The organism is Photobacterium carnosum, assembly GCF_021236965.1.
GTDB lineage: Bacteria > Pseudomonadota > Gammaproteobacteria > Enterobacterales > Vibrionaceae > Photobacterium > Photobacterium carnosum.
Genome location: NZ_WMDN01000025.1, coordinates 1 through 52,612, shown reverse-complemented (window position 1 = coordinate 52,612; position 52,612 = coordinate 1). Strand labels below are relative to the sequence as shown.

The following is a 52,612-nucleotide window of genomic DNA, read 5'->3' as shown; positions in this document are numbered from 1 at the left end:
TCAAAACGTTAATGTTGAAGTCAAAATCATCCAAGAACTTCCCCTTGATCATAAAGATTCAGGTAATAGTACTTATGTTTCTGTCGATGGTGATGACATTACGATTAAAGTGCCCGTGCAAGCCAAAGACACTGACGGCGATCCATTAGATAACCCAGCCACGATTGATATTACGATTAAAGATGGTGCTAACCCTGTATTCGGTATCGATAGCGGTACTACTATTACGGAAACAGAAACTGGTGTAACTGCAACTGGAAAGATTCCACTCGATGTGGGCTCAGATGACATCGCAAATATTAATTTCACATTGTCTCAGCCGACTCTTGAGCATCTTGTTTCTAATAATCAAGCGACTCGCTATGTTGTTAATGGTAATGAAATTCAGGTTGTTATCGACGGCGGTACGAATGATGGCGAAGCAGTCTTAACCATCACTATTGCTAATGATGGTCATTATATTGTTGAACAACATCAACCTATTGAGCAAAATAATGCCGCGGGCGATAGTGTTAATATTGAGCTTGGTGTTGTTGCGACTGATGACGATGGTGATACGAGTAATACGGGTCAATTAGAGATCCATATTAAGGATGGTCTAAACCCTACAGGTGAAGGCGTTCAAGCCAATATTACTATTACAGAAGGGGATTTAGAAAATCCTCGCCCAGGAAAAGGTTACCCTGTTGTTGGCTCCGGACAATTTACTGTTGATGCAACTGATGATGACTTAGTCGCTAATTCGTTAACAATTACTGATAGTGTTAAGTCGACATTGTTAACTGAATTAAATGGCCTTACATCTGATGGTGAAACGTTAAGTTTTAATGTTGAGATTGGAGCGAATGGCGTCATTACCATTACTGGTGTAACCGCAACAGGCGGACACGAGGCAGTGACTATTACGATGACACCATCATCATTAGCAAATGGTGATGTCAGTGTCGATATGACTATTCAACAATCACTACCATTAGATCATTTGAAATCTAACGGTACATTTGTTGATGTTAGAGGCGGTAAAATTACTATTAGTGTGCCTGTTCAAATGCAGGATACTGATGGTGATGCGCTAGAAAAACCTGTTGATGTCAACATTACGATTAAAGATGGTCAAAAACCGTCATTTGGGAAAGATACGTCAGCAACCTTAGAAGAAGATATATCAGGTCAGGCAACTGGTTCAGGCACAATCAATGTTGATACTGGAAGTGACCAAATAGAAAAAGTCTATTTTGGTAGCGAGCAGGCATCATTAAATGGTTTAACTAGTAATGGCCATGCCACAAGTTATCATTTGAGCGCTGATGGATCGAGTGTGATTGTTGTACTGCAAAGTGATCCGTCTCAGGTTGTGATGGAAGTAAGTATTGATATTGATGGTCATTATACCGTTACCCAACAACAACCGATTGATCAAGTTGATGATAAAGCGGCTGATAATGAAAATATCGACTTAAACGTTTATGCACAAGATCATGATGGTGATGTCAGTAAGCCAGGCCAGATTACGATCAATATTCATGATGGTAATAATGCGGTAGGTGGTGAAACAGGTTCAATTATTATTACTGAAGGTGATTTAACCCCTGCTACTGGTCAACAAGGTTATCCTGTTTCAGGTGATGTTAATATTGACGTTAAAGCTGGGGTGGATCGCCTTAATCCAACCACTGCGACCATTGATAGTACTAAACTCACGGCATTGATTGATGAATTACAATCAGAATTAACCGCAAATGGCGCAAAGATCAGCTTTAATTATGATCATAGTACTGGTGTGTTAACGGGTACCGCTAGCGGACATGTTGTTATTACAGTCACGGTGTCGGCAACCCAAGCAACGAATGGTCATGATGCTGATATTAAGGTATCTATTACTCAGTATTCCCCTCTTGATCATAGTGGTAATACTGACGGTGGATTGGTTACTGTTGATGGCGATAGAATCGTCATTGATGTACCAGTACAGATACAAGATACCGATGGTGATTATCTTGGTGGTGATAGCGATAACTATATTAATGCTCAAATCACCATTAATGATGGTACTGGCCCAGTGATCACTGCGGCTCCTGCTTTAACCGTTGAGGAGAGTGATTTAGCTTCAGGCTCAACACCATCAGGGGATGGTGAATCTGCTCTTGGCGATATTATTGTTGATTCAGGGAGTGACTATATTTCAACTTATAAAGTTGATGTTGACTCTTTTAATCAACAAAATGACATAACCTCGAATGGAAATAAGATAACGTTATCGCAATCAAGTGAAGGTACTTATCAAGGTATTGCTGATGGTAACGTTGTGTTTACCTATTATTTGTTACCAACAGGGCGCTATATTTTCCAATTGCATGGGACTATAGATCATCCAACCCAAGGTGAAGATCAATTAACCATTGAAATTCCGGTGTACGCCATTGATAAAGATGGCGACGTAAGTGGTAGTGTTAATATTGATGTCACCGTGAAAGATGATATTCCATCGGTTCACAATGTGACATTAGCGACGGTAGAAGATAGTTCGACAACGCAAGAAAATGTGATTACAGCAGCGGGCGCTGATGGTGCTGAAGTGACAGCATTGATTGTTGATGGTCAGCATATTGCGTTGTCTAGCTTAGAGCAATCTGGTGAATATCGAATCTATGAAGTGAAAGATGGTACGCAAGTATTAGGCGATCTGATGATCAAGCCTAACGGTGATACTTACTTTATAGCCAAAGATAACATCTCTCAAACCCAAGAAGATCTGATTAAAGAGATTGGTTTTGAGGTCACAGATGGCGATGGTGATACCGCAACGGGCACAATTACATTAGATATTTCCGATAAAGACGCCACATTACAAGTTGAAAATAGTATCGGTGAAGAAGAGGATGGTCGTCATTCTACCGATGCTACAGACAACGTTGATCCTAATCGTGGTGGTATTGAAATCAATATGACCATTGACGGTGGGGATAACGACCGTGGTGAACATATTGGTACGGTAACTATTCAGCTACAGACACAAGCACATGGTATGTTTATGTATAACGGCCAACCACTTACGGTTAATAGTGATGGCAGTGTGACGTTACCACCGGCCGCATTTATTGTTGATAATACCAATCCACCGGATGTGAAGTTTACTTTACAAGGGGTTACTTTTGTTCCTGATGAAGATTATTCAACCTCATCTTCGGGCATAAAATTTGATGTAGTTGCACAAATTAATACCACCGATGGCGGTAATCATCCAGTAATGAATGGTGAATTTTTCGTTAATGTTCAAGGGATTGCAGATACACCTGTTTGGAATGCAAGTTCGGTTGATCATTATGTCACTACAGAAGATCAGAATAATGTCTTGCTCAATGTTGTCGCTGATTTACAAGATACTGATGGTTCAGAAGTGCTATTTTATTTCATTACTGTTCCGATTGAATACCAAGATAAGTGTACTTTAGAAATTGGTGGTCAGTTATTAACTGAAACTTCACCAGGTTCTGGTGTATATAAAGTGACAGTGAGTCAGATGGCATCAGTTGAAGTTAATCCAGTTGATAACTTCAGTGGTGATATTAAGTTAACCATTCAAGCACAAAGTAAAGAAAATAATAACTTTGTAAATGGACATCAATTTGCTGATTCTGCAGAGAAAACAGTCATTATTAATGTAAATCCTGATGCTGATAATGGTGAACTTAAAGTAACGCGTGTTGAAGCAGATGAAGATCAGCGTATTGATTTATCAAGCCATATTACGTTGATATCATTGGATGATAATACTGATGGATCTGAGACTTTATATCTGCAAATTTCAGCCCTGCCTGAAGGGGCGGTGTTGTATGTTAATGATCAGTTACTGACTCCAAATGCTGATGGTGTATATGAGATTTTATACCAAGAACTCAGCGGCTTATCAATGCAACCACCATTGGACAGCAATGTTGATTTCAGTATTACCGTTAATGGTGTTGTGCGTGATGACGCACAAGTGACAGATGCTAACGGCCAAGTGACGACTGAGACCAGTGAAAAAATCATCGGTCCTCAAACGATTGATATTGCTTTAACTGGGGTTGTTGATCGCCCTGAAATCGTCTCTGATAATCCTGATTGGACACCATTGGATAATGGTCAACACGGGTTACAAACCACCATTAAAGAAGACAGTGAAGCGACATTCGACTTTAAAGTCATCTCTGGTGAGCACACCAATGCTGATGGTCATACCGATGGTTCGGAAACATTAAGTGTGGTTATTTCAGGAATCCCAGAAGGTACGGAACTTTATGATTCTAAAGGTAATTTGCAAACATTGGTTTATGCAGGTGAAGACAGTGATGGTCAGCCAATTTATCAGGTCGATCTTGCCTCATTAACGGATATAGTGATTAAGCCGCCTCATAATAGTACTGAAGATCTTCATCTTGATGTACGAACTGTCGTTACTGAAAATGATGGTGCGAGTACGAGCTTTAATGGAAAATTAGTGATTCATATTACCCCTGAAATTGATGCGGATAATTACACTACCGTTTCTAAAGGGTTAGAAGATGAGTCGACAGTAGTTAACTGGCAGCCTTCTCTTTCTGACAGTCAAGAACATATTACAGGGTTAGTTTTAAATGGTTTACCAGTAGGTTATCAATTATTTATTAATGGAACATTATTGGCAAATGGTGGAACAGGTAGTGTTGAATTTACAGATCAACAACTACAGACATTACTTGATGGCGGTAAGCTTACAGTAACGGCACCTCATAATTCAGATCAAGATATTCAGTTAACATCGACGGTTACCGTGTCTCAAACGGATGTTGATGGTGATAAAGAAACCGTTACCAAAGATATTACAGGTACATTAGACGTAGATATTAAAGCTGTCGTTGAGCCTGATGGTAATCTCATTATTGATGATAACGGTACGGTGGTTACAACAATTGCATCTAGTAGTAATGGTGTTATTGACCTGTCAAATGATGCCAATTCTGATGGTAAAATTGTATGGGAAAATGATGATACTTCAAGCTCTGAAGTGATCACTCAAATTGTATTAGACCCTATTCCTGAAGGCTTTGTGATTATTGGTGGTATCAATAATGGTGATGGCAGTTGGACAGTACCGCAATCCGCTTTAAATAATCTTAAAATTATTGCACCAGAAGGCTATAACGATAAGTTAACACTGAATATCAATGCGCTTGTTCAAGATATGAGTGATGACGGTGACGTTAGTAATAAAGTTGAAGAGAAAGGCACTATTACACTTGATTTTAGCGCTAATACTGAAACTAATGATAAGCAAGCGGCTGATATTATTGTTGATGATAACTATATTGTAACGGGTGACGAAGATCATTCTATCGATCTCGGTCAGCAGATGATGGATCATATCGTTAAGGTAAGTACCGCTGGCGGCGAGCAGGTACATGATGATTTTACCTTGGTAATTAACGCCAATGATTTACCCGCTGGAGCGTCTATTTCTGGCGCTGAATTTAATCATGTTACTGGTGAATATGTATTAAAAGTATCTGTTGGTCTTAATGGCTCGATTGATCTTTCAGATGTTAAATTAAACCTTCCAGTTGACTATGCTGGAGACTTTAAATTTGATGTTAAATATGTCACCACTGATACTGAAAGCGGTGACTATAAAACGCAAAACGACACTATTGCGGTTCAAGTAGCCCCTCAAGTAGATGGCCCTAGTTCGGTCACAGTTACAGTTGTTGAAACCGAAGGATTGAATGCAGATAAGCAACCAATCTCAACCTCAGATGATAAACAAGAGCAAGTTTACGATAATATTGCGTATGAAGATGGTGATATCAAACTTGATCTTTCTGTTAGCTTAAAAGATCTTGATACCTCTGAAACCAGTGGTAAAGAAACAGTGCAATCAGTAACACTGACATTAGCTAACACTAGCGATGGGGTATTTATTGATGCGGATGGTAACGTATTAGGAACATCAATTACGGTTGATCAAAGTCAACTTGATAATATCCATTTCCGCCCGACATTAGATTTTAGCGGCAAGGTGGATATTAATGTTAGTACAACCGTGGTTGATACTGCTATTTATGACCAAACGACAGGAGCAACAGTTACAGACAGTAAAGTGTTTGATAATACTGTTAGTTTTGATGTTATTGCCGTAAATGATCAAGTTAAATGGCAAGGTATTGATACTCCGATTGTTGGAGATGAAGATACTGCTATTCCGCTTACTGGAATCAGTGGATCGTTAGAAGATATTGATGGTTCTGAACGTATCGTTTCTATTAAGTTAGAGAATGTACCTGAAGGCTTTATTATTGAAGGGGCAGTCAATAATGGTAATGGCGTATGGACGATTACAGCATCAGGTGAGAGTTTTGATTTAAGTGATATTAAAGTTCGTCCACCCCATGATTTCAGTGGTAACGTTGATTTTGATATAGTGGTTTATTCAAAAGAAGACTCACTTGATAAGCCCGCAGAAAATCGTGAAACGATCACCATTGATGTTAATCCGATTGCCGATAAAGTGGATACCGATGTTGATCCAAATGTAAGTGGTGACGAGAATAGTCCTATTACGCTGGATTTGGGTATTCAAGCTTTTGATGATCAAAAAACCATTAATAATCCAGGAACAAATGTGCATGAGAATGGTGCAGAATCATTACAGATCACCATTACTAATGTGCCAGATTCAAGTTCATTTACTCTTCCTGATGGCGTTGTTGGTAGTGCAGAAAAACAACCTGATGGCTCATGGATTATTAAAGTAACAGGATCCGATCTGGATAGGTTGATTTTTCATCCAGGTGACGCCAATAATCAAACCGTTATTGATGGCAGTATTTGGAATGGCGACTTAAATCTAGATATTCGAGCCGTGGATAATGGGGTTGTTGGTACAGACAGTGTTGCTGTTGATAAGACGATTCACGTTGATATAACACCGGATAATGATGCTCCAGTAAATCATTTACCAGCAGATCCACTAACGGTAGATGAAGATGCGACGTTAGTGATTAGAGATCTACAAATCACAGATGTAGATAGCAATGATCATGATGCCGTAATGGACATGACCGTTACGTTAAGTGTTGAACATGGGCAACTTGCTATTGCTGCGGGTGCTGATGTCTCTGGCTTAACGATTACCGATAATGACGATGGTAAATTAGTTATTCGTGGTGATTTGAACCTAATTAATACGCTGTTAGATCAAGGTATTAATTACACTGGCGATAAAGATTTTAATGGAACAGATAGTCTTACTATGACTACCGACGATAACGGTAATTCAGGCGCAGGTGGTGCATTAACTGACACCGATAGCATTGATATTACGGTTACTCCTGTTAACGATGCGCCAATTAATACCGTACCCGCACCATTTGATGTTAATGAAGATGGTAGCCATGTTATTGCCGGATTGAGCATTGCTGATGTTGACGCCAAAGAAAGCGGTACTTCTGGTCAAATGACGGTTGAGCTTAATGTTGAACATGGACAACTATCGATTATTGCGGCTGATACGCAAGGGCTAACGGTTACCGATAATGGTGATGGTAAGCTCGTAATCAGTGGCGATATTGACAAGATTAATACCTTGTTAAATGGCGGGATTAAATATACAGGTGATACGAATTTCAACGGTAATGATCAGCTAACAATGACCACATCGGATAATGGTAATGTTGGTAGTGGCGGCGTATTAACAGATGTAAGTACGGTTGATATTACGGTTACTCCTGTTAACGATGCGCCAATTAATACCGTACCCGCACCATTTGATGTTAATGAAGATGGTAGCCATGTTATTGCCGGATTGAGCATTGCTGATATTGATGCTAAAGAGAGTGGTACTTCTGGTCAAATGACGGTTGAGCTTAATGTTGAACATGGACAACTATCGATTATTGCGGCTGATACGCAAGGGTTAACGGTTACCGATAATGGTGATGGTAAGCTCGTAATCAGTGGCGATATTGACAAGATTAATACTCTGTTAGATGGCGGGATTAAATATACGGGTGATACGAACTTCAACGGTAATGACCAGCTAACAATGACCACATCGGATAATGGCAATGTCGGCAGTGGTGGTACATTAACAGATGTAAGTACGGTTGATATTACAGTTGTTGCTGAAAATGATGCACCAGTAAACGAAGTACCAACAACAATAACTACGAGTGAAGATACGGCTACGGTTGTTGATGGGCTTACAGTAACAGATGTCGATTTTAATGAGCTTGCTAATAACGAAGGAATGTCAGTTACTTTATCCGTTAACCACGGCTCATTATCAATTACTTTACCTATCAACAGTGGCGTTGAAGTTACTGATGATGGTAGCGGTAATGTGGTATTGAAAGGCTCAATGGCAGATATTAATACTGTGCTTGATAGTGGTGTAAGTTATACCGCAACTGAAAACTTTAGTGGCAGTGATGAACTGACTATTACGACAACGGATGGTGGCAACACTGGAACCGGTAGTAGTTTATCTACTACCAATAAAGTTAATATTACAGTAACGCCAAAAGCAGATGCGCCATCATTGAGTTTAAGTACCGATCATCTTCAAACTGCTGCGATTCAAAGTTCATTAGGAACAATGTTACCGTTGATTGGCTTAATTGTTGCGGCATCGGCTGATGCTTCTGAGACACTTACTATAAAAATTAGTGATTTAGGCTCAGCATCGATTGTTGATAAAGCGGGTAATGTTATTGGTACTGATTTAGGCAATGGCGAGTGGCAGATTACAGCTCAGGATTTAAGTGACGTTTATATTAAAGATCTTGATCAAGGTAGCCATACTATACGCATGGAAGCAGTATCAACAGAATCTGATGGTTCCCAAGCTATATCACCACCAGTAAACATCAATGTGGTTGTTGATGACCTTAGTGCTACTAATAATGTGATTGGTCAGAATAGTGCTTCCGACCAAGCTAATTTAGTGATTGATAGTACAGCACAAGCAACGTTATTGGGCGGTGATGGAAATGATATTTTGGTCGGTGGGTTAGCATCTGATATTTTAGTTGGCGGTCGAGGCGATGATATCTTATGGGGTGGTGATCTCGATGGCAATGGTGATGGTGTTAAAGATACCTTCCTATGGTCTGACAGTGATTTTGGTACTGCTAATGCGCCAGCAACTGATACTATCATGGATTTTGAAGTGGGTATTGATACCATTAGTTTGGGTGATGCACTTGATAGCCAAAATATTCAATCTTTAGATGACCTTAACAATCGTCTAAATATTATTGAGCAACAAGGTAATACCGAAATTCAGATTTTTGATGACCAACATCGAGTGGTGCAAAATATCATTTTGAATGGTGTTAGTCACAATGATCTCTTTGGTGACAATACTACCAGTATGACTAACGAAGATAAGCTGGATTCGTTACTTAATAGCGGTAATCTTGAATTGGGTGATAACTTTGGTAATCAACAGGACAATACATTAATTGCTGATAACCAAGGCGAATCATTATTTGGTTTTGATGGTAATGATATTCTTGTTGCTGGCCAAGGTAATGATATTTTAACTGGCGGTAGTGGTGATGATGTATTTACATGGCATGAAACGTCGCTTTCTACCATATCAAATACTGATACCATTACCGATTTTGAATTAGATAAAGATCAAATCAATATTCATGATTTACTGACTGATGATGAAAATGCTAATTTAAATATGGATGATTTATTAAGCCATGTAAGTGCGGATGTAGATGGCAAAGGTAATGTTAATCTTGAGGTGAGTAGCCTTGAAGGTAAGTCGCAGCATATTGTGTTAGAAAATATCAATCCACAACAAGACTTAGGTCTAGCCGATGGGGCATCATCTGCTGATATTGTGTCATCTTTGTTTAGCCATAATGCATTTCAAGTTGATAATACTAATTAGTTATAACTATAAGTTCAATTAATTCGTTTGTATTATTAGTTTTAAAATACTTGATTACCACTATTTAATTATGGTTGTTAAATAGTGGTAGTCAGGAAATATGATAAACATAGGGTAGCTATGAATTAATTATAGTAATTGAAATATGTGAGTGCTCAGATTGATATTATATCGAATAAGCAGCGTAAACGAGCAGAAGTATACATTGAGAATAATTGAGTGAAATTGATGTCAATGTGGAACAAAATGGTTGCATATCCTAAAGCCGATTGTGTTGTACAGTCGATACATATTCCAGCATAAAGCATATAAACAAAAAACAGCCCCTAAAATAGCAGGCTGTCTAATATTATTTTATTTTGTTGTTTTGAGACTAAATTATACCGCTACGCTTATAAACCTTGAACATATTGGGCATTAGTTGATATAGGTACTAAATTATCCAGTTCAGCTTTAGCATCATCATTACCAGCAAGTAGTGCTTCAAAGTGTTTGATTAGTTCTACTTTGTCTTGTTCTTGCTTAGAACCTGCACCGATATTGGTTAAATCAATAAAGAACTCGTCAAATAAATGCGAGAAATCATTCACTGCATCAAAGTTTAAGAATTGCTCATGGTTGTAAATGCTTGGGTAGCCACCTTTTTGTTTATCAACCGCAAACGAAATACCTTTCACATTAGTAATGGTTGTCGCTTTTTCACATTTCAGCATACAGCCAGCTTCAATGGCTGGTTTCTTACAGCCAACGGTTTGTTGGAAGAAACATTGGCGACTGGTCATCATCAGAATGGGATGATAAATACTGTAACAGAGCTTAAAGTTTTCTGGACAGGTTATGTTTCTGATTTGACCACGATTAATCTCGTTAGAAATAAAGGCACCAGTACAGTTTAATTCTTCTTTTAACGTAAGAAGGGCGTGTGAGTTGGTCGTATTTAAGAACGGTCCTGCGATCCACTCGATACCCATTTCATAAGCTTTATAAGCAATACCAGTATTATTAGTTACGATACGCTTAGGTTTCACTTGCTCAAGGATTTTGACTGATTCTAAGTAATCTTTACCAATTAATACTGCCGGGAACCAAGGAATCAAACGTGGGTTTTCTTGTAATAACGTAATGTGTTTAAGACAGTTCTTTTTCAAGCTTTCAGGGAGTTTGAAGTAGATATCAGCATCTGTTACATCAGCAAGGTGTAAATCTTTTTCATTGGCAATCAGTAACGATAGTTTAGGTGTTGATGATACTTTCTTGTGTTTAGGCAATGCAGGTAAATCAACATGCTTAATTACGTTACGAGAGCCATTTAATAAGAATGCCGCTTGGTTTTTTAGATCCGTAATTTCTTTAAACGGTACCGTTAAGTTGGCGTCAAAGTTGTCAAAGTTCATTGGCACTAGATCAAACGTTGCATTATTAAAACTACGGAAGCGTTTATCAATCGTTTCTGGTGTAATTGCAATCTCATCAGCAATGCGTAATAACGAATCAGTTTTTACTTCAAATGATGTGTTGTCCGCCATAATATTAAGCGTTAGCGGCGTGTTTTCTTTGGCAGTAAAAGCAAATGTTAGAGTGACTTTATCAATGCTTAAATCTTTAATTTTGTCGGCTAGTTCCGCGCCTAGTGCATTTTTATCATTATAAAGATCCTGTTTTACATCATGGATTTGAACAACGGAGATAGCATCACTTTTTTCAACCGCATAATTGACACTGTTATCACGCGGGTTATCGGTAAACATTTTCTTGTTGAGATCGCCCTGTAAAAATGAGTTGGTGAAACTACGGTTAAAGACTTTATGTAAGTTGCTGTCGTCAGCTAATAACTTACCCGATTCTATGAAGTTATTGATCTGCTTACGCCATGTATCAACCACGGTGTAAACATAGTGAGCACCTTTAATACGGCCTTCGACTTTTAACGAATCAACCCCTGCATCGACCAGTTCAGGTAAATCAAAGTAGGCTGAATTATCTTTTAAGTTAAGCGGGAAGCGATGACCTTCAGCGGTCACTTCGTATTCGTCACGGCAAGCTTGACTACAACGACCACGGTTTCCTGAGTTACCGACACTGACTGAGCTTGAGTAACATTGACCAGAGAAGGCGATACATAGCGCGCCATGGACAAAGACTTCGGTTAATACATCATGATCATGAGCGACGGTTGTTAATGCTTTAATCTCACCAAGGTTGAGCTCACGCGATAAGTTAACTCGTGTAGCGCCGATTTTGTGTAAGAATAAAATCTGACCTTCGTTGTGGGTTGTTAACTGAGTAGAAGCATGGATATGTAATGATGGGAAATGTTTTTTAACAATGTTGAAGATACCCAAATCTTGTACGATGATGCCATCAATGCCACTGTTAACCAGTTTATTTAGCAAGCGTACCAAGCTAACAACCTCGTGTTCTAATATTACGACATTGAGCGTTAAGAAGACTTCACAGTTGTGCTCATGTGCCAGTCGTAATACGCCATTTAGCTCATCATATGAAAGATTGGAGGCGCGGTTACGGGCATTGAACATATCTAAACCACAGTAGACGGCATTTGCACCAGCAACAATCGCCGCTTTAATTGCTTCTACGTCACCACCCGGTGCCAATAATTCTATTTTTCTACTCATGCGAAATAACCCACTCAATGCTTTTCTTGTAATTTTTGAGGGGGCATTCTATCTGTATCTGTGAGGTAATGCCATAAAATAGGCTTTTGTTGATATAAATCAATCAGAGAAATATAAATATGTGCATGCAAAGCTGGATAAGAGGAACGTTATAACGTTGCATTACAATTGTGGGTGACTACAGCAACATCAAGGTTACTTATAACGGGCGAATTACAACATATGGGTGTCCAATCATCTTTGTTCTATGCTTTTTATCATAATTTTATGATTTTCTTATTGATGCATAAAAATAATAATTATTGTGATGAAGTACACGATTATAGCTATCATTAATTCGTAGGCATTTATTTTATAAGAGGAAATGGATAAGGTGCTTGGTAATAAGCATGATAAATATAAAGATGGAGTTTTATGTGAAAAAGGTATTTATTATTATATCATTAATTTTTCTTTATGGGTGCAGTGATGCTCCAAGTACCTCTGTAATTAAAAATGAAATTGAACAAGGGTTACAAGAATCTAAGTTCTCAAATATTCTTGAGTTTCAAAACATTAAAAAAGTAAATGGTTTTGAAGAAAGTAATAAGATATATATTGCTGATATTACTTATGATATTCATTTTCTAAAGGGATTAAATGAAATTAAACAAGAGAGTAAAGGTAATTCTCTAATGTCTTCCTTTGGAACAATGGCTCTTTCTATGCAATATGGTAATTTTAAGGCTGGAGATATACAGCCTCAAGAACTAAAGTTAACAAAGATTAAAACTGAACAGGGATGGAAAATAAAAAGCTAGGGTTTTAAATAAATTGTTGAAATAACCTCAGGCTATTTCAACAATTAATATTAGTGGTGAATTGTTTCACACGTTAATCAATAACGACTAAACAATTCGGTAATTCATTTTTTTCTTCCGTGTACGGTAGGGCGTTAGTTAATAATTTACCAGATTGCTGTAAACACTGAATAAAGCCTTCAAATGTTTTTCCTGCTTTAACATCTTTGGTGAAATCTCGGACTATGCTTTGCCATGCTTCATCACTGATACAATCATTAATGCCATAATCTGTTAAAATTTCAACATAATGCTCAGCTTCGCAAACAAAGATCATTACCCCTAAATGCTGTTTAGTACGATGAACACCATTGGCTAAAAACTGCTCACGAGCAACCAGACTTGCACGGCGATGTTTAACTACTTTTGGTAATAAACTGTACTTAATAGCTGGAATACGAAAGATCAATGTAAGAACAATAAAAGCAGCTAATTGCACTAATAGAATATCCGTTAGCTCTAACCATAATGGAGTAATGATTAACAGTGCAGGAACAAATAGCGCAATAATGGCCGCCCATAAGGTTGGGACAAAGTAATAGTCATCAGCCTTTGTTGCCATTACGGTAATTAACTCGGCATCGGTGGTTTTTTCCATATCACTGATGGTTTGGCTAATTGTTTGTAGTTGTTCATTTGTAAATAATTTCATTACCATCCTCCTGATGCACCGCCGCCGCCAAAGCCACCGCCGCCACCACTAAAACCACCACCGCTGCCGCCACTACTACCTCCTCCGAAACCACCGCCAAAGCCACCACTGGTGAAAACATCACCATCGCGGCCATAATAGGTTGAACGGTTGCGACGACGACGGCTAAAGGCAACAATTTGAATGATCACTACAAGTAAAATAAACAAATAGAAATCGTAGGGTGGTTTATCTTCTGTCGCAACAGGTTTGTATTCACCATGGATAGCAGCAATGATTGCAGTTACACCATTATCGATTCCCGTTGCGAACTTACCGGCCTTAAAAGCAGGTTTAATGTGATTATTAATAATGTTAATTGCAATCGCATCAGGTAATGCACCTTCTAAGCCATAACCGACTTCGATACGCATCTTTTTGTCATTTTTAGCGATAATTAACAATACACCATTGTCATGTTGTTTTTGTCCAATCCCCCAAGCACGACCGAGTTGATAGCCATAATCGGCAATTGGAATGCCATTGGTTGATGGTACGGTTACTACCACCACTTGGTTGGACGATGATTTTTCTTCTGCGGCAAGCGTTTGTTCAAGCTGTTGAGTTTGAGTTTGATTAAGCATATGAGCGTCGTCGACCACTCTCCCTGTTAATACAGGGAAAGTGATTGCAGCCAATACACTCTGGCTGACAAACAACAAAAGCCCACAGATAAGTAGGACTTTTTTCATTTAGAATTCAACCTTAGGCGCAACATCAGCGTTAGGTGTTGTTGCTGTGAAGTTAGGTTTGATTTTTAGATCGCTGTACATTGCCCAGTGCCATAAACGACCAGGGAAAGTGCGAATTTCAATATTAAAGGCTTTCACTGCATTGATGTAATCACGACGTGCAACAGCGATACGATTCTCTGTACCTTCTAGCTGTGCTTGAAGTGCGATAAATTGTTGGTTAGCTTTTAGATCAGGATAGCGTTCTGATACAACCATTAATCGAGATAACGCACTGCTTAGTTGACCTTGAGCGGCTTCGAATTTCTTAAAGGCTTGTGGGTTATTTAATGTTTCCGGCGTGACTTGCATCGATGAAACTTTAGCGCGAGCTTCTGTCACTGCGGTTAAGGTATCTTTTTCGTGAGCAGCATAACCTTTAACGGTTGCAACTAAATTGGGAATTAAATCTGCACGACGCTGATAGTTATTTTGCACTTGTGCCCAATCAGCATTAGCTTGTTCATCAAGGGTCGGGATGGTATTGATACCACAGCCTGTTAGTTGTGTTAGCAGTAACACGATAAACAGATATTTGATTGATTTGAGATATTTCACCATAAGATTCCTTCTATTATGCTTTAAAGGGTTATTATTGCTCAAGTAAAGCATACATTGCACCATTATTGGTAAATGATCTTTGATAATTATGACAAATTAACGGTTAGTGGTATTTATTTATATGATCTTGGTGGAAAGAGAGAGCGGTTAGGTGGGTAAAATACTTAATGGAAATGAGCGTTAGATTAATAATAACCCATGCTAATCATTCATCTAGCATGGGTATTGTGATGGCGTACAACTTAATGGTTAATCGTGAATAAGACGTACAATTAACGCCCCTGCGTCACGTAAAGCATCCGTATTATGGCTTAATACTATGCCATCACGAGGAGCGGTATAACGTTTAATTTCATTACCAAACAGATCATATTGCGTTGCGATAATATCGCCCTTGCTTACAGTCGCTAGCATCTCAACATTTGCGAGTGTTATTCCGCCAACATCAGCCTGAATAGAGGTCACGTTATCCGCTTCTATCGCACAAGGCGTCAAGGTTGCTGTTGTTAAATGGTGTTGGTTTTTAATAATTTGCATAACCCCCATAACAGCACGATTAATTAACGTTGGTTGAGTAATCTTACCACTACCCACTTCAACAGTGATCGCGCTAACGCCATGTTGATTCCAAACAGTTTCTAATACACCGTGATCACCAGGATCATTTAAGATCGCATCTGGTGTCATTAATCGCGCCATCGCCAGTGCTGATTCAATCCGGAAATCAGCAAACACATACAATGGGTAACAGGTTCCCGTGGTTTGAGTGTGGAGATCTATCGCAATATCGGCATTTGGTAATAATAAATGCTGCCATAATTGAGCAAGGTAACGTTCAGCGGCATTACCTTGATTGTTACCGGGGAAATAGCGATTAAGATTCACGGTAGACAAATCTTGATCAGCACCGTGAAAATCACGATGGTGATGAACAATACCCGATAGATTAATCGCTGGAACAATAATTACGCTGCCACAAATGTCAGTATGTTGTAGCTGACGAGCCAGTTGTTGCGCGGTTAAAATACCATTGAGTTCATCCCCATGAATGCCTGCGGTGATCATTACTTTTTTACCCGCTTGCTGGCCTTTAAATATCCATATGGGTAAATGTTGATCTTGATTTAATGCATTAGTTGCAACGTTGAACCAAAACTGATGCTGCCCAATAGCGAGATCGTCAACATTTAATGCTGAAATCACCGCAATATTATTAATAATGTCACCCGAGAGTTGGGTCGTTATTATATTGGTATTGGTATTGGTATTGGTATTGGTCATATGATTAATTAAATCCAGCTAAGTGAGCACAAACAACCGTCACACTTGAAGTAACGAACAATAGCAACATAAAGCGCCAGCTAAAACGGATCCAATCACCCCAATCAATACGACATACCCCTAATGTTCCCATTAATGATGCTGATGTTGGTACCACGATATTGGTAAAACCATCACCTAACTGGAACGCCAGTACGGTTACTTGACGAGAAACACCAGCAATATCACCTAAGGGGGCGAGTAATGGCATTGTAAGTGCGGCTTGACCTGATCCTGATGTCACAAAGAAATTAAACACGGATTGGAATAGATACATGATCCATACTGCTGCTACATCAGGAATACCACTGATTGCGCCACCCGCACTGTTTAAAATGCTATTGAGTACGCTGGGTTCATCGGCTGAGCCATCACCAAGAATGATTAATACGCCTTTAGCACAACCAACAAGTAGAGCAGGGGCAAGCATGACAGCAGCACCTTCTTTAAATGAGGTTGCGATATCATTTAATTTCATATTATTAAGTTTAAAGATAACACCAATAATACCGGCAATAAAACCCATAGTGAAAAATTGAGATGCAATTTCAGGAATATACCATGCGTGTGCCACAACGCCCCATACCACCCAACCGGTTGTGATTGCTACTGTTGCGATGACTAAGGTATAACCAATATTCCATTGTGATGATTGAACTTCTGCTGTTTTTTCACGTAAAAATTGATCAGTTTTAAAACTATAAGATAATTCTGGATTACGTTTGATTTTCGCTGCATAACGCATGGTAAAGATAATACCCATCAAGGTAAAACCTACCCATAGTGGAAGGCGAACTTCCATACCAGAAAGTACGGGCACTCCAGCAATACCTTGTGCGATAGCGACAGAGAAAGGGTTCATCCATGATGATGCAAAACCGACTTGAGTGGCGACATAAGTGACCATTACCGTGGTGATGCCATCGTAACCAAGGCGCAGCATCAAGGGTGCAATAATGATGGCAAAGGCAATCGCTTCTTCACCCATACCAAAAACAGCACCGCCCAATGAAAACAAGACAAATAAAGCAGGAATGAATAAAAAGTCATTGCCTTTTGTTTTATGGATCAGCGCCAGAATACCAGCATCGATGGCACCAGTACGCATGACAACACCAAAAGCGCCACCAATGACGAGCATGAACATAATCACGCCAATGGCTGAGCCCCATTTATCACCAGAAACTAAGCCTTCGAACATAAAGTTCATTAAGCCAATACCGCCTCCAGCACTAAAAAATCCAACGGTGTTATATATTTTTTCACCATTAGCATCAATAGCATATTTAAAAGAAGCCGGATCAATAACGGTACGTGTTTTTTCTACACCATCAGCAATAAAGCTTACTGCATGTTGAGTAAAACTGCCTGCTGGAATGAGATAAGTGAGGATAGTTGCTAATACGCCAACGATAAAAATGATGATTAATGTGTCAGGTATTTGCCATGATTTTTCAGCATCAGGTGCTTTAGGATGATCGATTGAATTGTGCAAAATATAATTCGCTATAAATTGATAATGTATGCATAAAATATCAATTATTATGCGTTATTTATCAATTTCATCTTCTTGTCGTTACCATAAGTAATATTACATTTCATATCGTATAGGTGAATATTTATTGGCTGTAGGAATAATACAAAGTTTTAATGAGTTATTTTTTATAAATATGTATTCGTTATTCTGTTTTTTATTATTTTTATCAATTTTACCTCGTTAATTTTAGCTCGAAATCACAAATTTAATTTCGTATTCTCGGCTAAATATTATGATTATTAATGAAAATAAGGAAAAATTAGCGATAACAGGCTTTTAATATTTTGGTGATGCTGCTTTAATCTGGTATTAGCAAGCAGCTATACCATTAGATGGTATAGCATTAAATAAGGATAAAATTGTTATTTTCAAGTGCTATACGGGTAGTTCTTCTTCAATAACATCAGGATAACGGCTTTGAATCAATGTCACTTTATCGAGAGAATGCAAAATGGCATCAATACAAAGAGGATCAAACAGTGTTCCTGATCCATTGATTAAATACAGTTCAACATCTTCTATTGACCACGGTTGTTTATAAGGCCGATGGCTTAATAGCGCATCAATAACATCTGCAACTGTCACAATACGCGCTTCTAATGGGATCTCGATGCCTTCTAGTTTATCGGGGTAACCATTACCATCGTAACGCTCATGATGATGCCGAATAATATTAAGAATAATATTGAGCTCTTGATGATTATCGTATTTAAAGGTGGTGAGTATATTTGATAGAAGTTGACACCCTAATTCTGGGTGTTGATTCATAACTGCTCTTTCTTCATCAGTATATATTTCTGTTGAATATAATATTTCTTCTGGAATTAAAGATTTCCCCACATCGTGCATGTCAGAAAAATGATAAACCGAATCAACAAAATCACCATTACATTTGCCTTTTTTAACCAAGTAAAGCCCAATTAAACGACTATACTCAGCAACTCTTTTTAAATGATTTTGAGTTTCAGGATCTTTATGATGACTTAATAACAAAACGGTTTTAACAATAGAATGAAATGCTTTTTTATTATTGAAATCATCAGTGATTAGTAAGGTAATTAGAATCGAAAAAGTAGTGAAATAATCAACTTTATCACTAAAGAAATCTTTTATTTTAGCGTTAATAAATAACACCCCAATAAAGGTATCGTTAGTATAAATTGGGCATGCCATACTTGAAATACAGTGGCTTTGTAATAATCGTAAATGAATTTTTTTTACCGACGATTGATGAGATAACATGTTATCAATAATATTCAGTTCTAACGATGAACGCATTTTACTTAAGCGCGGTGATTGAGCGATAGAGGCAATAAAAGTGGGAAAGTTATCGCCATAATCAGGGCTACGATAGACTGAATATAGATTATCGTGATCGTCCATACGTGTAACGGCAATACCAATAATTTCAGGGTGAATTTTTTGGACGGAAGAAGTAAAGAGGTTTAGCCGTTCATTGAGTGAACGTTTAGTATTGAGAAATGAATACATCAATAAGTCCTTTTATGATCATATGCATGTTGATTTATATTTGATCAAAGAACGTAACTTGTATAGTGATTTGTTTGTTTTTGGTGTCAATATTTGTAGGTAATGTTAAAATTTTTGATATGTGTTGTGGATTTTATTTTTGATGTATTTATCAAAAACGGCAGTTCAAATATAATGAAGACGAATTAAGATATTGAGTCGCCTTCATTATCATAATCTTATAAAGGTATTAATAGTTATTATTACTTATCCATATAACTATCAATATTAGGGCAAGAACACACTAAATTCCGATCCCCATAAACATTATCAACCCGATTGACACTTGGCCAGTATTTGGCATTTTTTGTATGTGCTGATGGGAAGCAAGCGATATCTCGGCTATAACAATGTGTCCATTCAGCGGTTCGTAAATCAACTTGGCTGTGGGGTGCATTGACTAATGGGTTATCTTCCAAAGACCATGCTCCGGTTTGTACCTGATTAATCTCTTCACGAATGGCAATCATCGCGTCACAAAAACGATCTAACTCAGTTAAATCTTCTGATTCTGTTGGTTCAATCATTAATGTGCCAGCAACAGGGAACGACATTGTTGGCGCATGAAAGCCGTAGTCCATCAAGCGTTTAGCGATGTCTTCTTCTGAAATACCAGAGGCGGCTTTAATCGGACGAATATCAATAATACATTCGTGGGCGACGCGACCTTGTGTTCCTCGATATAACACTGAGTAATGTGGACGTAAACGTTCCATCACATAGTTGGCATTTAAAATGGCTAACTCGGTCGCTTGTTTTAGCCCTGCTTCACCCATCATTGTAATATAAGCGTATGAAATAGGTAAAATAGAGGCAGAACCTAATGCTGCTGCTGATACTGCATATTGATTGTTCTGTGGCTGGTGGCTATCAATGTGACCGGGTAAGAAGGGACTTAGGTGTGATTTAACTCCGATAGGACCCACACCAGGGCCACCACCGCCATGTGGAATACAGAAAGTTTTATGGAGGTTTAGGTGTGAGACATCTGAGCCGATAAAACCCGGGCTGGTTAATCCTACTTGGGCATTCATGTTTGCGCCATCAAGATACACTTGACCACCAGCGACATGGACACGTTCGCAGACTTGTTGAACACCTTCTTCATAGACACCATGTGTTGAAGGGTAGGTGATCATAATGCAGGATAAATTATCGCGGTACTGATCAATTTTTGTTTGTAAATCATTAAGATCGATATTGCCTTGTTCATCACAACCCACAACGACAACTTGCATCGACACCATTGCCGCAGAAGCCGGGTTGGTACCGTGGGCTGAACTTGGAATTAAGCATATATTACGGTGACTATCGCCATTGGCTTGATGGTAACGCTGAATGGCAATCAGACCTGCATATTCACCCTGTGCGCCTGAGTTAGGTTGCAGTGATACGGCATCGTAACCCGTGATGGTACATAACATGGCTGATAGCTTTTGGGTTAATTCTTGATAACCCAATGTTTGAGAATTAGGCGCAAAAGGGTGTAATTGACCAAATTCAGGCCACGTAACAGGGATCATTTCAGCCGCAGCATTAAGTTTCATGGTGCAGCTACCGAGCGGGATCATGCCGTGGGTCAGTGAATAATCTTTATTTTCAAGTTGCTTCATGTATCGCATCATGTTGGTTTCACTATGATAGCGATGAAAAACAGGGTGCGTTAGGTAATCACTTTGGCGTTGGCAACGCGTTGGAATTGCAGCAAATTCGTCATTGGTAATTAGGCTACTGTAATGATCAATCGATAAGGCTTTGCCAGTTAATAATGTGAGTAATATTTCAATGTCATCAGCTGATGTGGTTTCATCAATACTAATGCCGAGTTTATGATCATATTTACGAAGGTTAATACCAGCATCTAATGCTTGTTGATAGAGGCTATCAGTATTCTCTGCCGTGAGTAAAGTCAGGGTATCAAAAAAGGTAATATTTTCAATGATAAAGCCATTATCACGTAAACCTGCGGCTAATATAGCGGTAAGGTGATGTACCCGCCGTCCTATTTTTTTAAGACCTTCAGGTCCATGATATAACGCATAAAAAGCCGCCATGTTGGCAAGTAAGGCTTGAGCGGTACAAATGTTAGAGGTCGCTTTTTCACGACGAATATGTTGTTCACGGGTTTGCATTGCCATTCGAAGCGCACGGTTGCCCTTTGAATCTTTAGATACTCCAATCACGCGGCCTGGCATGGTGCGTTTGTACTGATCTTTGGTTGCCATAAAGCCAGCATGTGGTCCACCAAACCCCATTGGAACACCAAAACGTTGTGCGCTGCCAATCACCACATCAGCACCCATTTCACTGGGCGGGGTTAATAACGTTAATGCAAGTAAATCACTGGCAACGGTAACTAAGGTTTTGTTGTTATACGCGGTGGTAATAATATCGGTTAAATCATCAATTTGACCATTGGTGGCGGGGTATTGTAATAAACCACCAAACACATTGTGATCATTCAATTGTTGAGGTTCACCAATAATGATTTCCACCCCAATAAAGTGCGCACGTGTTTTAACAACATCAATAGTTTGCGGATGAACATTAGCGGCAATGAAAAACTGCGTGCTTTTACTTTTACCAGCACGAAGACATAACGTCATCGCTTCTGCGGCCGCCGTTGCTTCATCAAGTAGTGAAGCATTTGCCAGATCCATGCCCGTCATATCCATGACTAATTGCTGAAAATTAAGCAATGACTCTAAGCGGCCTTGTGAAATTTCAGGTTGATAAGGAGTATAAGCGGTGTACCAACCTGGATTTTCTAGAATATTGCGTAAAATTACATTTGGCGTATGGGTATTATAATATCCCTGTCCAATATAGCTTTTATTAACAATGTTTTTAGCCGAAATTTGCTTGAGTGATGCAAGCATATTCGCTTCGCTTTGAGCGGGTGGTAATGCCATTGGCTGGGGTAATGCGATGGCCGCTGGCAGCGTTTGCTGAATGAGCTGTTCTATACTGGATGCACCAATTGTCGCCAACATTTGCTGTTGTTGCGATACGCTAGGACCATTATGGCGCTGAGCAAAACTAGTATCATCACTGAGGGCATTGAGCAGTGTGGTCGAAGTCATCTTTCTTTCCTTGGCGGTGGATTATTCTTCAACGATGGAAGCAAGGTAAGTATCACTGTCGATTAACTCGTTGAGTTGCGATATATCATCTAATTTAATGGTCGCAATCCAACCGCCATTATAAGGGTCTTCATTAATTAACTCAGGACTATCATCTAAGGCGCTATTGGTCTCAAGAATTTGTCCGCTTACCGGTGCGTAAATATCAGACGCCGCTTTAACCGATTCTACTAATGAAAAGGTTTTGCCCGCATCAGTTACATCCCCAATATCAGGAAGATCAACAAAAACGACATCGCCTAATAATTTCTGTGCATGATCTGAAATGCCCATTGTAATGGTGCCGTCACCGTTATCACGTACCCACTCATGACTAGCTGTGAATTTTAGTGTCATTTCCATATATATACTCCTTAGTTGCCATATTGTTGAGACGTTATGTTAATTAATATTGCGATTATTTATTTTTAAAGCATGAATGTTATTACATTGGGTTGAATTCTACGTAAGCGTTTGCTTGTTGTCATAGCTATTTAACAATATTGCGGATCTGATCAAGATATCAGTCTTTGGCTTTTCCGTTCCTATAGCGCTTTTGGTAGGGTAAAACAATCATTGGATAACCTTTGTTGCTACTGGGAGTAGATCATCATGTCTCAACATTTATTACAGACCCCGTTGTATTTTATGCATGTCAATATGGGCGCTAAAATGGTGCCATTTGCTGGTTATGAAATGCCGGTTCAATATGCATTAGGCGTTAAAAAAGAGCATCTTCATTGTCGTAATGCAGTGGGATTATTTGATGTTTCTCATATGGGACAACTGCGGCTACATGGCGAAAATGCAGCTAAAATGCTTGAAACATTAGTACCTGTCGATATTGTCGATTTACCTAAAGGAAAACAGCGTTATGCTTTTTTTACCAATGACATGGGGGGTATTAAAGATGATTTAATGGTGACAAATTTCGGGGATCATCTGTTTGTTGTGGTTAATGCCGCTTGTAAAATGGAGGATATTGATCACTTACAGGCTCATTTATTGGCAGATGTTGAACTTGAAGTCATACACGATCGAGCATTGTTAGCACTTCAAGGACCTAAAGCGGTTGATGTATTGGCTCAATTAAATCCTCAGGTACGTAACATGGTATTTATGGATGCGGTTTGTATCGAACTGTTAGGTCAGGAATGTTATGTCAGTCGTTCAGGTTATACGGGTGAAGATGGTTTTGAAATTTCAGTGCCAAATTCACATGCGGTAGCATTAGCAACCATATTACTTGACGATAAAAATGTTGAATGGATAGGGTTAGGGGCGCGTGATTCACTGCGTTTAGAATGTGGACTCTGTTTATATGGTCATGATCTTGATAATACCACCACACCCGTTGAGGCGAGTTTATTATGGGGAATAAGTAAAAGTCGTCGTGCTGATGGTGATCGTACGGGGGGGTTTATTGGTGCTGATATTATTTTAGATCAGATAGAAACTAAAAAGATAAGTCGTAAGCGAGTGGGTTTGGTTGGCCAAACTAAAGCACCTGTACGAGAAGGCTGTCTATTATTTGATGGTAATAATAATCAAGTGGGGGTTGTAACCAGTGGGACTTTTGGACCATCGATAGCGATGCCTGTAGCGATGGGTTATGTTGCTACAATGTATAGCGATCTTAATACGGTTTTATTTGCAGAAGTCCGCGGAAAAAGATTACCAATGGCGGTGACGAAAATGCCTTTTGTTGCTCAACACTATTTTCGCGGTAAATAAGCATTTTTATTGAGGCGTATATATGTAGTGGCTTGATGAGCTTGTACGCCTCATTATTGAATGGACTTTTTCATGATATTTTTATAATTTATTAGTATTATTAACATCTTTATAAACAGATTTAAACAGTAGTTGAAACCCTTCTTTTGTGAGTTCATTTGCTTCTATTTGTGCGGCTGTTAAGCGTTGATAACACCCAGATAATACTTTAATAAATAGATCTTTTTCTTTAGGTGTAAGCTTTTTAATATCCATTGTTAAATCTTCTATTTAGGGTATTGCAATTTATATATAAAATATTTTTTATGGTAACTATAAAATTTATCTATAGTATTTTATTATTCAACAAGTGTAATAATAAAATAGGCTTTCAGAGTATATGCTATTTAAATCTATTCTGATAGAGGGTTATTTATGCAGTATGATAAAGTTAATTGTTAATAATATTAATTTGTTATTTAGCTTAATAAGTATATTTATAAATACAATGTCTCGCTTATTGTTAAAATTAATAAAAACAAGTAAGACATTGTTGTTGTTTTGTTTGATATTGTTATATTTGCAGTAAATATTAGTTATTGCTGCATAAATAAGTGTACATGAACTCAGTGATTTTTGTCATGTCATCAACAGTAATAAATTCTTCTGTTGTATGAACTTTACTCATACCTGTTGATAAATTGACTGTTTTTAAACCTTTACCATTAAACACATTGGCATCACTACCACCACCAGTTGATTTGGTAAACGGTGTTAAGCCATTAACATTAAACGCCGCCATGATACTTTGTACGTGGGGATCATTGTCTTCAATGTGGTAAGCATTGTAAGAACGGTTTGATTCAATATTAATACTCGCACCATGTTTTGCGGCTGCGTGTTCAAATGTCTCAATCATATGTGCGGTTTGGCGTTCAAGCTTGGTGTCATTTAAAGAACGGGCTTCTGCTGCAAGATAAAGTGACGGCATTACGATATTAGTGACTTGCCCGCCTTGAACCACACCGATATTAGCGGTCGTTTCTTCATCAATACGTGATAAACGCATATTAGTAATAGCGTCAGCAGCAACGGTTAACGCATTAATACCGTCTTCTGGTGCTAAACCTGCGTGGGCTGATTTGCCGGTGATTGTAATTCGCAAGCTTTGCTGACCGGGTGCAGTGGTTACGATGGCACCAATGGCACCGCCTGAATCTAATACAATCGCTTTATTTGCGGTGATATAGCTCATATCAAACAGTTTTGAACCTTGTAAACCACCTTCTTCGTGAACGGTAAAAGCAAGCTCAATTGTTTTATGATCACGATTATCTGCTTGAATACAACGTACCGCTTCCATAACGGCAGCAATACCTGATTTATCATCCCCACCTAAAATGGTATCGCCTTTTGAACGAATAATACCATCTTCAATAATAGGTTCGATATCATTCCCCGGATTCACCGTATCCATGTGACAACTAATCGCAATAGTGTCATTAATATTGCCGTCTAAACGTGCATAAATATTAAAACCATTAGAAATAGCTTCTGGTACGGGTAGGCGATGAACGCTAAAACCTAATTCACCTAATTGTTCGGCCAGTGTTTCGGCAATCGCTTTCTCATTGCGTGATTCGCTGTTGATTTTGATCAGTTCAATGAAATGGTTAATAAGGCGTTGTTGATTAATGGTAGACATAATTTTAATTTCAAGTAGTCATTGGATGTTATGACTGTAAACGTAAACAGGCGAGTAGAGCTTGGGGCTAAATCAAATTAAATGAGGATTTATTAATAAAAATATCAAATTATGCAGGGTGAGTCTTATTTTTCGAAGGTTGAGGTATAAGGTTAAGAGATACAAGGTTTTGAGATAAGAGGGACGAAGTGCGAGACTTTGAGAGGAAGATGATAATAAAAAACCACCGTTATTATAGTAACGGTGGTTTTTAGTGCTATCTATAAGCTAGATAACAGTTATCAGTTTAGGATTAACCCCAAACGATAAGGCTGTAGTTTTTCTTACCACGACGGATAAGTGTATAACGACCAAACAGCTTGTCAGTATCTTGGAATGCGTAGTAAGTATCACCTACTTTTTCGCCATTAACCATGATAGCATTTGACTCGATGTGAGTTTTAGCTTGGCTACGAGATGTGGCAAGTTCAGCGTTAACAAGTACTTGCTGAAGATCATCTTCACTAGATGCAGCCGCTGTTGGCATGCCATCTTGTGCTAGTTGTGCAAAATCAGACTCTGATAAATGCTCAAGGTCATTTTCAAATAGGCAGCGTGTAATATTTTGTGCTGCTTCTAATTGTGCCTGACCGTGTACTAGTGCCGTTGCTTTTTCTGCAAGAATACGTTGTGCTTGAGGTGCTTTGCCGCTATTACGATCAGCTTCTTCGATCTGTTGAATTTCTTCTTCAGAAAGGAAAGTAAAGAAACGTAGGAAACGGTATACGTCAGCATCAGCCGTGTTCATCCAGAATTGGTAGAACTTGTATGGGCTCGTTTTGCTTGGGTCTAACCAAACAGCGCCGCCTTCAGTTTTACCAAATTTAGTACCATCAGATTTTGTGATTAGCGGTACAGTCATACCGAACACTTGCTGTTGGTTCATACGACGAGTTAGGTCGATACCTGCTGTGATGTTACCCCATTGGTCAGAACCACCAATTTGAAGTTCCATGCCCATTTCTTTGTTCATGCTTGCAAAGTCATAAGACTGTAATAAGCTGTAAGCGAACTCAGTAAAAGAGATACCTACTTCGTCACGGTTAATACGTTGCTTAACAGACTCTTTGCTGATCATTTGGTTAACAGAGAAGTGTTTACCAATATCACGTAAGAATGTTAATACATCCATACTACCGAACCAGTCATGGTTGTTTACCATACGAGCAGGATTAGTTGCGTTGTCAAAATCTAAGAAAGGAGAAACTTGACGTTGGATTTTAGTTACCCAATCAGCAACAATATCTAAAGTATTAAGTGAACGCTCAGTCGCTTTAAAGCTTGGGTCACCAATCATACCGGTAGCACCACCAACCAAAGCTACTGGATTATGGCCTGCTTCTTGGAAGCGCTTAAGACAAAGTAGAGGTACTAAATGACCTAGGTGTAAACTATCTGCCGTTGGATCAAAGCCGCAATATAATGTAATCGGACCTTTCGCTAAACGTTCGCTTAAAGCTTCTTCATCCGTAATTTGAGCGATCAGACCGCGATCTTTAAGTTCCTGAATTAAATTCAAATGATTCATGTATTCTCCAATAATCATTTTATTTACGTTTAATTAAAAATAGGTACGGCATTATTCAATGTCAGTATCTGGTTTATTATGACCTGTAGACCAATAAATCCTACAACAAACAACGTTATATTATTCGTTGCTACATTATATTCAATTTGATGTTGTTTACCACGAAGTTTTCTAAGGGCAAGTACAGGAAAAAGAATTGCTAGGATTGTTAAGAAAATTGCTGCGGCACCTAAAGCTGGGACAAAGCCATTGGGATACACAATAGTGAAAACCAAGGGTGGCAAGTAGCACAGTACAGCAGTCATTAATCTGTCTATTGTATTATTACCACGTTTGAAGGTACTTGCCAATGAATCAAATAACCCTAATGAAACACATAGATAGGAAGTGAACATCGCGATGGATGAGAATGCACTAATTAGGTAAGTAATGTTGTTATTTTGAATGTATTTCTGCATTTGTTGAAGCATTACACCAACACTTGAACCGTGTTGTGCAACATATTGAAAACTATGATTACCAAATCGAGGCAATGAGCCTAGCATACTGATTTCCCATATAATATAAACAATCAATGGGATTAAACCACCCGCAATAAAAATATTACGTAATGTTTTTGGCTTATCACGACCAATATATTTCACCATGCTGGGTACGCTGCCATGAAAACCAAAGGCAGTAATAAATACAGGAATAGCGGCAAAAGCATATTTAACAGAATCGTGGTGACTGACTAAAAAATGACCATGAATATAAGGAATTATAGTAATGGCAAGAATAAAGAAAATAACAATATTACCGGTGAATAATACACGATTAGCAATGTCTACCGCTTTAGTACTAATAAATACAATAGTTGCAATGATTAAAGTAAATATAATTGCGATAGTATGAGAGGGTAGAGTTATATTAAAATAATCATTGAAATCATTTTTATATATAGAAGAGGCACCCGCAATATAAGCACAAGATAATGCATAAAGTAATAATAATAGCGATATATTAATAACCCATTTCCCTGGTTTCCCAAATAAATCATAGGCAATCGCTTCAAGTCCAGTTCCTTCTGGATAGTTAAGACAGATCTCTAATAACATTAGCCCTGTATAGGTCATGGTAACCCATAAAAAAGCCAATAATAAAATGGTGTTATAAATGCCTAACCCTGCAGAAATTAAGGGTAAAGCAAGCATTCCTGCGCCAAGCATTGTTCCGGAAATAAGCAGTGTCGCGCCAATAGATTTTATATTCATGACGTTTATCCTGTAAATAAGCTGAATCGTTATCTAGGTTTTAGGTAATATTAATGATCAATAATAAATAACCGACGATAATTAATATAAATGTAGATTGATTTCATTATTATAAAAGACGCCAGTCATAAAGACTGGCGTTGGGTTCCTTATTAAGCAGCTGTATGTGCTAATTTCTGTTTGTTTTCTTCATCAATAATTTCACTTAGAAGACTTGTGAATACATCACGAAGGTTATTCCAGTAATTATTAAAACGAATTTCATCACGTAGGAAGTGAGTCATTACCGCTGAGCGAAGAATATAAACAGAACCTACAGTGTTCCACTCATTTTCACTAAAGCCACGGCTTTCTGCATAAATATGTGGGGTTTGACCGTATTCTTCTTCTGATAGAGAAGTCGAAGAGGTTAAGAAATCTTTAGTGTAGGTACGACCTGTTGCGTAAGAGCATAGTTCGTAAATGCGTTGGTTGAGTTTGTTGTGTTCTTCTAAGCTGTCATTACCAATTTCTTTGAAAGTAAAGTCAACCATATGGAAGTCTGGGTGCATAAGAGGGCGAACCTCAAAGCGGCGACCATCGACAACAAAAGGTTCTGCTGTTGCAAGTTTTTTTGCAAACCAGTCAGCAGTTACAATACCACGGCCGATAACATGACCGTAACCACTTACGTTTAGTGGAACAAGACGGTGTGCAGCCCAAACAGCAGCAGCCGTTGCACCTGCTTTTGAGCCTTCCATAATAGAAGAACCTAGCACAACTTGTTTGTTTTCTTCGTTATCATCGTCTGCTTCTTCAAAAACATAAGCCGCGTGATAAGAGATTAAATCAACAATACGTTTATCTTTCATTGCTACAGCACCTGCAGCATATTGAATGAAACCAACTTTATGTGGATCGACAGTGATAGAGTCAGCTTCTGACATTGCAGCAAACGCATCATATACCGCACGTTTAGGCCATACGACGCCTTCAGGAATAATATCGTCGTTGCGATAACGTTCAATTAGTGCATCATATTCCATAAATTGGTTGTTATCATCAAGGAACATTGAACGTACGTAACCGCCGTATGCCGCATCAATATGAACGTAGAAAGATGCACCGTATTTTTCTTCACATTCTTGACGAAGTTTCATCACTTCATTAACGGCATCAATAGAACCTTCTTCTGTTGTACCGACAACAGATACCATACCAAGGATCGGAGTGCCTTCTTCCATGAGCTTAAAGGTCACTTCACGCATTTTTTCAACATCAGTGCGGTAGTTACCATCAACATCTAATGGAACAATATGTTCTTGACCTAGGCCAAGTACGTCCATTGCTTTCATCCAAGAGTAGTGCTTAGAACGAGGAACGAGGAATTTACCTAGCTTGCCTGCATCGACACCGATACCACGAGCTGTTAGTGCACGAACTTCTTCAAAAATACCGCGTTTTTTCAATTCATCCGTTAAATCAAGAATATCTTTAGATTTCATGTTAAGTAACTGATGCTCAGTCATACCTTCAACAAGATCTTTTGATTTATCACAAGCCGCAATAGCAAGAGGCATTGTTTTAAGGTTACGAGCAACCCAAACACCTTCATAGTTAGCGACCGTACCACCTGAAGTTATGTGTGCCCAAGATTTATTTACATCGTAGCCAAACATACGGCATAGGTCATGACCTGCAGCTAACTCAAGTTCTGTTGTCACAGGAGAAGCCTCATGTGCACAATTATTTGGGTTATAAAGCATGGTCATCACGTATGCAAGGTTTGATACCATTAGTGTATCAGCATTCATATGGCCAAGGTAACGAGGAGAGAACCAAGGCACGGATTGTGTTTTAAGGCGTGCAGATAAATCTTGTAAAATGCCTTCTGTACGGTAAAGCGTATCGCGAAAATCAGGTTGGTGTTGAGTAACAGGAGTCATCAATGGTGCATCTTCAGGATGGAAATCAGAACGCCAGTGCATATGTTCACTGATTGCATAATCCATCATTTCTTTGAAGAATACTTGATTTTCTGATTTTGGACCTAAAAATAGGGCATCCACGTTCATCTTTTCGTTCATAATAAAACCTATTTATTTATCAATAAACGCAATTCAAAAGACCGCTTATTAGTCGTAATGAATATTGTGTTTTAGTAGTTAATTTAATGATTTTTGGTCTGAGACCGCTAAATTGATTGTGATAAGAGAGACAACCATTGCCGATAAGTTTTAATGGTTACGGCTGTTCTCTTTAATTATTTCCTGCGATAGCGTCGATAAACGTTAAGGCGGTTTATATTAATTAGTGTGCTTTAACCGCTGCTTTTGCTGATTCTGCTTTGTTTGATCGTTTACCCCATGCATATACAATAATTGGAATAATAATCATGACGATTAAGCCAAATAACTGAAAGTTAAAGTAATCTTTAGAAGTGCCAACATAGCTTGATGGTGGCTGGAAGCCAAAGTAACCAGCTAGTAGACAGGTTGCGATACCTAAGCCTGAACAAATCCACATACCAATGTTGCCACCAGGAACGGTAAAGCTGCGCTTAATATCTGGACGCTTATAACGTAAGTAAATAGCGGCAGAGAACATTAGTAGGTAAGCAACGATATAAACTAAAGACGTTAAACCTAGAAGCATAAAGTAGAAAGAATCCACGTTAGGCATGACACAGATACATACACCAACAATTGAAATTAGGATAGCTTGTAGGTAAATAAGGTTAACAGGCACGCCTTCATTGTTTGTTTTTTGAAGTAATTTAGGTAGTGCACCAGCGTTAGCTGTTGCTTGTAGACCACGAACTGGACCTAGTACCCAAGAGTTAACTTGACCAGCAAGACCAATTGCCATACAGATTGCCATGATAGGTGTTAACCAGCCTATACCAAACATATTGAAATATGTTTGGAATGCTTGGATAAGACCTGCGGTCATTGAGATGTGTTTAGTTGGAATACCAATAAAGATTGCGAATGAACCCACAACCGAAACAATCACAACAAATAATGCTACTAGGAATACTGCGATTGGGTAGTTACGTTCAGCATTTTTAACGTGAGATACGTTAGACGCTGATACTTCCATACCCATTACGACGAATACGAAGCCGATGAACAGTGCCCAAGTGCCTCTATCTGAAAAATCAGGAATAAGGTTTGCTGTAGTGAATGAAAGGTCAGTAACAATAGGGTGGCCACTTGCAAGATAGGCAATTGCACATGCTACAAGAACAAAAAATGGTAAGAACACACCCAAGATTACACAAAGAGTCGATACCCACCCTAGTGTTTTAACACCACGCATATTACCTAGCGTACATGCCCAATAAACCACTAAGATCACGGCAAGAATGTACATCTTATTTTGTGCTAATGCGGGATCAAAAGCATAAGCGAATATTGCACCGACAATCATCAAAATTGATGTCATGCCGAAAACCATTTGAATCCACTGCATCCATACCGCAATGAAACCCATACGTTCGCCAAATGCTTCACGAACCCAGATGAAAATACCACCATCTTCAGGCCAAGCTGTTGCAAGCTCTGCTGAAACAAGTGCCGTTGGAATCATGAAACAAATAGCTGCAGCTAGCGTTAAGAATATCGTCATCATTCCTGGCTGGGCTGTCATTGGGAGTGTACGTACACTCATAACAACCGCAGCGGTAATCATGACGAAACTAAATACGCCAATTTTAGCGGGTGAAGAATTGGAGTTAGCCATTATAGACCTCAAAATCTGTCAGTTAAGTACTAAAGACTTAAAAAACGATACTCTAATAATTAAACTAAAATATCGATATTTAAACTGTGTTTCCATAAAAATCGATTTTATTATAATGATCGATCTTGTCTTTGTGAAGTGAATTTACTGTCAAAATGGTGATAGCTTAATTTGCATTTTTAAGCATTTGTTGTTGTGACTGTCGAGGTGTATTTATACATGCTTTTATGGTATTAGGAGCATAATATTAATGCGTTAATGCGTTAATGCGTTAATGCGTTAATGCGTTAATGCGTTAATGCAGGTAATTAGAAGTAATAAAACACTCGCCACAAATGCACTAATAGTAGCGATGAATAGCGTAATAGCAGGAGATGAAATATACAGTGAAATCCAATGACTATTGGTATTACTAATGACATAAGGCATTGTAATTGAAAGACATAAATAAGTCTCCAGTATCTAAGCAGAGTGTGACCGAATTACTGTAAAGGCTTTGTTATGAAAATATTCATATTGATTAATAATATAATGCAATCTAAATAGCGGAACTAATGCCCACAAAATGATGGCGAGACTAAATATACTGTGTTGATTATGTCAATTGAATATGTTAATGATAAATATGCTAAAAAGAGAATAAATACGGTAAGTTATAAGTAATAGTTAGACAACAATGTTGAATATTATATTTTTTATACGTTATAAATAACGCTATATTGCTCATGATAAAGTACGAAAGCTACTATTTCTAAATATTATGGTTATAAATATAATATTTAGAGTATTTTAATCTACATATAGTATATTGAAATATCACTATGGTATTACAACATGTTGTAATGAATAGTTTAAGTCATTAATTTTAAAGGCTTGCTATGATTTCCACATCAGAAACTATCATTGTTGGTCTAAAAGGCTGAGTGTTGTAGATAATTGACTATCTATATTGAGTGGTACATTAATGTACGACCAAATGGATGATTTGATTTTTAAATGATTAGTTATGCATTTAAAATGTATTAAACTAATGGTGAAGTAGTTAGTAATTACATATCTTTTCTTGATATGTAGAGGTCATTATCATTCGATAATGAGAAGTGATTGGCTTTTATTGAAGCTGTGTTTTGTATTTTATTGTACGTAATGAAGATTAGATAGTTGATATGAACAAAAACGACTTTGCAACCATAAGTGATAGAGTAATGTACCAAATTCGGCATGATATTTTATGCGGTGAATTCGAAGCTGGGCAGAAACTTATTTTAAGTGAGTTAAAAGAACGCTACCAAGTTGGCGGTACGCCTTTACGAGAAGCGATGGTGCAATTATCGTGGCAAAAATACGTTACCATGAAACCACAAAAAGGGTTCTGGGTAGCGAATGTATCTCTCGATGAATTGCGGGGAATTTTAAAAACGCGGTTAGCATTAGGGCATGTGGCGCTGCAAGATGCGATTAAAAAAGGTGATGAAGCTTGGGAATTACAGATTCTAACTGCTTTTCATAAGCTTAATCGTTTAAATCCAGAATCTGCTTTATTTGATTATGATGAATGGGAATTGCGTCATAAAGAATTTCATTTATCGTTAATTTCATGCGAAGGCTCTGAATTTATTCGTAGCATGATTTCACATATTTATGATCAGCAAGAACGCTATCGCCATTTCTTATTGAATGCCCGTTTATCGCCAGAAAAGCAGTATCATGATAACGGAGAGCATGAAGCACTAATGAAAGCAGTGTTAGCACGTAATGCTGAATTAGCGTGTCAGTTATTAGAAGAACACAGTGAACGTTTATATTCTTTACTTGAAGCAGCACCATCGTTAAAAGCGTTACTGCATTTACCGAATGATAAAACGCTTTGGTAATCATGGTTACTCATTGATTAAGTTATAATAATCAAGTTAGCGTATAAACATAAAACCTTTCCTGATTACCACCGAGCTTCAGCTAAGGTTAATAACTTCTCTGGCATCGGTGGTGATTTTGCAACACATTTAATCAGCGTATTGAATATATCTTCAACTCGGAAGCGATAATTAAATCGAAAACAGAATTCACCAAAATAACGAGGAATATGTTTTTTTCTAATCGCGTGATACGTCCCTGTTATTGAATTTTTAATGTTACCAATCATGGTATCGACCCAATGAAATGCAGCTTCATATTGATGAAGTTCCTACCATTTTTTGATAAGGAACCATGAATAATATCTGCTGCTACCAGGCCATTAAAGCAGGGTAAACCATCTGATATAACTAATGTTTTTTCTTTTAAGTGTTTTTTAGCCCAATCTGTAATTTCTTGTTTTTTAAAACAAGAAACAATACTTAGCTGCATATAAATAGGATGACAGTTTTCATTCAAAGAGATCGCTGATACGAAGGGTGTTTTGCCTTCGGCACCACGCCTTCACTTGCTTTTTTTTTACCTTGTGTGGTCAAGTAAAACTGTACACCTTTATAGGTGTTTAAATTAAGCGGCTGCTTCCATCATCACTGGCGATAAATAGTTGTTATAACTATGGCTCCGCTTGGTATTGTAATGCTGCAATTATATTTGAGTGTATCTTGTTCTGCTTCTGCATAATTGATATAGCATTCTTTTGGCAGGGTGAGATCGTGAACGTTTTATAATCAATTTAATGATTGATTTGACGATCACATCTAGTTGTGATCATATACTCCCTTTTTGGGGGAGACCATCATGTACATTGACCATTTTAAAGAACATTTTGAGAGTATCACTGACCAACGCCAAGGTGCAAAAGTAACTTATTGCCTTTTTGAAGTATTGTTTAGTTCATTATATGCGGTGATTGCTGGAGCTAAGGGATGGTTTAATATTCGTGAATATATTCTTGGTCATCATGACTGGTTTTCTCGCAATAATATGTTTTTAAATGATATTCCAGCTGATGACACTATCGCACATATCATCTCTACCATTGAACCTAAGCAGTTTCAATAATGCTTTATTAACTGGATATCATCAGTCCATACATTGACCGAGGGTCAAGTAGTTGCTATTGATGGCAAAACACTTCGTGGCTCCTATAACCGTGAAGATAGAGCTAGCACCATCCAGCGCCTATGCATCATCCAATAAGTTAGTGTTAGGGCAGTTAAAAACGGAACAAAAAAGCAATGAAATTACCGCAATCCCGGAACTTATAAAAATGCTCGACATAAAGGGAGCATTGGTGACTATTGACGCAATGGCTTGTCAAACTAAGATAGCTAAAGCTATTGTTGATAAAGGTGCTGGTTACTTGCTTGCTGTCAAAAGTAATCAGGGAAAACTTCGAATAGCGGTAGAAAAAGCATTTGCAGCTGAGCGAGCAAGTGTAGCCAATAACATTACTTTTGAAAAAGGTCATGGCCTCATCGAGTCACGACAGTGTCATGTCTTTGGAAGCGATAAGCTTTATGCTTAGTAGCATAAAGCTTTGATGATTTCTTTTGAAGTTTTATTATTCTTATAAATTATGTCATCTATTACCGTACTTGACTTAATTATAGGGAGGTTACTTTTTACATATTCAACTTCTCTCGCATCCAATCTTATATCGTTGATTTCATTTATACTTTTAATTAGCTTAGAGTAATCATATTCAATGCAGAACCCTCTAAAACCGTTAGCATAATGCGCCCACATCATCATTAAACTCAGAGGCTCAGGAAAGAGGTTTTCTTTTAATGATAAATTAGCTTTTGACAAGGAAAGAACATGTCTTTCTTTATGATGCGTTTTTAGAAATTCATGAAAATGGCGAGATACATTTTTATGTATATGCTTAGTGAATATAGTTTTCCCCATTTTTTTAAAACGATCTTCAACTTCTCGACGAGATTTCTTTAAGTCATTATTATTGAGATAAAAAATTTACGTTAAAGCTGACTTCATATTGGCAATAGATACTTCCTCTTGCTCGAAATATATCCTTCCTTCATAAGGGTCATTGAGTTGTTCAACATTTGAAAACCAAATGGTATTCTTACGTAATCCATCAACATGATAATTTTCACCACTCATCAGTTTATATACAGGGATAATGTCCATTTATTTTTCTTATTTATATTTACTAGAAAGACAAAATACCTGAATTTTCAGCTATTTTCACCATAATGAACTACCTTAAAATAGACATTTTAATCGGAGAATAATGTCGCCCACTTCAGGATGTTTTGTTTGCTTTACGTACAAAATAAAAAAGAACTCAGCTATAGCTAGGTTCTTTAATTATCAATAGCCTTTATACATAAGGATACAGGCTTACTACTATTGATGGTTTATGTAGTCAATTTTATCGCATATTTTTTTAAATTTATTTGATGATTTAAAAATAACATAGACTAAGTTTTTATTTAGCTATATGTTTGCAAACAAAATTAACCAAATCTGATTTACTTGAACCATTAATAAGTTCTGTCCATTTTTGACTTGATTTTGGTACGGAAATTAATTCTTTATTTGGTGTGTCTTCTGCACCATCTTCATATCCAATAGCTGTGACCAAATATTTATGGTTTGAACAATCAATTGTTATTTTAGTAAAGTCCGTATATTTATCATTTTTACCTATTCTATTCGTTAGGAGTGAATATTTACTATCATCTAAGCTTTCATGTTTAATAATGGAATAACTACCTTTATCACCAGAAGATGGTGATCTATATTCAATATTAGATGATGATTTTTCACATCCGAACAAAGTAAATAATGAAACTAACATTAATAATTTAATTTTTTTATTTTTCATGTGAAGGCTCTATTTTTTGTGCTTTAAATAACTATTCCATATTGATCTAATGCTGTTTTTAATGAGTCATCTAATACGAATACACCAGTAGTAGATCTGCCTTACTTTAAGATACTTGTTGCATTTATATTAACAATAAAGTGTAACTAATGGTTTGTTGAATTTGTTACTGGATATTTCTAAAACCATTACGCTTTATAGAGTAAACATAGGACACCCATAAAATTTCATTAGAATGTGATGCTATTTTTCTAATGACGCCATGAAGTTGAAGTGCTAATTTAAATTCATGCCTTTATAAACGGAATTTGCTTAATGTTTTCACAACTTTCTCCTGCACAACCTGATCCAATATTGTCATTATCGTTAATTTATAATACCGATCAGCGTGATCATAAGATGGATCTTGGTATTGGTGTTTACCGCAATAATCACGGTCAAACACCGATTATGGCCGCAATTTCTCAAGCAGAACACCGCTTACTTCAAACTCAGACGACAAAATCTTATGTTGGTCTTGCGGGGAGTGAAGTTTTTAATCAATGCATGATTGATCTGTTATTAGCGGATACTTCTGCTCATAGCCGTGCTGCGGGGGTTCAAACCCCTGGTGGTAGTGGCGCATTACGTATGCTGGCTGATCTGATGCATGTTGCTAATGCAAATACTACCGTGTGGTTAACTGATTTAAGTTATGTTAACCATCGACCTGTAATGGAAGCGGCAGGATTAAAGGTTAAATATTATCCTTATTTTGATCGTGATACGAAACAAGTAAATACCGATGCAATGTTATCAGCTTTAGTACAAGCAGGGGTTAATGATGTGGTATTACTGCATGGTTGTTGTCATAACCCGACGGGTGCTGATATTAGTTTTGAAGCGTGGCAAGCGATCACCGCATTAGCAAATAAGAATGGCTTTATGCCGTTTGTTGATATGGCATATATTGGTTTTGGTGATGGGCTTGAGCAAGATGGCGCGGGCTTGAAGTTCATGGCTGATAACATTGAAGAAATGATGATCGCCACTTCGTGCTCTAAGAACTTTGGATTATATCGAGAGCGTACTGGTGCCGCATTGTTGGTGGGTGATACGTTGCCAAATGCGCAAAAAGCCAAAGGTCGGATTTTAACGCTAGCACGAGCGAGTTACACCATGCCACCTGATCACGGTGCAGCATTAGTGGCTGATATATTAACAGATAGCGTGTTAACGGCGGTGTGGAAACAAGAATTGGTTATGATGCAACAACGTATTATTGGATTACGTCAGAGTTTAGTGAACACCTTAGCGGCTAAGGGTTGCGATCAATTTAGTTTTATTGCTGATCATAAAGGTATGTTTTCTATGACAGGTTTATCGCCTGAGAAAATTATGCGTTTACGTGATGAATTTGCTATTTATGCGGTGGGTGATGGTCGTATTAATGTTGCAGGGCTACAAGAACAACAAATAGATGCTTTAGCGACTGCATTAATGACGGTTGCTTAGTAATGTTATAGTAAATATATCAGTCATAACAGAAGGGCGCATATGATATTGCGCCCTTTGTTTTTATCCCCAAGAAAGGTTTATTTACCTGCAATTTTAGCGGCTAATAGACCTTGTAAGGCATAAACATTGGTTGAACCGTTAAATTCAAGTGTCATTGGCTCATGTTGGCCTGAAATCCACAGTTTTAATTCTGCATCTAAATCAAAATGACCTGTTGTCTCAACTGTGTACATAGTAATTGATTTATAAGGTATTGAGCGGTATTCCACTTTTCTTCCTGTCATACCTTGTTTATCAATCAAAATTAAACGACGATCGGTTAAAATAATCATATCTCGAACAAGTTTATAAGCTAATTCGATGTGCTCACCTTGACCAAGAATCGTTGATAATTCTTCAGTTGCATCTGCAAGATCCATCTCGCCAGCGTTACCTAAGATAGCATTAAAAAATCCCATGAATGATTCCTTTTAAAATAACAAAATAAGCACTAATTTACGTGGATAGAGTGTAATCGAATTGCGTTTTTTATACTAGTCACGATTTGAATCGCCAGTTTGCTTTACACCTCAATGTTTTTATTAACAATAATGTTTATTATGATGTACTGTTATTTATATGTGTTTCAATGCTTATGAAGTTATCTTATCTACATGCTTTTCGTGCTGTTGTTGAATGTCAAACTGTTACTGCAGCGGCAGAGTTATTGAATATTAGTCAACCGGCGGTAAGCCGTTTATTATCCAGTTTAGAAGAACAATTAAAATTTAAGTTGTTTATTCGTCAACGTAGTCGACTGATATTAAGTGAGGAAGGTCAAGCTTTTTATTTAGAGGTCGCCAAAGTTTTGGATGCTGTGAATGGGTTAGATAGCGCAGCTGAAGCAATTCGAACTCATCATTTAGGATCATTAACAATTGCGGCTATGCCTGTTCTTTCTCATGCTTTTTTACCTCGTATATTAGCCAATTTTTTACAACATAATTGTCAAACTAAAATTGGTCTAAAGACTTTTCGTTCTGAAGATGTTGTGCGCCAAATTCAAGCACAAACGACAGATATTGGGTTTGCATTTACGACTGAAAATATTGCAGGGGTCAATAGCCAGACGGTGACATGTGAGTGTGTTGCATTAATTCCTGCATCTTCACCATTAGCATGTAAGACAATAATCTCAGTGACAGATCTCAGTAATGAATGTGTGATACGGCATGAAAAAGACATGATTCAGCGCTGTATTGATAATTTATTACGCCGTCACGACATTAAGATGAATAAACAAATTGAGGTCTCATTAGCCAGTACTGCTGCTGCTCTAGTGGCTGAAGGGGTGGGGATCGCCATTACTGATCCATTTACTGCATATTTAGCCAATGAAAGACGTGATGTCGTGATGCGTCCATTAGCCTTTAATTTACCGTTTGAGTTTACTATTTTGTATCCAGGGTTAAGACCGATCCACCGTCATGCTGAACGGTTTATTGAACAGTTTATGTTAACCGCCGATAAGATGGATATTTATCTAAAAATAGGGCCTATGCATAGCTTGTTATAATGCTAAAGAGGAACAGATCACATTACAGTGATGATCATGATTTTGATGGCCGTTAGTGTAACTTTTTGTATTTAATATATTTATATTGTTTTTCTGGTTAGGTTATAACCTAAAGACATAGCCTGTTTAGGTTATAGTATTATTTTTTGTTCGCCATTTTTCTTAATGTGATTTTGTCTTATAACATCATCTTAAGGAATAATTATGACAACGCGTGTTTCTATTATTGGATCAGGTAACGCAGGGCTGACAGCAGCATATCATCTGACATTACAAGGTGCAGAGGTGTGTTTATATGGCGCAAAAGGATTTGATCAACCACTCGCAGACATAGAAGCACAAGGTGGGATCACGGCATTAGCCTCTTGTAATGACGTTGAATTATCTTTTGCAGGCTTTCAAGCTATTGATACGATCACTCGTGACTTAAAAAAAGCAGTTGATTACGCTGATATATTGATTTTACCTGTGCCTTCTTTTGCTCAAGAACCTTTGTTTCGCTCAATGTTACCGCATTTAAAAAGCGGACAGTTAATCATGTTAATGCCGGGTAATTATGGATCATTGGTGTTAAATAAAATTAAGTGTGATGAAGGCTATCAAGATGTCGACATTACCTTCGTTGATGCGATTTCTATTCCATGGGCGACACGTATTGTTGGTCCTGCTGAGTTGGCTATTTTAGGTATGAAAACGCACCTTCCTGTTGCGGCTTTTCCGGGCTGTCGCACACAAGCTGCAATTACTCGTTTACAACCATTGATGCCATTACCATTAACAGCTTTAGACAATGTAATTATGGCGGGATTAGAAAATATTAACTTTGGCGGCCATCCATTGCTTACTACTTTAAGTATGGGGCTACTGGAAAACTTTGACGGCCAATTTAACTATTACAAAGACTGCTGTTCAGTATCTACGGCGCGCGCTGCCGCGGTAATGGAAGCTGAGCGATTAGCCATTGGTCAAGCATTGGGCTTGAATTTAAAGACTGAATTAGAGGCGATGAATGCGCTATATGACATGGAGTGTAAAACAGTTTACGACGTTAATCGTACCTCAGAAACGCATGGTAAGTTAAACAGTGCACCTAATTCTTCAAGTAACCGTTATATCACTGAAGATGCCGCTTACTTATTGGTTCCATGTTATGAATTTGCGCAATTAACAGGCGTTGAAACACCGATTATTACCGCTTGTTTACATATTGATAATGCCTATAACAATGCTGATTATTTTAAAGATGGTCGTACATTAAAGCAAATGGGGCTCGATGGAATGCTAACTGCTGACATGATGGCTTTCGTTGCATAACAAGAAGATGGCCTAACCATCTCTAAATGGGACGCTGGGAATAGCGTCCCAATAATTTAAGGATATCTGTATGAAAACGCTTAAATTTCCTTCAGCCTACACAATTTTAATGTTACTTACCGTCTTAATGGCTGCATTAACATGGTTGATCCCTGCGGGTCAGTATCAAATGGTGAATAATGAAACCTTGGGTAAGATGGTGCCGTTGGTTGGTTCTTACCAAACCGTTGACGCAAATCCTCAAGGCTTTCTTGATATATTAATGGCACCGATTCAAGGGTTTTATGATCCGGCCAATTATATGGCGCGAGCGGTTGATGTCGCTTTATTTGTACTTGTGATTGGCGGTTATCTTGCTGTGGTTACTCAAACGGGTGCAATTGATGCGGGTATTGCGAAAACCATGGCACGCTTAGGGGGCAAAGAGCGTTGGATGATCCCTATTTTAATGGGGTTATTTGCGCTAGGTGGCACTGTATATGGTATGGCGGAAGAGACAATTCCATTTTATGCCTTACTGATTCCCGTGATGATTGCTGCGGGTTATGATTCCATTGTGGGGGTTGCGATTATTATGGTGGGTGCCGGAATTGGGTGTTTAGGCTCTACCATTAACCCTTTTGCTACGGTGATTGCCTCTAATGCTACTGAAATTAACTTTGTTGATGGTATCTGGCTACGACTGGCTATTCTCATTATTGGCTGGCTTGCATGTGTGATTTATGTGATGCGTTATGCTGATAAAGTAAAACGCGATCCATCGCAATCTTTAGTTGCAGAGCAAGGTGAAGCGAATAGAGAATACTTTTTACATGGTCGTGGTGAAAGCGCACCAGAACTCACCTTAACCCGTAAAATTGTATTAACTATTTTTGGATTAACCTTTGCGATTATGATGTGGGGTGTTGCATCCCAAGGCTGGTGGATGGCTGAGCTTTCTGCATTATTTATTGGTTCAAGTATTGTTGCAGGTTTAGTGGGTAAATTATCTGAAGTTGAAATCACCGATAGCTTTATTAATGGTGCGCGAGATTTATTAGGTGTCGCGTTAATTATTGCTATTGCTCGTGGGTTAGTGGTGGTGATGGACGACGGTAATATCACTCATACTATTTTAAATTTCGCGGAAGGATTATTAGTTGGTTTGCCTCAAATCTTATTTATTAACGCTATTTACTGGATTGAAGCTGTCTTGTGTTTAGTGGTGCCGTCATCTTCAGGATTAGCTGTATTATCGATGCCAATTTTAGCGCCATTGGCTGATTTTGCAGGGGTTGGTCGCGAGTTGGTTGTCACGGCTTTTCAATCTGCTTCTGGTTTGCCTAATTTAGTAACGCCAACATCGGGTGTTGTAATGGGGGGCTTGGCGATTGGGCGTATTGGTTACTCAACATGGTTACGCTTTATTGGACCACTGTTAGGATTCCTAACGGCAATGGTATTGTTAAGTGTAGGCGTGATATTGAGTTAAAGACATTCAAGGTGAGCAACCGTTATTATCAGTTGTTAATCAATTTGAGTGGATGTCTTTAAATAATCCCAAACAAGTTGGTTAACGAGTAAAAGCGGTTGAAGGCAGTGATGCTAATTTATGTAGCGTAGCTCGCAGTGGTTTTTATGGCGCTGGTTTTGTAAATGCTGGTGGGCAATGTACTCAAGTTGTTGGCATTCAATGGTCAAATGGTAACCATTGGACATTCTCAAGTAATTTCGGTCAATATAGTTACCGTTAATACAATATGAACATTAATTAAATCCCTCAGCTATTTACGCTGAGGGATTTTTATTTATTGTGTAAGTTAAAATATAAATTGATACAGATATCCGGCACCGATAGCCATGCCAAGAATTACCACTAAGAATGCGATAATCATTTGATTCTTAAAAATTGATTTAAGTAAGATCACCTCGGTTAAACTTGCGCCCGCACTACCAATGATCAAAGCCATTACCGCGCCTAATCCCATGCCTTTTGCGGCTAATGCAGCACTTAATGGAATAACGGCTTCTGCACGAATATAAAGTGGAATACCAATGATGGCTGCAATAGGGATCGCAAAGGGATTATTTTCACTGGCAACTTTAGCTACAAATTCTGTTGGCATAAAGCCATAAATCATTGAACCTAATGCAATACCACCAATTAAATAGGGTAATACTTTTTTAAAATCAACCCATGTTGTTTGCCAAATTTGAAGCCATTTATTGATTGGTTTTGGTGTCGAATTACAGCTTGATCCACAACATGATGGTTTAGGATCACTATAGGCTTCTGCTTTGATGTATTTTTCAAAACCTAATTTTTCCAGTAAATACCCTGCAATAATGGATACACCCATCGCGATTACAAAATAAAATACGGTGACTTTTATACCAAACGTTACCGCAAATAAACCAATAATGATGGGATTAAGCAGTGGGCTGGCAAACAAAAACACCATCATGGTGCCAAATCCTGCTTTTGCTCGTAGTAATCCTTTTAAAAATGGAATGGTTGAACATGAACAAAAAGGAGTAATAGCGCCAAGTAAGCCTGCAATGAAATAACCTTTACCATTTTTACCGCTAAGAATGGCTTGAATTTTAGCGGGTGGAATATAAACCTGTAATATGCCGACTAGGTAACTAATCGCAAGAAACAGTACGGTAAGTTCAACGGCAAGAAAACCAAACATTTGTAAGGTATTGGTTATCATTTCGGATGTTATTGTAAACATATTTATTCTTTATATTTCTAGTATTATCGAAATATAAAGGTAAACGAGAGTGTTGTCAAAAATATATTTCTATAATTATGGAAATATATCTATTAAGGAAAGTGTAAAATAATTAAAATGTTGAAAATTAAGCTTTTATTTACTACCGTTGTTCATCAATACAACATTCATCTTGTAAAAAACTGATGACACTGGTTAACGCATCATAGTGTGCGACACAAAAGAGTGTACGTCCTTCACGACGTTGAGTGAGTAATCCCGCCGAAGCAAGGCTAGAAATATGGTGGGAAAGGGTTGAGCCTGGAATAGCCAGTTGTTGTTGAATATCCCCGACCGCAATACCTTGGTAGCCTGCTTTAATGACGCGTTTAAAAATAGCTAAACGGGTTGGATGGCCTAATTCTTTAAGGGATTTGGCAATTTGATTAATATCTATTTGATGACACGTCATAGTAAAGCTAACCTTTTATTATGGTATTTATTTCTGTTATTATCGAAATATAACCAACTGTTGTTAAAAAAGAAAGCCATAGTTATTTATCTACAACTATCACAGTAACAATATTGGTAGTCATTTATCCTATCGCATCAATCTGTAGTGGTTAATAAAAAAGAGCGGATAGAATAAATCATGGCAAAGAAAATTATATTAGACACTGATCCTGGTATTGATGATGCAATGGCAATTTTATTTGCTGAAGCACATCCTGATATAGAATTAATGGCACTTACGACTGTTTTCGGTAATGCGACTATTGAGAATGGTACCCGTAATGCGTTGTATCTTAAACAACGATTTAAGATGACGGCAGATATTGCTCAGGGTGCGAGTCAACCGTTAGTTCGTGATCCTGTTGGCCCTACTGAAGTTGTTCATGGCGTCACAGGTTTAGGTGACTTTCATGTGCCTGATGATTTTGTTGGCCACCCAGATCCACGACCAGCGTATCAATATATTATTGATACTGTAAAAGCTTATCCTCACGAAATTACGCTGGTGGCTGTTGGTCCATTAACAAACTTTGCTTTAGCCTTACAAGCAGCACCAGAAATCGCACAATTAGTGGCTCAAGTTGTAATTATGGGGGGCGCATTTGGCGAGAATGATCATCGCGGTAATGTCACACCTTATGCCGAAGCGAATATTCATGACGATCCTCATGCTGCTGATATTGTGTTTTGTGCACCTTGGCCAATTACTATTATTGGGCTTGATGTGACAGAGGAAAGCTTCTTTAGTGCGCATTATCTAGAACAATTACGCAATGATGCTGCTGATGTGGGTGAGTTTATTTTTGATATCAGCCGTTATTACTTACGTTTCTATTCAGAGAAAGTGGGGCTTAATGGCTGTCATGTACACGATCCATCTGCGATTGCTTATGTGATTAATCCTGCGTTATTTACGACAAGAAAAGGGCCTGTGCGTGTTGTTTGTGACGGACCAGCAAGCGGTATGACACTTCAGAAACTAGATCAAAGACGTTATCAAACTGATGAATGGTCATCAATGCCAGCCCAAGCCGTGGGTATCAGTGTTGATGCTGCACAACTATTAGATTTATATCGAAAGACAATTATCGATTACGCACATAAATAATAAGATAAAAACGGTGTAAGACATTTTTAAATAAAGGCTATCTATGATTGATAGCCTTTAAATTTATAGGGTGGGATATTACAAATTATTGTTTTTTTCGTAAACAAAAACCGTAGCAGGGGGGAAATTAAGCCATACCTTTTTCATGTTGGTTTGCATCAGCTTATTTTCGCGAAGATTATCTGCACCAAATGGACAACGATTTAAATAAGTATATTGAATCAGTTTGCCACCATGCTCTAAAACGGTACTTATATCATTTAGCGCCTTTGCTTTTGTCTCCGTTGAAAAATTGACAAAAGGGATGCTTGAAATAATCGTTTTCACTTTTTGGTGTTGATGCCTGTCTTTCATAGTAAAAAGATCCGAGACACAAATAGTCTTATCTATTTTTATTAGTGACTTATGAAAAATAGGGTTATTTTCATAAGTGTAAATAGTATCAATAGATTGAATTTCAGCAAGTTTACGAGTGATCACACCGGAGCCTGCACCTAATTCAATAATAGTATTTTCTGGCGATATATGTGAAATCATCTCTTGAACTAAAAATTGACTGCTTGATATAACAGAACCCGTATTTTTAGGGTTTCTTAAAAATTCAATTATCACTATAGATAGACACCATAAAAAAAAGACAGTGCATAGTTACACTATAAACATGAAAAAGCCGTTAGAAAATGTGATGTTTTGTGAAACAGGCAATGAAATATTTACTACAATTACATTAAATGGGTGAAGTTGGTCTAACTTGAGTCGTTAAATTACCCGCTGTTTGTCGCCAATCAATTGAACCTTCTTTTCTTGCAATAAATCCGTCAACACTGGCAATGATAAAGACAGAACATTTCATTGTTTATTCTCTCTGAGGGTAAGAATATTGATTTTCTCATGTTTATTATTGCGGGATTGAGATGCGTAATGACATTTTTATTCTTTTAAACGCATAATTTTGTTGACCTTCTAGTAAGGGGAATGTCTATTCTAGAAAAATATTCAATAACTTCTTTAGGTCACAGTATGTTTAAAGACAACGTAAGTATAAGTAATATCGTAAAAGCACTGATTGGTGGTTTTTTAGGTACATTAGCATTTACTTTAATGGGTAAATTTATTGCGCCGCATCTTATTGGGCATTCAATGAATGTTGCCGCGATTATTGCTCATATGTTAGGAACCTCTGACACTGTTGGCCTGATGATGCACTTCATGGTAGGTACGATTGTATTCCCAATTGGTTATCTATTAATTGGTTATAGTCGTTTACCCGGTTCTGGTTGGTTACGTGGTCTATTATTCTTAATTCCAATTTACCTTGGTGCGATGTTAGTTGTAATGCCAATGGCTGGTAAAGGTATATTCTTCCACAGCATGCCAATGTCAATGGTCGCTTTAATGGGACATATGGTTTACGGTATTATTCTTGGACTTGTTGTTGGTACGCCTAAGAATAACAAATAAGTTAGCATGGTTATTTATGACTAAAAATAAAAAGCTGAGTATTTAAATAACTCAGCTTTTTATTGTTATTATTTAGTTGTATTTTTTAATATGTTTTAGCCATTAATCATTTTTGTAATTGTATCTTTATTATCACGACCATTAGCAAAAATAACGCCACCAATATGGATTAGCATAAAGCCTAAAATACCCCACCATGATAGTTTATGAAATGTTTTGCATTGTGCGTATAAAATAAAGTCGTGACCTAAGAAGTGAATAACTAATCCTGTTATTACGACACTCGCTAAGAATAAATAAAATGCTATATATAATAATCCTTGAAGACGGTCATGTAAGCTATTCTTTTTAAATGGGTTAGGCATAAAAATCCCCACTTTTTTAGAATAATATACGCGTAGAAATACGAGTACACCGATGAAATAACCTACAATATAGTGCCATTGGAACATTTCATTACGGATTGATTTAGCTATTGTAATTGCTTGTTGTTGTGTAATGAAAAGACTGTCACTGTTAAATCCAGATTGGATAATAGCAGCTATATGTGTTTTATCCATCCACGTCGAACGTAAAAAAATAGTTAATAAAATAAAAAGAATAGAAAATGCTAATAGCCAGTGAATTAAGCGATGTAGTTTTGGGAAATGAAGTTGCTCAGCCATATAAATAACCAAAAATAAAAACATTATTTTGTCATTATACCATGGCAATAGTGAATTAATCATGCCAATTACAGGTGTAGTGACTTGATTATATCGATTTTTAGCATATAAATAGCAAATTATATAAAATCAATTACTCTTATTGTTGTAATGTCGAGCGTTTTGCGTGCAGATTAATCGTGCAATCGTCGTAAAGAATAAATGTGTTGATAAAAAATATTACTAATTGATAATAGCATATTCAATATGCCACATAAGAATTAACGGCGTGATAAAGTCAAATATATCTCTTAGTAACCACGCAAAAATTATTTATCCAGATAGCCAAGCTAAAAAATACTCACCATTATGGCGTTATAGAGTGAAATTTATTCTTCGCGCAATGTTCTATCATAAAGCTTTCCAGCATATCACTTCTGAAATTGATCCTTCTTTGCTAGATACTTTATGTCAACGTAACCCTCGTTTTTTAGAAAAACCATTTCGTCCCTATGTGATTTATGGAACAAATGCGACTGAACGGGCAAAATTTGTTGTAGAGCATTTTAAGTTTGTCTCTCAATTATCAGCACATATTCGTGACGCTATTTATAAAGATCGTTATGGATTAACACTGTGTAATTTTACTGTTGATGATGTCGATTATTGTTTTAAATTGACATTCTATGCTCGTTATCAAAAAGAGGGTGATATGAGTTTAACGCTCTTTAATGATGCGGATGAAAACTTTTATACCCTGACATTTGCGATTCGAGAAGTAAAAGGGAAGCGTCAATTAGTGATTGGTGGTTTACAAGGCCCTGCGAGTAGCCCTGAAAATAACCAAAAAATAAAATTACTGACTAAAGCATTATTCGGACAACGTCCAAAAGATTTAATGATTAAAATGGTCACACTGCTCGCTAATGCTTGGCAGGTAGACACACTGCTTGCTATAAAGAATAGTGCCCATACTTATTCAGCAAAGCGTTACGCTACTGGTAAAATCAAGATGGATTACGATAAGCATTGGTTAGCATTAGGTGCAACTGAGTTTGATGAGCATTTATATCAATTAACGCTTGAAGATATTCGCCGTAATCCTGAAGATATTTCACGCCCTAAACGTGCAATGTATCGTCGACGCTATGAGTGGTTAGATAATACAAAAGTGTTGATTGAACAGAATCTAAAATAATTAGATGTGTTAATTTATCTGTTATTTATTAGATGACACTAACGAACGGCTACCTCTTTAGGTGGCCGTTTGCTGTTATGTTTATAAAGTATAGTAACGAAAGCTAAACAATGCTTAGATTAACCGCGATATAGCACCTGTTTTTCTCACTGATAACGCTATTTTTACGATATATCAATATTGTCAGTGGGTTCTCATACTGACGTGATATATTTCGCATTATAGGTAAATTGAAATAGCACGCTATCCATAACAATAGGTTTATAAGATCATGAACAACCCAACGGATTTTTACACACTAAAGCCAGAAATTATTTCACGTCCAGAGTCAGAAGGCTCATTAGCGACTAAATCATCGATGTTTATCAAACAGACTCGCGTGTATATCCTGAACGTTCAGGAATTCGTTGATAATGACGATAAGAGTGAAAACCCATTTGGTGTTGAACAATATGCGCTTTGGCCTCGTTTAGCAAAAAGCAAAAAGCGTTTAGAAGATCGTGGTTACATCTTTAATTTTTAACAAAAGATACAAACAACAAAAGATAGGACACCCATAAAATTACGCTAAATATGACGGGTAATAAGTCCGTTATTATTTGCTGTGAATGCCTGCGAGGGCGATAGGGAATCTACTCACTGTGTGTGGAAATCTTAAAGAATAAAGATATGGGTGTCCTGTATTTTTTAATGATGATTTTATTACTTGGTTGAATACCATCAGTCTGGCATTATGCGCCCAAGAATACCGTCGTCAGTAAACGGTACCGAGAGTGTGAAGGTAGTCAGTGATAGAAAACAGCCAGCAATTAAGTAACCATTATGATGAACATGGTTACTTTGTGATTAGAAATTATTTCGATGAAGCTCAGATTTCATTGCTTAGAAAAGTGGTGCTAAAGTTCCATGAATTGTGGAAAGCAGACAACACAGAGTTTTATCATGAAGAAGCGTTTAACTCGTCTTTAATTACGGGCAGCGAATATCTACCCATCGATGATAGAACGGTACTTTTTGACTTTATCAGCTCCAAAAAGATCATGGACGTTGTTGATGCAGTGATACTTGAAAATCCTGCATTTATGAATACACAATTGTTCTTCAACCCCGTAAATCTGCAACAAAAAGACTTTTGGCATCGTGACTGTCAATATGACTATGATCTTGAAGACCAAATGAAAGTCATATTAGAAACGCAAGTGTTACATCTTCGAGTGCCTTTATTTGATGAACTTGGCATGGAAATCATCCCCGGTACGCACAAGCGATGGGACAACGAAGAAGAGCACAATGTTCGCCAAGAAGAAAATGGTAAAGTCAGCAATGACAGCATCTCTGGCGGTAAACAAATTGGGTTAGCAGCGGGTGACTTATTGGTGTTTTCTGCTGATATGATCCACCGCGGTTTATACGGCTTAGATCGTTTAGCATTGGATATTTTGATCTTTGACTCAGCGGCTGATTATGTCGATTACGTTGATGATGATTGTTTACCGCCCCAATCAATATTAAATAAGATTGCCGACCCAAGGCTATTTCTCAACACCTTGCACCTGAAATCAATGGTGTGTGCTTAAAAAGATGAAAGATGGGACAGCCATAAAATTTATTAGATGTGACGGTTAATAATAACCGTCAATATTTATTATGCCGTATAAATACCCATCTATTTTAAATAGAGAATATAATACCAACCCCCGTCATTCCCTACAGTGAATGCCTGCGAGGGCGATAGGGAATCTACTTACAGCGTGTTGAAATTTCAAAAATAAAGATATGGGTGTCCTATGTTTCATTTCTATCATCATCTTTTTATCTAGCCGTATGACTGATATGCTAATTAAGCATACATTTGAAATGGATTAGATGAACAAGATGAAGAAAATAATGTTAGCTGTAATTCTGATTTTGTTATCAGTTAGGGTTTATGCATATGATCAAAATAAACTAAGAATGGAATGGCAAGTTAATTTAAATTCTATACCTATAGTTTATTCCAAAGATTATTTATTCGAAGCTTCAGTTGATTCAGGAACTTTTTTTACTATCTTTGATTTGACTAATGACTGTTCACAGCAAAGATATTTATCTAATCGAGTTTTGATTGTAAATAATCAGCCAATTAAATTTTCAATGTCTTGTTTTGAGGGAACTCCCGTATTTGAAGCTCTCACATCTAAGGGAGTAGATTTCATTTATAATGAGTTTATTACTAAAAATGTCGTTGTTATAGGCAATTCGAAATTTAGTGCGAAAGGTTTTATATCCGCATTAAAACAATCAGAAATAATTAAAAAGACAGCTATTTAGATAAAGAGATAATGGCTTTAATACATTGATGCATAAATTATGTCTCAGATAAGAGCTTGAATATAAAAATATGAAAGATGGGACAGCCATAAAATTTATTAGATGTGGCGGTTAATAATAACCGTCAATATTTATTATGCCGTATAAATACCCATCATTTTAAATAGAGAATACAGTGTTAACCCCCGTCATTCCCTACAGTGAATGCCCGCGAGGGCGATAGGGAATCTACTTACAGCGTGTTGAAATTTTAAAAATAAAGATATGGGTGTCCTATGTTAGCCGTGCAAAATCACCACCGATGCTAGAGAAGTTATTAACCTTGGCTGAAGCTCGGTGGTAATCAGGAAACTTAAATACTTGACACTCGACGCCTACCGTGATTTTTCGTTAAAAATCGACCTGTTTAACAGTACCCATCTAATCCGCACTTTGTGATCACACTTCAACTTAAATGAAGTCTATAAGTCTTGTTTTAAAATACTTGTTGCACTTATATTAACAATAAATTGTAGTTAATGGTTTGTTGATTTTGTTACTGGGTGTTTCAAAGGCCATTACGCTTCATAATCAGGGTGAAAGCGCTAAATTTCTCAATTTAAGCAAAACTTGTTAGTTCAATTTAAGTTAGTTTCTTTAATTGGTTTGTTATAGGTGGTTTGTTATAGGTGGTTTGTTATAGGTGGTTTGAAGTGGTC

38 protein-coding genes and 2 pseudogenes are annotated in these 52,612 nt (G+C 37.6%); 15 read left to right on the top strand and 25 right to left on the bottom strand.

The window, feature by feature from the left end:
- Nucleotides 1-115 precede the first annotated feature (115 nt).
- Nucleotides 116-9,922, top strand: a complete 9,807-nt coding sequence (locus GLP24_RS17185) for a T1SS-143 repeat domain-containing protein (RefSeq protein ID WP_232616314.1) — start codon at nucleotides 116-118, stop codon at nucleotides 9,920-9,922.
- A gap of 392 nt (nucleotides 9,923-10,314) precedes the next feature.
- Here GLP24_RS17185 and GLP24_RS17180 read toward each other — a convergent pair whose 3' ends face one another.
- A complete protein-coding gene (locus GLP24_RS17180; protein WP_232616313.1) occupies nucleotides 10,315-12,558 on the bottom strand; it encodes a peptidase U32 family protein in 2,244 nt (747 codons plus the stop codon).
- Nucleotides 12,559-12,974: 416 nt separating this feature from the next.
- Here GLP24_RS17180 and GLP24_RS17175 point away from each other — a divergent pair, with 416 nt between their 5' ends.
- The gene (locus GLP24_RS17175) at nucleotides 12,975-13,358 is read left to right on the top strand and encodes a hypothetical protein (protein ID WP_232616312.1); all 384 of its coding nucleotides are present in this window, start codon (nucleotides 12,975-12,977) and stop codon (nucleotides 13,356-13,358) included.
- Between the two features lie 73 nt (nucleotides 13,359-13,431).
- On the opposite strand, the gene GLP24_RS17170 is transcribed toward GLP24_RS17175, so the two are convergent.
- The 8 genes from GLP24_RS17170 to gcvH all read right to left on the bottom strand — a co-directional run bounded on the left by GLP24_RS17170 (nucleotide 13,432) and on the right by gcvH (nucleotide 23,252).
- A complete protein-coding gene (locus tag GLP24_RS17170) occupies nucleotides 13,432-14,049 on the bottom strand; it encodes a TPM domain-containing protein (protein ID WP_232616311.1) in 618 nt (205 codons plus the stop codon).
- Nucleotides 14,049-14,780, bottom strand: a complete 732-nt coding sequence (locus GLP24_RS17165; protein ID WP_232614376.1) for a TPM domain-containing protein — start codon at nucleotides 14,778-14,780, stop codon at nucleotides 14,049-14,051. Before GLP24_RS17165 ends, GLP24_RS17170 begins: the two co-directional genes overlap by 1 nt.
- Nucleotides 14,781-15,380: a LemA family protein gene (locus tag GLP24_RS17160; protein ID WP_221945266.1), complete on the bottom strand. Its 600-nt coding sequence runs from the start codon at nucleotides 15,378-15,380 to the stop codon at nucleotides 14,781-14,783.
- A 249-nt stretch (nucleotides 15,381-15,629) separates the two neighbouring features.
- Nucleotides 15,630-16,625 (bottom strand): succinylglutamate desuccinylase/aspartoacylase family protein, encoded by a 996-nt coding sequence (locus tag GLP24_RS17155; protein ID WP_407951515.1) that lies wholly within the window; start codon nucleotides 16,623-16,625, stop codon nucleotides 15,630-15,632.
- A gap of 40 nt (nucleotides 16,626-16,665) precedes the next feature.
- Nucleotides 16,666-18,141 (bottom strand): putative basic amino acid antiporter YfcC, encoded by a 1,476-nt coding sequence (gene yfcC / locus GLP24_RS17150; protein WP_227990496.1) that lies wholly within the window; start codon nucleotides 18,139-18,141, stop codon nucleotides 16,666-16,668.
- 471 nt (nucleotides 18,142-18,612) lie between these two features.
- Nucleotides 18,613-19,728 carry an HD-GYP domain-containing protein gene (locus tag GLP24_RS17145; protein WP_232616308.1) on the bottom strand — a complete coding sequence of 372 codons (1,116 nt, stop codon included), beginning with the start codon at nucleotides 19,726-19,728 and terminating at the stop codon, nucleotides 18,613-18,615.
- Between the two features lie 242 nt (nucleotides 19,729-19,970).
- Nucleotides 19,971-22,850 (bottom strand): aminomethyl-transferring glycine dehydrogenase, encoded by a 2,880-nt coding sequence (gene gcvP / locus GLP24_RS17140; RefSeq protein ID WP_232616307.1) that lies wholly within the window; start codon nucleotides 22,848-22,850, stop codon nucleotides 19,971-19,973.
- 21 nt (nucleotides 22,851-22,871) lie between these two features.
- Nucleotides 22,872-23,252 carry a glycine cleavage system protein GcvH gene (gcvH, locus tag GLP24_RS17135; RefSeq protein WP_101767642.1) on the bottom strand — a complete coding sequence of 127 codons (381 nt, stop codon included), beginning with the start codon at nucleotides 23,250-23,252 and terminating at the stop codon, nucleotides 22,872-22,874.
- Nucleotides 23,253-23,501: 249 nt separating this feature from the next.
- On the opposite strand from gcvH, the gene gcvT reads away from it, so the two are divergent.
- Nucleotides 23,502-24,623, top strand: a complete 1,122-nt coding sequence (gcvT, locus tag GLP24_RS17130; RefSeq protein WP_232616306.1) for a glycine cleavage system aminomethyltransferase GcvT — start codon at nucleotides 23,502-23,504, stop codon at nucleotides 24,621-24,623.
- 81 nt (nucleotides 24,624-24,704) lie between these two features.
- On the opposite strand, the gene GLP24_RS17125 is transcribed toward gcvT, so the two are convergent.
- From GLP24_RS17125 to GLP24_RS17100, 6 genes are all read right to left on the bottom strand, one after another.
- Nucleotides 24,705-24,878: a hypothetical protein gene (locus GLP24_RS17125; protein WP_232575839.1), complete on the bottom strand. Its 174-nt coding sequence runs from the start codon at nucleotides 24,876-24,878 to the stop codon at nucleotides 24,705-24,707.
- Nucleotides 24,879-25,194: 316 nt separating this feature from the next.
- Nucleotides 25,195-26,307, bottom strand: a complete 1,113-nt coding sequence (locus tag GLP24_RS17120) for a M20/M25/M40 family metallo-hydrolase (protein WP_232616305.1) — start codon at nucleotides 26,305-26,307, stop codon at nucleotides 25,195-25,197.
- Between the two features lie 292 nt (nucleotides 26,308-26,599).
- The gene (tyrS, locus tag GLP24_RS17115; RefSeq protein ID WP_269155031.1) at nucleotides 26,600-27,874 is read right to left on the bottom strand and encodes a tyrosine--tRNA ligase; all 1,275 of its coding nucleotides are present in this window, start codon (nucleotides 27,872-27,874) and stop codon (nucleotides 26,600-26,602) included.
- 29 nt (nucleotides 27,875-27,903) lie between these two features.
- Nucleotides 27,904-29,127 carry an amino acid permease gene (locus tag GLP24_RS17110; protein ID WP_232578179.1) on the bottom strand — a complete coding sequence of 408 codons (1,224 nt, stop codon included), beginning with the start codon at nucleotides 29,125-29,127 and terminating at the stop codon, nucleotides 27,904-27,906.
- Between the two features lie 152 nt (nucleotides 29,128-29,279).
- Nucleotides 29,280-31,193, bottom strand: coding sequence for a pyridoxal phosphate-dependent decarboxylase family protein (locus GLP24_RS17105; protein ID WP_232578178.1), 1,914 nt, complete (start codon nucleotides 31,191-31,193; stop codon nucleotides 29,280-29,282).
- A 223-nt stretch (nucleotides 31,194-31,416) separates the two neighbouring features.
- Nucleotides 31,417-32,850 carry an amino acid permease gene (locus tag GLP24_RS17100; RefSeq protein ID WP_232616304.1) on the bottom strand — a complete coding sequence of 478 codons (1,434 nt, stop codon included), beginning with the start codon at nucleotides 32,848-32,850 and terminating at the stop codon, nucleotides 31,417-31,419.
- A 1,166-nt stretch (nucleotides 32,851-34,016) separates the two neighbouring features.
- Between GLP24_RS17100 and GLP24_RS17095 the strand changes: the two genes are divergently transcribed.
- Entirely contained in the window at nucleotides 34,017-34,724 is a 708-nt protein-coding gene (locus GLP24_RS17095; protein ID WP_268833469.1) for a GntR family transcriptional regulator, read from the top strand.
- Nucleotides 34,725-34,789: 65 nt separating this feature from the next.
- Here the strand turns inward: GLP24_RS17095 and GLP24_RS17090 are convergent.
- Nucleotides 34,790-35,265 (bottom strand): annotated as a pseudogene (locus GLP24_RS17090) (IS1595 family transposase); the annotation flags it as partial.
- A 297-nt stretch (nucleotides 35,266-35,562) separates the two neighbouring features.
- Between GLP24_RS17090 and GLP24_RS17085 the strand changes: the two are divergent.
- A pseudogene (locus GLP24_RS17085) lies at nucleotides 35,563-36,283 on the top strand (ISAs1 family transposase); the annotation flags it as partial.
- 5 nt (nucleotides 36,284-36,288) lie between these two features.
- Here the strand turns inward: GLP24_RS17085 and GLP24_RS17080 are convergent.
- From GLP24_RS17080 to GLP24_RS17070, 3 genes are all read right to left on the bottom strand, one after another.
- Nucleotides 36,289-36,675, bottom strand: a complete 387-nt coding sequence (locus GLP24_RS17080) for a DUF2971 domain-containing protein (RefSeq protein WP_232616303.1) — start codon at nucleotides 36,673-36,675, stop codon at nucleotides 36,289-36,291.
- Between the two features lie 66 nt (nucleotides 36,676-36,741).
- Nucleotides 36,742-36,918, bottom strand: a complete 177-nt coding sequence (locus tag GLP24_RS17075) for a hypothetical protein (RefSeq protein WP_232616301.1) — start codon at nucleotides 36,916-36,918, stop codon at nucleotides 36,742-36,744.
- A 301-nt stretch (nucleotides 36,919-37,219) separates the two neighbouring features.
- A complete protein-coding gene (locus tag GLP24_RS17070) occupies nucleotides 37,220-37,618 on the bottom strand; it encodes a hypothetical protein (RefSeq protein ID WP_232578175.1) in 399 nt (132 codons plus the stop codon).
- A gap of 315 nt (nucleotides 37,619-37,933) precedes the next feature.
- Between GLP24_RS17070 and GLP24_RS17065 the strand changes: the two genes are divergently transcribed.
- Complete coding sequence (locus tag GLP24_RS17065; protein ID WP_232598007.1) at nucleotides 37,934-39,112, top strand: amino acid aminotransferase; 1,179 nt, start codon at nucleotides 37,934-37,936, stop codon at nucleotides 39,110-39,112.
- Nucleotides 39,113-39,192: 80 nt separating this feature from the next.
- On the opposite strand, the gene GLP24_RS17060 is transcribed toward GLP24_RS17065, so the two are convergent.
- Nucleotides 39,193-39,573, bottom strand: a complete 381-nt coding sequence (locus GLP24_RS17060) for a PH domain-containing protein (protein ID WP_101767649.1) — start codon at nucleotides 39,571-39,573, stop codon at nucleotides 39,193-39,195.
- Nucleotides 39,574-39,749: 176 nt separating this feature from the next.
- On the opposite strand from GLP24_RS17060, the gene GLP24_RS17055 reads away from it, so the two are divergent.
- The 3 genes from GLP24_RS17055 to GLP24_RS17045 all read left to right on the top strand — a co-directional run bounded on the left by GLP24_RS17055 (nucleotide 39,750) and on the right by GLP24_RS17045 (nucleotide 43,455).
- Nucleotides 39,750-40,670 (top strand): LysR family transcriptional regulator, encoded by a 921-nt coding sequence (locus GLP24_RS17055; protein ID WP_101767829.1) that lies wholly within the window; start codon nucleotides 39,750-39,752, stop codon nucleotides 40,668-40,670.
- Between the two features lie 204 nt (nucleotides 40,671-40,874).
- A complete protein-coding gene (locus GLP24_RS17050) occupies nucleotides 40,875-41,984 on the top strand; it encodes an NAD/NADP-dependent octopine/nopaline dehydrogenase family protein (protein WP_101767650.1) in 1,110 nt (369 codons plus the stop codon).
- A 70-nt stretch (nucleotides 41,985-42,054) separates the two neighbouring features.
- A complete protein-coding gene (locus GLP24_RS17045; protein ID WP_232616300.1) occupies nucleotides 42,055-43,455 on the top strand; it encodes a YfcC family protein in 1,401 nt (466 codons plus the stop codon).
- Between the two features lie 328 nt (nucleotides 43,456-43,783).
- On the opposite strand, the gene GLP24_RS17040 is transcribed toward GLP24_RS17045, so the two are convergent.
- Nucleotides 43,784-44,701 (bottom strand): permease, encoded by a 918-nt coding sequence (locus tag GLP24_RS17040; protein ID WP_232579323.1) that lies wholly within the window; start codon nucleotides 44,699-44,701, stop codon nucleotides 43,784-43,786.
- Nucleotides 44,702-44,843: 142 nt separating this feature from the next.
- Complete coding sequence (locus tag GLP24_RS17035; RefSeq protein ID WP_268833952.1) at nucleotides 44,844-45,152, bottom strand: ArsR/SmtB family transcription factor; 309 nt, start codon at nucleotides 45,150-45,152, stop codon at nucleotides 44,844-44,846.
- A gap of 180 nt (nucleotides 45,153-45,332) precedes the next feature.
- Between GLP24_RS17035 and GLP24_RS17030 the strand changes: the two genes are divergently transcribed.
- Nucleotides 45,333-46,301 (top strand): nucleoside hydrolase, encoded by a 969-nt coding sequence (locus GLP24_RS17030; protein WP_232616299.1) that lies wholly within the window; start codon nucleotides 45,333-45,335, stop codon nucleotides 46,299-46,301.
- Between the two features lie 78 nt (nucleotides 46,302-46,379).
- Here GLP24_RS17030 and GLP24_RS17025 read toward each other — a convergent pair whose 3' ends face one another.
- Both GLP24_RS17025 and GLP24_RS19890 read right to left on the bottom strand, forming a co-directional pair.
- Entirely contained in the window at nucleotides 46,380-46,913 is a 534-nt protein-coding gene (locus tag GLP24_RS17025; protein WP_232604294.1) for a class I SAM-dependent methyltransferase, read from the bottom strand.
- A 115-nt stretch (nucleotides 46,914-47,028) separates the two neighbouring features.
- On the bottom strand, nucleotides 47,029-47,154 hold the full coding sequence (locus GLP24_RS19890; protein WP_268833953.1) for a hypothetical protein: 126 nt from the start codon (nucleotides 47,152-47,154) through the stop codon (nucleotides 47,029-47,031).
- A 122-nt stretch (nucleotides 47,155-47,276) separates the two neighbouring features.
- Between GLP24_RS19890 and GLP24_RS17020 the strand changes: the two genes are divergently transcribed.
- Nucleotides 47,277-47,762, top strand: a complete 486-nt coding sequence (locus GLP24_RS17020; protein ID WP_152654289.1) for a DUF6789 family protein — start codon at nucleotides 47,277-47,279, stop codon at nucleotides 47,760-47,762.
- Nucleotides 47,763-47,857: 95 nt separating this feature from the next.
- Here GLP24_RS17020 and GLP24_RS17015 read toward each other — a convergent pair whose 3' ends face one another.
- Complete coding sequence (locus GLP24_RS17015) at nucleotides 47,858-48,427, bottom strand: cytochrome b/b6 domain-containing protein (protein ID WP_232616298.1); 570 nt, start codon at nucleotides 48,425-48,427, stop codon at nucleotides 47,858-47,860.
- A 271-nt stretch (nucleotides 48,428-48,698) separates the two neighbouring features.
- Between GLP24_RS17015 and GLP24_RS17010 the strand changes: the two genes are divergently transcribed.
- From GLP24_RS17010 to GLP24_RS16995, 4 genes are all read left to right on the top strand, one after another.
- On the top strand, nucleotides 48,699-49,604 hold the full coding sequence (locus GLP24_RS17010) for a VirK/YbjX family protein (RefSeq protein WP_232616316.1): 906 nt from the start codon (nucleotides 48,699-48,701) through the stop codon (nucleotides 49,602-49,604).
- A gap of 271 nt (nucleotides 49,605-49,875) precedes the next feature.
- Complete coding sequence (locus GLP24_RS17005; protein WP_101767656.1) at nucleotides 49,876-50,127, top strand: hypothetical protein; 252 nt, start codon at nucleotides 49,876-49,878, stop codon at nucleotides 50,125-50,127.
- Between the two features lie 265 nt (nucleotides 50,128-50,392).
- Nucleotides 50,393-51,181 (top strand): phytanoyl-CoA dioxygenase family protein, encoded by a 789-nt coding sequence (locus GLP24_RS17000; RefSeq protein WP_232598002.1) that lies wholly within the window; start codon nucleotides 50,393-50,395, stop codon nucleotides 51,179-51,181.
- Between the two features lie 310 nt (nucleotides 51,182-51,491).
- Nucleotides 51,492-51,914, top strand: coding sequence for a hypothetical protein (locus tag GLP24_RS16995; protein ID WP_232602698.1), 423 nt, complete (start codon nucleotides 51,492-51,494; stop codon nucleotides 51,912-51,914).
- Nucleotides 51,915-52,612: the final 698 nt, after the last annotated feature.

Excerpts from the sequence above, each read along its gene's own strand:
- GLP24_RS17145 (WP_232616308.1), bottom strand. The coding sequence starts at position 19,728 with ATGTATTCATTTCTCAATACTAAACGTTCACTCAATGAACGGCTAAAC.
- GLP24_RS17005 (WP_101767656.1), top strand. The coding sequence starts at position 49,876 with ATGAACAACCCAACGGATTTTTACACACTAAAGCCAGAAATTATTTCA.
- GLP24_RS17075 (WP_232616301.1), bottom strand. The coding sequence starts at position 36,918 with ATGGACATTATCCCTGTATATAAACTGATGAGTGGTGAAAATTATCAT.
- GLP24_RS17100 (WP_232616304.1), bottom strand. The coding sequence starts at position 32,850 with ATGGCTAACTCCAATTCTTCACCCGCTAAAATTGGCGTATTTAGTTTC.
- GLP24_RS17120 (WP_232616305.1), bottom strand. The coding sequence starts at position 26,307 with ATGTCTACCATTAATCAACAACGCCTTATTAACCATTTCATTGAACTG.
- tyrS (WP_269155031.1), bottom strand. The coding sequence starts at position 27,874 with ATGAATCATTTGAATTTAATTCAGGAACTTAAAGATCGCGGTCTGATC.
- gcvP (WP_232616307.1), bottom strand. The coding sequence starts at position 22,850 with ATGACTTCGACCACACTGCTCAATGCCCTCAGTGATGATACTAGTTTT.
- GLP24_RS17015 (WP_232616298.1), bottom strand. The coding sequence starts at position 48,427 with ATGGCTGAGCAACTTCATTTCCCAAAACTACATCGCTTAATTCACTGG.
- GLP24_RS17020 (WP_152654289.1), top strand. The coding sequence starts at position 47,277 with ATGTCTATTCTAGAAAAATATTCAATAACTTCTTTAGGTCACAGTATG.
- GLP24_RS17045 (WP_232616300.1), top strand. The coding sequence starts at position 42,055 with ATGAAAACGCTTAAATTTCCTTCAGCCTACACAATTTTAATGTTACTT.
- GLP24_RS16995 (WP_232602698.1), top strand. The coding sequence starts at position 51,492 with ATGTTAGCTGTAATTCTGATTTTGTTATCAGTTAGGGTTTATGCATAT.
- gcvT (WP_232616306.1), top strand. The coding sequence starts at position 23,502 with ATGTCTCAACATTTATTACAGACCCCGTTGTATTTTATGCATGTCAAT.
- GLP24_RS19890 (WP_268833953.1), bottom strand. The coding sequence starts at position 47,154 with ATGAAATGTTCTGTCTTTATCATTGCCAGTGTTGACGGATTTATTGCA.
- GLP24_RS17165 (WP_232614376.1), bottom strand. The coding sequence starts at position 14,780 with ATGAAAAAAGTCCTACTTATCTGTGGGCTTTTGTTGTTTGTCAGCCAG.
- GLP24_RS17110 (WP_232578179.1), bottom strand. The coding sequence starts at position 29,127 with ATGAATATAAAATCTATTGGCGCGACACTGCTTATTTCCGGAACAATG.
- GLP24_RS17170 (WP_232616311.1), bottom strand. The coding sequence starts at position 14,049 with ATGAAATTATTTACAAATGAACAACTACAAACAATTAGCCAAACCATC.
- GLP24_RS17180 (WP_232616313.1), bottom strand. The coding sequence starts at position 12,558 with ATGAGTAGAAAAATAGAATTATTGGCACCGGGTGGTGACGTAGAAGCA.
- GLP24_RS17060 (WP_101767649.1), bottom strand. The coding sequence starts at position 39,573 with ATGGGATTTTTTAATGCTATCTTAGGTAACGCTGGCGAGATGGATCTT.
- GLP24_RS17105 (WP_232578178.1), bottom strand. The coding sequence starts at position 31,193 with ATGAACGAAAAGATGAACGTGGATGCCCTATTTTTAGGTCCAAAATCA.
- GLP24_RS17125 (WP_232575839.1), bottom strand. The coding sequence starts at position 24,878 with ATGGATATTAAAAAGCTTACACCTAAAGAAAAAGATCTATTTATTAAA.
- GLP24_RS17050 (WP_101767650.1), top strand. The coding sequence starts at position 40,875 with ATGACAACGCGTGTTTCTATTATTGGATCAGGTAACGCAGGGCTGACA.
- GLP24_RS17065 (WP_232598007.1), top strand. The coding sequence starts at position 37,934 with ATGTTTTCACAACTTTCTCCTGCACAACCTGATCCAATATTGTCATTA.
- GLP24_RS17080 (WP_232616303.1), bottom strand. The coding sequence starts at position 36,675 with ATGGGGAAAACTATATTCACTAAGCATATACATAAAAATGTATCTCGC.
- GLP24_RS17070 (WP_232578175.1), bottom strand. The coding sequence starts at position 37,618 with ATGAAAAATAAAAAAATTAAATTATTAATGTTAGTTTCATTATTTACT.
- GLP24_RS17160 (WP_221945266.1), bottom strand. The coding sequence starts at position 15,380 with ATGGTGAAATATCTCAAATCAATCAAATATCTGTTTATCGTGTTACTG.
- GLP24_RS17055 (WP_101767829.1), top strand. The coding sequence starts at position 39,750 with ATGAAGTTATCTTATCTACATGCTTTTCGTGCTGTTGTTGAATGTCAA.
- GLP24_RS17035 (WP_268833952.1), bottom strand. The coding sequence starts at position 45,152 with ATGACGTGTCATCAAATAGATATTAATCAAATTGCCAAATCCCTTAAA.
- gcvH (WP_101767642.1), bottom strand. The coding sequence starts at position 23,252 with ATGGAAATGACACTAAAATTCACAGCTAGTCATGAGTGGGTACGTGAT.
- GLP24_RS17030 (WP_232616299.1), top strand. The coding sequence starts at position 45,333 with ATGGCAAAGAAAATTATATTAGACACTGATCCTGGTATTGATGATGCA.
- GLP24_RS17040 (WP_232579323.1), bottom strand. The coding sequence starts at position 44,701 with ATGTTTACAATAACATCCGAAATGATAACCAATACCTTACAAATGTTT.
- GLP24_RS17095 (WP_268833469.1), top strand. The coding sequence starts at position 34,017 with ATGAACAAAAACGACTTTGCAACCATAAGTGATAGAGTAATGTACCAA.